The organism is Actinomadura harenae, assembly GCF_003696215.1.
GTDB lineage: Bacteria > Actinomycetota > Actinomycetes > Streptosporangiales > Streptosporangiaceae > Spirillospora > Spirillospora harenae.
In genome coordinates this window covers 1-57,671 of record NZ_RFFG01000052.1, presented here as the reverse complement: position 1 = coordinate 57,671, position 57,671 = coordinate 1, and the positions used below count along the sequence as shown (strand labels likewise).

Sequence of the window (57,671 nt, the reverse complement as noted above, 5' to 3'; positions counted from 1 at the left end):
CGTGGCCCATGTGCAGGTCGCCGGACGGGTAGGGGAACATGTCCAGGGCGTAGCGGCGCTCGCGGTCGTCGTCCTCCTCGGCGGCGGAGAACGGCAGGAGTTCGGCCCAGCGGGCCTGCCACGTGTCCTGAACCGCCCGGGGGTCGTACTGCTCGTCGCTGCTCACGGTCGCTACTCCGGTCCTTCTGAAACGGGATGGTCCGACTGCCCTGGGGTTCCGTGCCCTGGCCGTGCCGTGAGGGCCCCGGAACATGCGAAGACCCCTCGCACAGGAGGGGTCGCCGCGCCGACGCGTCTCTATCGCGTCAACGCGGCGGTCCAAGGAGCAGCCTGGCTCGCATACCCCAAGAGTAGCGCAGGGGCAAGGCCCCCGGCTTCCCCGAGCGCCGCCCCGGCTTCCGGGGGACGGGGGTTGACGGGGATCCGACAGGAAGGTTTCTTGTCAGTAAGGGCCGGTTCCCCCGGCCCCGGCCACGCACCGCTCCGGAGTGCCCCACCCCGGGGGCTCCCCCCGCCAAGGAGACGCGTATGCCCGGAAAGCTCGCGTTCGTGCCCCGCAGGACCACGCTCCTGCTCGCCGCCGTCGCCGGACTCGGCCTGCCGCTGCTCAGCGCGGCGCCCGCCCTCGCGCACGGCTACACCACCGCACCGCCCAGCCGGGCGCTGCTCTGCAGCGAGGACGTCGTCACCGACTGCGGCCCGATCCAGTGGGAGCCGCAGAGCACCGAGGGCCCGAAGGGGTTCCCGGACGCCGGGCCCGCCGACGGCACGATCTGCGCCGCCGGCGACTCCCGCTGGGCCCCGCTGGACGACCCGCGCGGCGGCACGTGGCCCGCCGTGTCCCTCACGCCCGGCGCGTCCTTCACCTTCACCTGGACGCTGACCGCCGCGCACGCCACGACCTCGTTCCGCTACTTCGTCACCCGGGACGGCTGGGACCCGACGCAGCCGCTCACCCGCGACCAGCTCGACCTGACCCCGTTCCTGGAGGTCGACTACGGCGGCAGGATCCCGCCGTACAGCATCGCGCACACCGGGACGCTGCCGGTCAAGCACGGACGCCACATGATCCTCGCCGTGTGGACCATCGCCGACACCGGCAACGCCTTCTACCAGTGCTCCGACGTCGATTTCGGAGCCTGACCACGACCACGACCGCCCGCCGCCCCGGAAGGACGGCGGGCGGTCTCGGTACCGTGATCAGTGCCCGGACGACTCGCGGGCCAGGGACAGCACCCCGGTGATCTGGACACGGGTGAGCGCGAGGTCGGCGCCGACGGCGTTCAGGGTCTCCTCCTCGGAGAAGGTGAGCGGGCCGTCCAGCAGGGCGATCTCGGCGGCGGCGCGGAGGATGTTCTCGCGGGCCTCGGGGGCGAGGGTGTCGGCGGAGCGCGCCATCTCGACCCGGATGTCGTCGAAGGAGCGGCCGAGGTCGGCGTCCAGGGCGGCGGTGTCGTAGTCGGCGCCCGCCTGCCGGACGACCTCGACCGCGCGCTCCCGGGCCCCGGGGAAGGTGACGTCGCCGGAGCGGAGCACCTGGACGACGGCCATCCGCAGCAGCGTGCCGGGCATCGCGCCGAGCTGCGCGCTGGTCGGGACGGCGAGGACGGCGGTCGTCCAGCGTCCGTGGCAGGTGTCGCACTCGGCGATCTCGGGGCCGGTCCGGTTCAGCGGCAGCAGCGGGATGAAGAACAGGGTGAAGAAGTTGCGGCCCTGGCGGCGCCGGTAGTCGCGGTCGCCGCCGCAGTTCGGGCAGTGGAACACGCCCCGGTCGAGCGTGAAGTACACGACCCGGAAGCCGAAGATGATCAGCACGTGGCACGTTCCCCTCTGTCGCGGCCCGGTCGGCCGCCCCGACGCCCGGACGGACGGCCGCCTGGCGGCGGTGTCCCCCGGGCGGCCTACCCGGGTGGCCTCCGCCGCGCTTCCCGCGCGCCCCCTGGGACGCGTCGCCGCCATGCTAGCGATCGGAGGCGACACATCCACCAATACAGGACGTTCAGCATCCCTGCAGTAAGAAAGCCCACGTCAGGGGCTGGCGCGCCCCGGCCCCCATCGGCAAGGATGTGGGCAAATCTGCATAAACTCGTCAGTAATAACCACCTGGTGACTCAGCGCGAGGAGTGCCATGTACAACCTGTCCGTCCTGCTGGAGGACGCCGCCCGCGAGACCCCCGACCGCGACGCCCTCGTCTTCGGCGATCTGCGGCTGTCCTACGCGTTCCTGAACACGGTCGCGAACCAGGTCGCGAACCTGCTGCGGGAACGCGGGATCGGACCGGGCGACAAGATCGCGCTCTCCTCGCCGAACCTGCCGTACTTTCCGATGGTGTACTTCGGGGCGCTCAAGGCGGGCGCGGTCGTCGTCCCGCTGAACGTGCTGCTCAAGCCGCGCGAGATCGCCTACCACCTCGACGACTCCGACGCCAAGGCGCTCTTCTGCTTCGAGGGCACCCCGCAGCTGCCCCTCGGCGAGACCGGGTACGCCGGGTTCGAGCGGGCCGAGGGCTGCGAGCACTTCTTCCTGCTGCCCGCGAACCCGGCCGCGACCGAGTCCCCGATCGAGGGCGCCGAGCTCTTCTGGGCGGCCCTCGCCGGGCAGTCCGGCGAGTTCGAGCCGCACGCGGCCGGGCCGGCCGACACCGCCGTGATCATCTACACCAGCGGGACGACCGGCCAGCCCAAGGGCGCGGAGCTGTCGCACAGCAACCTGCTGATGAACACGATGGTCGACGACACGCTGTTCGCGCGGACCGCCCACGACACCACGCTGGTCACGCTGCCGCTGTTCCACGTGTTCGGGCAGGTCTGCGTCATGGACGTCAGCGTCTACCGGCGCGCCACGATGATCCTCCAGGCGCGGTTCGACGCGGACGAGGCGATCCGGCTCATGGTCAAGGAGAAGGTGAACTTCTTCGCGGGCGTCCCGACGATGTACTGGGGGCTGCTCACGCACGAGACGTCCGCCGAGGACATCGCGACCATCCGGGAGAACCTGTCCGTCGCGGTGTCCGGCGGCGCGGCGCTCCCGATGGAGGTGCTGAACGGCTTCACGGAGAAGTTCGGACGCCAGATCCTCGAGGGCTACGGCCTGTCGGAGACCTCGCCGGTCGCGTCGTTCAACCGTCCGGACCGTCCGACCAAGCCCGGCTCGATCGGCCTGCCGATCTGGGGCGTCGAGATGAAGCTGATCACCGACGACTGGAAGGACGTCGAGGGCGAGGGCCCCGGCGAGCTGGCGGTCCGCGGGCACAACGTCATGAAGGGCTACTACGGCCGGCCCGAGGCGACCGAGGCCGCGATTCAGAACGGCTGGTTCCGCACCGGCGACATCGCCCGCCGCGACGACGAGGGCTACTACTTCATCGTCGACCGGTCCAAGGACATGATCATCCGGGGTGGGTACAACGTGTACCCGCGGGAGCTCGAAGAGGTCCTGATGACCCACCCGGACGTCTCCCTGGTGGCCGTCGTCGGCGTCCCGCACGACTCGCACGGCGAGGAGATCAAGGCGTACGTGATCCGCACGCCCGGGTCGTCCCTCACCGAGGACGAGCTGGTCACGTGGGGCAAGGAGCAGTTCGCGAACTACAAGTACCCGCGCGTCGTCGAGTTCCGCGAGGAGCTCCCGATGACCGCCACGGGAAAGATCCTCAAGCGCGAACTCCGCTAGCGCCCGGAGGACGTCCGGGAAAGCGTCCGGACGGTCCGGCGAACCTCTCGTGACGGCGGCGCACCGAGCGCCGCCGTCACCACGAGAGGAATCGCATGGCGTTCAACGCAGCAAACGCGCTCAAGGCGGCGGTGGCGGTCTCGACGGCGGCGATGTGCGCGGGCATGGCGCTCCCCGCTTACGCGTTCCCCGCGGAGTCGGCTCCCGTGAAACCGGGTCCCGCGCGTTCGGGCTGGGTGCCGATCCCGCCCAAGGACCGCGGACACCACCAGCGCGGCCTCATCAGGACGGGCACGGACCCCGAGGCGAAGACGCGCCGTCCGCACGCGCGCGCTGCGGCCGGTGAGCACGTCCTCAAGGTGGACGTCCTGGACCGGGACGGCAAATCCCCTTCCACCGACCGCGCCAACCGGCTCTACATCTGGCCCCTGAACGGGGACGAGCCCCTCCACATGGACGTGGTGAACGGCCACGCCGAGGGCCCCGTCCCGGACGGCGCCTACATCGTCGACAGCAAGATTCACGATGTCTCTCCGGGCGGCCGGACCTCCACCGTCCTGCTGTACAACCCGAAGGTCACGGTCAAGGGCGACACCACCCTGACCCTGGACGGCCGGACGGCGCGTCCCATCCGGGTCACGGCCGACCGCGCGGACGCCGCCACCCTGTTCACCGCTGCGGCCGTCTCCCAGCGGATCGGCGGCAGGTTCCGGTCGATCACGCTGTTGCTGGGCGACGACAACTACGTCACGCCCGCCGCGCCCGGCGGCGAGCTGGAGCTCGACGTGCTCGCGCAGCTGACCAAGGGAGGCGCGGCCGAGGGCAGCCCGTACATCTACAACATCAGCTCGTCCTTCCAGGGGATCCCCGCCGACCCGACCGCCCGCGTGCGCACGTCGAGCCTCGCCGAGATCCGCACCCGGTACGCGGGTGCGGGCGGCCGGGCCTGCTCCGCGCGGCAGTCCTCGCCGTTCTGGAAGACCGATGTGCAGCTCCTGACCTACGGCAAGGTCGCGCTGTCCGGTGAGCGCACCGAGTACTACACGCCCGGCGTGGAGTGGTACGACACCCAGGCGGTCACCGACGCGTCCTGCGACTTCACTGCTTACGACTTCTACCAGCGGCAGGAGCGGTTCGACACCGGCAAGTACACGCGTTCCTGGGGTCAGGGGCCGTTCGGCCCTGCTCAGGGCACGTTCACCCCGGACACCGAAGGTCAGAACCTCATCCAGGTGCCGTTGCAGAACAGCACGGACGCCGACACGCTCGCGGGCACCTACTCGTTCGTCCAGGGCGACACGAAGCTGACCAACGCCTCGGGTTCCGTGGTCGCCCTCAGCGGCATCCCCGGCTACCTCGACGGCTGGGAGCCCGCCAAGCCCGGCAAGTACACCCTCACCGTCAACGCCAAGCGCTCCGCCCCCTGGTCGGACCTCTCCTCCCAGCAGCACATCACCTGGAACGTGAAGGTCACCGACCAGAAGGCCACCCTCCCGCTGGGCGTCGTCCGCTACAAGGTCCCCGGCCTGGACGCGGGAAACCGCGCCGTCGCGAGCTCGCTCCAGACGGTCTCGCTCACCCCGGACGGCCTGACCACCGGCACCACCCCGAAGCTGTGGACGTCCACCGATGACGGCGCGACCTGGAAGCCCGCCCCCGTCATCAAGGACGGCACCGGTTGGAAGGCGGCCTTCCGCAATCCCGCCAAGGGCTACGTCTCCCTCCGCACCCAGGTCAACGGCATCGTCGACCAAACCCTGATCCGCGCCTACGGCGTCCGCTGAACGCGCTTGGGAAAGCGGCCGGAGCTTCCGGCCGACGTCCTTTGACGGCGGCGCGCCGAGCGCCGACGTCACCACGAGAGGAATCACATGGCGTTCAATGCAGCAAACGCGTTCAAGGCGGCGGTGGCGGTCTCGACGGCGGCACTGTGCGCGGGTATGGCGCTCCCCGCCAACGCGCTTCCCGCGGAGTCGGCTCCCGCCCGCAAGGCCCGCGGGCCGGTCCCGCTCCCCAAAGCCAACGGAACGTTCCAGCATGGCAGGGTCGGGATCAGCTCGAACCCCGAGGCGAGGACGCGCCGTCCGCACAAGGTCGCGGCGGCCGGGGAGCGCGTCCTCAAGGTGAACCTCCTGGACCGCGACGGCGAGACGCCCTCGACCGAGCGCGGCCCCATAGCCTTCGCCTGGCCGCTGAACGGGGACGATGGCATTCCCCTGGAGGTGGTGAACGGTCACGCCGAGGGGCCCGTCCCGGACGGCGACTACATCGTCGACTCCCGGATCCACGACACCGCGCCGAACGGCCGGTCCACCAGCGTCCTGCTGTACAAACCCAAGGTCAGCGTCAGCGCCGACACGACCGTGACGCTGGACGGCCGGACGGCGCGTCCCGTCCGGGTCGAGTCCGACCGGGCCGGCGCCGCGTCCCTCTCCACCGTCGCGGCCATCTCCCAGCGCCTCGGCGGCCGGTACCGGGCGGTCGCCTTGCTGCTGGGCGACGACAACTACGTGACGCCCGCCGCGCCCGGAGACGACCTGCAGCTCGACATCACCGCGCAGCTGACCAAGGGCGGCGCGGCCGAGGGCAGCCCGTACGTCTACAACATCAGCTCGTCGCTGAAGGGGATCCCGGCCGACCCGACCGTACGCGTGCGCACTGCGGACCTCGCCGAGGTACGCACCCGCCACGCGAGTTCGGGCGGCCGGAGCTGCGCCAACCGCCAGAGCTTCCCCGTCTGGGCGACCAATGTGGAGCTCAGCCTCAACAACAAGGTGGGTGCGCTGCCCGCTGAGCGCACCGAGTACTTCACGCCCGGCATGGACTGGGGAGTGGACTCGTCGATCGTCGACGCGTCCTGTGTCTTCGAGCAGCGCGACTACCTCATGCGAAAGGAGCGGTTCCCTCACCCCGGCCAGTATGCGCGCACCTGGGGTCAGGGACCGTTCGGCCCTGGCCAGGGCACGTTCACCCCGAACAGCGACGGTCAGAACCTCATCCAGGTGCCCTTGATGAACAGCGCGGACGCCGAGACTCTTGTGGCCTCCTCTCCGTTCACCCAGGGCGACACGAAGCTGACCGACGCCTCGGGTTCCGTGGTCGCCCTCAGCGGCATCCCCGGCTACCTCGACGGCTGGGAGCCCGCCAAGCCGGGCAAGTACACCCTCACCGTCAACGCCAAGCGCTCCGCCTCCTGGTCGGACCTCTCCTCCCAGCAGCACATCACCTGGAACGTGAAGGTCACCGACCAGAAGGCCACGCTGCCGCTGGGCGTCGTCCGCTACAAGGTCCCCGGCCTGGACGCGGGAAACCGCGCCCCCGCCAACTCCCTCCAGACCGTCAACCTCACCCCCGACGGCCTCACCACCGGCACCACCCCCAAGGTCTGGACGTCCACCGACGACGGAACGACCTGGAAGCCCGCCCCCGTCATCAAGGACGGCACCGGCTGGAAGGCCGCCTTCCGCAACCCCGCCAAGGGCTACGTCTCCCTCCGCACCCAGGTCAACGGCATCGTCGACCAAACCCTGATCCGCGCCTACGGCGTCCGCTGAGCTGAAGTAACAAACGGCGTCCCAGCCCCCTCTCGGGGCCGGGACGCCGTTCTCCTTCAACCGGAGAAAGCCGACATGCTTTTACTACAACTCAGGCGACGAACCCGACGACACTGCGAATGCGGTTCCCGTCGAACTCGACCACGTTGAAACCGGAGGCGACCGTGCCGAGCTTCCAGCTGACCAGCGCCCGGTCGTGGTGCTCGGCGACCACGGTGTCGAAGGTGAACGTCAGGTCGCCGAACTTCCCGTGAGCGGTGCCGATCGCCTCGGTGAGCGCGTCGTACCCGCGCAGGACCTCGTAGTCGTGGTCGGAGTAGGTCGAGTCCTCGGTGAGGAAGGCCTTCATCCACGCCAGGCGGGTGTCGGCGTCCCGCTCGTTCCAGATGTCGAAGTACTTCTGGACGAGCTCGCTGGTGGTGCTCATATCAATTGGCTCCTTCGAGAACAGGTGACTTTTCGGAACTGGAAACGGATCGGGGGGACTGGAGCGCGAGGGCGACCAGCCCCCCGATGACGGTGACGGCCGCGGCCGTCCATCCCGTGGCGTGCAGGCCCGGGAGCGTGCGGGACGAGGAGGTCGCGATGGCGACGAAGACCGCGAGGCCCATCGCTCCGCCGACCTCCTTGCCGGTGCTGGCCAGGCCGGATGCGACGCCCTGCTCGTCCGGCGCCACCCCCGCCCCGGCGGAGGCGAACAGGGCGACGAAGCCGACGCCGCCGAACAGCCCCCAGATGATGCTGCCGGGCAGCAGCGTCCAGAAGCCGCCGCCTGACGTGGTGCCCGCGATCGTCACGGCGATGCCCACGCCGGCGCCCATCATCGAGAGGGCGAGCGTGGTGCGGACTCCCCAGCGGCCGATCGCCTTCGGGGCGGCCTTCAGGGCGCCGTACATGCTGACCAGCGTCAGCGGCAGGAACGTCAGCCCCGCCTCCAGCGAGCTGTACCCGCGGACGGGCTGCAGGTAGGAGACCAGGATGTAGTAGCCGCCGCCGAGCGTGCTCTGGAACAGGGCGATCACGATCATGGTGGTCGCCAGGCCGCGGCTGCGCGCCAGCCGCAGCGGGATCAACGGGTCCCGGGTGCGGGACTCCAGGACCAGAAGCGCGACGAGCAGGACGGCGCCGACCGCCAGGGCACCGGCCCCGCGCAGCGACAGCCATCCGGCGTCCGGGCCGCTGGCCAGGCCGAACACCAGCAGCGCCGAGCCGGCGGTGGCGAGGATCGCGCCCGGCAGGTCGAAGGATCCCGAGGTGCGGGCCGGGTCGGCGGGCAGCAGCTTCGGCGCGGCCAGGGCGCAGCCGAGGGCCAGCGGCACGTTGACGTAGAACACCCACTCCCAGCCGAGGTAGTTGGTGAGCACGCCGCCGAGCAGCGATCCGGCGGCGAGTCCCGCGCAGCCCGCCATGCCCCAGGCGCCGAGCGCGCGGTTGCGCTCGGGTCCCTCGGCGAAGCCGCGGTAGATGAGCGTGAGCGTCGCCGGGGTCAGCAGGGCCCCGCCCGCTCCCTGGACGGCGCGGGCCACGATGAGCGTCCCCGCCCCGGACGCCAGGCCCCCCGCCAGCGAGGCCACGCCGTACAGCGCCAGACCGATCATGAACATCTTGCGGGGCCCGAGCCGGTCCACGGCCCGTCCGCCGAACAGCAGCAACCCGCCGAGCCCGACCGCGTAGGCGCTGACCACCCACTGCACCGACGACGGGCCGAATCCGAGCGCCTTCCCGATGTCGGGCAGCGCGACGTACACGATGTTGTAGTCCAAAGCCACGATGAGCTGCGTCAACGCGAGCAGCCCAAGGCGTAGCCGATCTCGGTCCATCATCCACCTACATGCTGTTGATTTACTACACGCCGTTCAAAAAGCGGTACGCCGTACAGTAGCCCAACGCTGTAGACTGTCAAGCGTGACCGAGCAGACGACGCGAACGCCGAACCGCCGCGCCCGGCTGCGCGCCCAGGCCAGCGAAGAGATCAAGCAGATCGCCCTGCGGCTCCTGGCCGAGGGCGGTCCGGACGCGATCTCGCTGCGCGCCATCGCCCGCGAGATGGGCATGACGGCGGGCGCGATCTACAGCTACTTCCGCACCCGGGACGACCTGGTCACGGTGCTGATCGGCGACGTCTACAGCTCGCTCGTGAACTCCGCCGAGGCCGCCCGGGACGCCGTCCCGGAGGACGATCCGGGCGGCCGGATCATGGCGTGGGCCGAGGCCTTCCGCGCGTGGGCGCTGAGCCGTCCCGAGGGGTTCCGGCTGATCTACGGCGATCCCGTCCCCGGCTACCAGGCGCCGGCCGATGGTCCCGGCAAGGCCGCCGAACTGCGCGCCTGCACCGCCCTGACCGGCCTCGTCGCCGCCGCGTGGCCCACGGCCGCGCCCCTGCACGCGGGCGGCCGCGCCTACACCTGGGACGAGTTCGACCCTTCGCTCACCGCCCACGTCCGCGAGAAGTTCCCCGACTTCCCGCCGGAGGCCCTCGCCCTCACGCTGCGCATCTGGGGACGCATGCACGGCCCGCTGGCCCTGGAGGTGTACGGCCACGTCAGGCCGCTCATCCACGACCCGACGACCACCTACCAGGACGAGATGCGCGACCTGGTGGCCTCCCTCGGCCTGAAGGTCTGACCATCCCGCCGGGGCGGGAGACGTCCTTGTGAGGGGTGCCCGCCGGAGTTAGCGTGCGGCGGGTGGATCACTTCTCGCGTGCCTGGACGGCGTTGCTGGCGGCGGTCGCCGAGACCCCGGACGAGGACTTCGAGCGTCCGTCCGGATGTGTCGGATGGTCGGTCCGCAACCTGGCCTGCCACCTGGTCATCGAGTGGACGCTGCACCACCTGGACCTGATCGCGCACCTCCCCAACGCCGCCGACCCACCCGCCGAAACCGTCGCGGCGTCCCGCGCCCTCCTCGAACGCATTGCCGGAGCCGATTTCCCCAAGACACTGTCCGACAAGGACGCCTTGCTCATAGGCACCGGCCGCCGCACCCTCACCACCGAGGAGAAGGCCACCCTCGCCGACTTCCCGGCGAAACTCCCCCTCATCCTCGGCTGACGCTCAACGCCCGAGCCCCGCGAGGAACCCGAGCACCTGATCCCAGCTCTGCCGCTTGGCGACAGCGTTCGTCGGACGACTCCCGCCCATATCCGTCAATGCACCGGTCACCGGATGCCGAAGCTTCGTGCCGTCAGCGACGTTGGGGTAGGTTCCGACGCCATGCCCGGCCCCGGGGTACACCAACGCCCGGTGGGGAAAGCGATCGTGGGCGGCGTCGAGCTCGCTCATGATCTGTCGAACCGACACCTCCGAGACCCACAACTTGTCCTCGGATCCGGCGATGGCCAGGACAGGCCCGCTGATGTGGTCGACAGGAATGGGCCCCAGCGCGATCTGATGTCCCCCGTTCGTCCATGCGCTGCCCGTGTTGTCGGGGAAGCCCGCACCCGCGTTGGCCGAAGGCGAGTAGTCGATGACGCCGTGAACGATGCCGGGGTAGAGCTGGGCGACCAGAAGTGCCGCCTCACTTCCCCGGGAGTACCCCTGAACGATCAGGTGGGCCGGATCGACACCCGGCTGCGAGGCCAGCAGGCGCGCGGCGCGCGCGAAGTACTCGATGGGAATGTTCTCCAGGTACTTGGGCAGCCCTGGCCCCGCGAAGTAGGCGACGCTGAGGGTCGGGTAGCCGTGCGAGGCAAGAAGTCCGGCCTCTTCCAGCCCGGAGTCTCCGCCTTCGGATCCACCGATCAGCAGCACGCCCGGATGGCGCGGCGTCCCAGCCGGAGGCAGGTACAAGTGGCCGGAGAGCTTGTCGGCGGCGGGGATGAACGTCTTCTGGGTGACGCCGGACGCGAGCCATTGACGGGTCAGTGTCCGCTGGGCCAGCCGCTTCCCGTGCGAGGTCACGCCGATCGTCACCTGGAAGGACGGTTCCTGCAGGTAGTAGCCCTGCTGATCGGGGTCGCCGCTGGGCGGATTCATCGACCAGAACAAGCCCATGCCGTCCACGCCCGCATAGGTCCCCGACGCCGGACGGTCGCGTTCCAGGTCAACGACGCCATGAGCGTCCGCGCGGTACGTCGCCTCCCCACGCCAGGGCTTCCCCTGGTAGTCGGACGCGGTGGCGGTCACGCTGATCCGGTCCTTCGCGCGCAACCCACTGACCGAGATGTGGACGGCCCGGTCCACAAGCGCCGTCGGCTCGTCCACGTTCAGGACGGCATGAGTGCTGTGCGCCTGCCCGCACCCGGCCAAGAGACTCCCCCCGAGGAGGACCGCCCCCGCAGTCGAACCTAACCTCAGCACATAACCGCCAAAAGCGTGCATCACCACACAATCAACGTACGGATCGCCAGGAATCGCACTCAAGCAGTCGGCTGCATCCGGTCAGGCCGGAATCGCCGTCCTCACAGCGCCGCGAGGAGGCCGAGCACCTGATCCCACGCCTGCCGCTGGGCGGCGGCGGTCGCCGGGCGAGTGCCGCCCAGGACGGTGGGGGCACCGGTCAGCGGGTGCCGCATGGTCGTGCCTTCGGGCAGGTAGAGAACGCCGTCAACGCCGTGGCCCGCTCCCTGGTAGACGAGGGCTCGATGGGGGAAGCGGTCGTGAACCGCGTCAAGGCCGCTCGTGATCTCGCGAGCCGCCGTTTCGGACGGCCACAGTCTGTCCTGGCTTCCGGCGATGGCCAGGACCGGCCCGCTGATGTGGTCGACCGGGATGAACCCCAGCGGGACGGGGCGTCCTCCATCGGTCCAGGCGCGGCTCTTCGCGGAGGGATAGCCGACGTTCACCGTGGCCGAAGGCACGTAGACGATGACGCCGTGGATGAGTGCGGGGTAGCGCTGACCGAGCAGCAGCGCCGCCTCGCTGCCCCGGGAGTTTCCCAGGGCGACCAGGTGAGCCGGGTCGACACCTGGCTGAGACGCCAGCAGGCGCGCGGCGCGCGTGAAGTACTCCAGTGGAATGTTCTGCAACGCCGGGGGAAGTCCCGGCACGCCGAAGTAGGCGAGGCTCATGGCCGGATATCCGTGCGAGGCCAGGAGCGAGGCGACCTCCGGCGGGAACTCGCCGCCTCCGGATCCGCTGATCAGCATCACGGCAGGGTGCCGAGGCGTCCCCGGCGGAGGGAGGAAGAGGTCTCCGTAGACCTTGTCCGCGGCGAGCGTCAGGGGTTTGTGGGTGACGCCGGTGCCGATCCACTGGCGGGTCAGCGTCCGCTCCGCGAGCCGATGTCCGTGCGAGGTCACGCTGATCGTCACCGAGTAGGACGAAGTTGGCGGGGAGAAGGCATCCAGGACGGGGCCACCACCCGGCGGGTTCATCGACCAGAACTCGCCCATGCCGTCCACACCCGTGTACGTGCCGGACGTCGAACGATCGCGCACCAGGTCAACGGTCCCGTGAGCGTCCGCGCGGAAGTCAGCGTCCCCGCGCCAAACCTGCCCACGAACATCGGGCGCACTCGCGGCCACACTGACCCGCTCGCCCCCACGCAACCCACTGACCGAGATATGGACGGCCCGATCAGCAAGCGCCGTCGGCGCGTCCGCGTTCAAGACGGCATGAGTGCTGCGACCTTCACCGCACCCAGCCAGAAGACTCCCAGCAACAAGGACCAAGGCCGCCACCGAACCCAGCGCGCGCACATGGCCGCCAGCAGAGCAAGCCACCACAAAACCAAAGTGCGCCCACCAAGGGGCGCACTCCAGCGAATGACTACATCCGGTCAGCCGGGTCCCGGCCCGACCTCCCTGAACAAAGAGGCCAGCGCCTCCCGCGACAACCTCAGATGCCCCGCACCCGGATCCTTGCTGTCACGAATCCCAACCACAGCAGCGAGATCAGCGAGCTCGACGCAGGCCCCCTCCTCGGGGCCGCTGGCCTTGGCCTTGCGCCACGTGGGCCGCTCACTCATGGGACGCCTCCTCCACGCGCCCGAAGAGCACAGCGAGTGCGGAACGAGACAGGTGGAGATGACCCGCTTCTGGAGCCTTGCTGTCACGGACACCCACGGCACCGAACAGGTCGGCCACTTCGACACACTCACCCTGCTCCGTGCCGCTGTAGCTGGACTTGCGCCAGACGAAATCAGTCACGAATCGCCTCCAGGATCCGACGGATGAGCTCCAACGACGCGGACTCGGAGAGAGCCACGGCGCTGATGAGCTCGTACCTCACCACATAGCTCATCACGTCTTCGGGGGAAGACACCAGACGTCCGGCGCCCGGAGATTCCGTGTACGCGACCTCCCCGAAGCCGCTTCCCGAAATCAGCTGGAAGGAGCCCGTCAACCCGGGAAAGGCACCGACCTCACGAGGCACCACCCGAATCACCACGTGCGGGAGCTTCGCCATCTCGAGCAAGTGCGCGAGCTGAGCCCTGAGCACGTGTGGGCCGCCAACAGGCCATTCGAGGGCGTTCTGAGAGAGGATCGCCGTCATGTGAGGGGCAGGCTCCCGCAGGAGAATCGCCTGCCGCTGCATGCGGTCGAGAACCATCTTCTCCGGATCAGCGTCGAGGCCAGCCTTGGCCAGAGCGCGCGCATAGTCTTCGGTCTGAAGCAGGCCGTTGACCACAAGCGCACCGTAAAACCGGACGATGCTGGATTGCTGCTCCAGTTCGACATACTGGGCGAACCACTCCGGGTCGTGTCCTATGGACGCGTACCAGACGAGAAGTGTGAACAGGCCGCCGGTATTGGCAGCCTTGTCGATCATCATTGCCTGGGTTCCGCTCAGGCGCTCGTGACCGTTCTCGACGCGCGAAACCGTCGCCTTGCTGGCCTTCATGATCCGCCCCAGATCCTCGCCGGTCATGCCGTGCGCGATCCGCCAGATCCTCAAGTACCACGCGATGAAGTTCCACATGTTGCTCTTCGGGTTCGGCGAGGGGTTGGCGGCCATGTCACGTCCTTCCAGTTCCCGGGGGTTTCGAATTCAGACCGTACACGCGACATCACAGCCCGTCAGGAGAACTCTGTGATTCACGGCACAGAAATTCCGGAAGGCGGGTGGCGAGGGTGGTCGATCAGGTGCGGGACGACGGGGCGATGTTCCGCAGGGCGTTGTTCGTCAACGCCGACGCGTCCGACACGGCACGGCTCCTGACCAGGCAGGTTCTCGACAAGTGGGGGCTGGCGGAGTTGCAGGACGACGCCGAGACGATCGTGGGCGAGTTCGTCGCGAACGTGGCGGCCGTCCAGGCACAGGGGACGCTTTTCGGGTTGCGTCTGATCCTCGATCGGACGTGGGTCGTTATCGAGGTGCACGACCATTCGGCGGACGAGCCGCGCTGGCCCGCGCCCGCGCAGGAGCTCGATCTCCTCGCCGAATCCGGACGCGGCCTTTTCATGGTGCGCGCCCTGGCGAACCAGTACGGTCACCGGTTCACGTCCGGCAGGATCAAAATCGTCTGGGCGACGCTGTCCGTGCCCTTCGCCTATGGAAACGGACCGGAATCCGTTACTGAAGCCGGGAGGGCTCCGTCGTCAGTTTCTGAGTGCCGATGACGCGGAGTAGCTTCAGGGCCTCGTGCGAGTCGGTTCCCGGGGTCGCCGTATAGAGGATGACCTTCTGGTCCCTTTCGGGGACGACGAGTACGTCGCAGTGCAGCTCCATGGGGCCGACCACGGGATGCACCATCGTCTTCTTGTTGCTCCGCCGGATCTCCACGTCATGTTCCGCCCACACGCGACGGAACAGCGCGCTCCCCTCCAGCAGCTCTTCGACCAGGCCCCGGACGCCGGGGTCGTTCGGGTAGCGGCCTCGGGCGGCGCGGAGGTCGGCGGCGGAGGCTCGGGCGAACTGGTAGTACTCGTCGTCCTCGGTGATCCGCTCCGACTCCTCGACGAGGAAGAACCAGCGGAGCGGGTTGCGGTCGCGGGGCGGCAGCGCCGAGAAGTCCGCGAGGAGGGCGGCGGCCATCGCGTTCCACGCGAGGACGTTGTAGGCCGCGTCCAGCACGTACACGGGCGTGTCGTCCAGCCGCTCCAGGAGGTGGACGATGCCGGGCGGCACGTCCTGGGGCGGGCCCTGCGGCGGGGCCGGCGGCTCGCCCGCCAGGTGGAACAGGTGCGTGCGCTCGTCGTCGCTGAGCCGCAGGGCCCGCGCGAGCGCCCCGAGGATCTGCCTGGACGGGTTGGGTCCGCGCCCCTGTTCCAGCCTCACGTAGTAATCGACCGACATGTCGGCGAGGCGCGCGACCTCCTCGCGGCGCAGGCCGGGTGTGCGGCGGCGCGCGCCCGACGGCAACCCGACGTCCTCCGGGCTGATGCGGGCGCGGCGGATCCGTAGGAACTGGGCGAGCTCGGCCTTCTCCACACGTCCATTGTCTGGGGATTTCGCACGCCGAGGGTGGTACCGCTGATCCCAGCTTTGTGCGGTCTCTCCTCGTGGCGGACGGGCAGCGGCCAGGCTGGACGGCATGAGCGAGAAGCGGATCGCCCTCATCACCGGGGCGAACAAGGGAATCGGATTCGAGACGGCGCGGAGGCTCGGCCAGGAGGGCATGACCGTCCTCGTCGGGTCCCGGTCGCGGGAGCGCGGCGAGAAGGCGGCGGCCGAACTGTCCGAGGCGGGGCTCGACGCGCGGTTCGTCCAGTTGGACGTGACCGACGACCAGAGCGTCCGGGACGCCGCGAAGTGGATCGAGGCCGAGTACGGACGCCTCGACGTCCTCGTCAACAACGCCGGGGTCGCACCGGCCGAGGCGAGCGTCGCGCCGAGTCAGCTGACCGTGGCGGCGCTGCGCACGACGTACGAGACCAACGTGTTCGGCGTCGTCGCGGTCACGAACGCGATGCTGCCCCTGCTGCGCCAGGCCGACGCCGCGCGGGTCGTGAACGTGTCGAGCGAGCTGGGCTCCCTCACCCGGCTCAGCGACCCGGACGACACGTACTACGCCTTCAACCTGCTGGCCTACAACTCGTCCAAGGCGGCACTGAACGGGGTCACGCTGGCATACGCGAAGGAGCTGGCCGGCACCGCCGTCAAGGTGAACTCGACCAGTCCCGGTTACACGGCGACCGACCTGAACGCGCACACCGGGCACCAGACGGTCGAGGAGGGCGCGGGGTTCGTCGTGCCGCTCGCGCTGCTCCCCGAGGACGGCCCGTCCGGCGGGTTCTTCTTCGGGACCGAGCCGCTCCCCTGGTGACGGCGGGGAACGTCAGAACTCGCACTCCAGGTGCTTGATGCCGTTGATGAAGTTGGACGCGAGGCGTTCGGGGGGCGCCGTGGCGCGCAGGCCCGGCAGGCGGCGGAACAGCTCGCGGAACATCACCGTGATCTCCTGCCGGGCGAGGTGCGCGCCGAGGCAGAAGTGCGGGCCGGGCGCGCCGAAGCCGAGGTGCGGGTTCGGGTCGCGGGTGATGTCGAACGTGTCGGGGTCGGTGAAGACGGCCTCGTCGCGGTTGGCCGAGCAGTAGTACATGAAGACCTTGTCGCCGTCCTTGAACCGCTGCCCGCCCAGTTCGTGGTCGCGTGTGACGGTCCGGCGCATGAAGGTGACCGGGGTCGCGTACCGGACGATCTCCTCGACGGCCGTCGGCGCGTGCCGCTCGAAGTCGGACGTCCAGAGGTCGCGCTGGGCGGGGTGGCGGGTGAGGAGGTCGAGGCCGTGCGCGATCGCGTTCCGGGTCGTCTCGTTGCCCGCGATGATCAGCAGGATGAAAAACGAGCCGATCTCCTGGTCGGTGAGCGACTCGCCCTCCACGTTCCCCTGGACGAGCAGCGAGGTCAGGTCGTCCTCGGGGCGGCCGGCACGCTCGGCGGCCAGGTCGTAGACGATCTGCCGCAGCTCCTCGCCGGCCGCGATCACGCTCGGCCCGACCTCGGCGAGGTCGGGGACGTACTCGGGGTCGAACGAGCCGATGATCATGTTGGACAGCTCGAAGACCCGGTCGTGCCGCTCCGCCGGGACGCCCATCAGGTCACAGATGATCTTCAGGGGGAGCCGCCCGGCGACGTCGGTGACGAAGTCGCCGCCGCCCTTCGGCCGGAAGTCCTCGATGACCTGGACGGCGACCGCGTCGATCGTGTCGGTGATGCGGGCGATCACGCGGGCGGTGAAGGCGCGCGAGACGATCCTGCGCAGCCGGGCGTGCCGCGGGTCGTCCATCGTGATCATGGAGCTGAAGTACTCCATGAACTCGGGCGGCGGGTCGAGCGTCGCGGAGATCGTGCCGCGCGAGGAGCAGAACACGTCGGGACGGCGGCTGGCCTCCGCGACGTCCGCGTGCCTGACCAGCGCGTAGTGCCCGTCCCCGCGCTGGAACCCGAACGCCTCCAGCTGCGGGATCGGATGCTCGGGATAGTGCGCCGGACGGTCGAGCCGCCGCAGCGCCGCGAACACCTCCGCCCGCTCCTTCAGCGGCCGTGCCCAGAAGGCGGGGTCCGCCAGGTCGACGTCCGCGGGTTCCGTCTCGCCTGATCCGATCGCGTCCGGGCCCACCATGGCCACCACCTCTCCAGCGTGTCCCCCCATGGTGACAAAGCAAGCGCTTGCGTCAACCCCGGGCGGGCCCGATCCAGTCGAGGACGCGCCGGTTCACCTCGTCCGGACGCTCCAGGTGCAGGAAGTGGCCCGCGTCCGGGACGAGTTCGGCGCGCGAGTCCGGCGGAAGGTGGCCGGTGAGGGCGTCGCGGTCGGCGAACAGGGCGTCCGCGCCGAAGCACCCGTCGGACGCGCCGTGCAGGTACAGCGTGGGCCTCTCCCCCGGCGCGGACGTCGCGTTCTGCTCGGCCCCATAACGCGGCAGGTGCCGGGACGAGTCGAGCATCGCGCGGTAGTACCCGATGGCCGCCTCCATGTGCGCGGGGGTCGCCATGCACTCCATGAAGCGCGCGACGTCGTCCGCGGCCGCGTGGCCGGGTGACCAGTCGTTCCAGAGTCCGGCGACGAAGTCCTCGGTCATCGCCATCGCGGCCAGCGGCGTCTGCATGAGGAAGACGTAGAAGGAGCGCTTGAGCTGCTCGTATGTGAAGAACGCCTGGAGGATCGTCCCCATCGGCGGGACGGCGAGGGTGACGACGCGCCGCCACCGTTCAGGCGCGGACGCGGACGCCGCGTAGGCGGCCGACGCTCCCCAGTCGTGCCCGATCAGGACGGCGTCGCCCTCCCCGCCGAACACCTCGTGCAGCGCGTTCGCGTCGGCGGCGAGCGCGCCCGTCTGGTACGCGCCGTCCTTCGGAATCGCGGTGGGCGCGTAGCCGCGCATGAACGGCGCGACCGCGCGGTACCCGGCGGCGGCCAGCTCGGGCATCAGGTGGCGCCACGTGTGCGCCGAGTCGGGGAACCCGTGCAGGCACAGCGCGAGCGGGCCGGACGCGGGCCCGGACGTCAGGTATCCGAACTCCAGCCCGTCCGCGGTGACCAGGCCGGAGGCGAGGGGCTCGTCGCGCGTCATGAGTGCCTCCCAAGCGCTCGCTTCGCACGACGAGCCTACCGAACCGTGAGAAGACTCACGAGAAGTACGGATCTCGTTACTACATCGCCATGTTTACATCGGAATCCGTAGTTGGCTAGCATCTAGACAACTGGATCGCTCGCAGACAGCGAGGGATCCTCGGCTTTGCGAGGAAGAGTGATGACACACCCGTCCGAGTCGCTTCAGTCGGCCGCCCGTGACCACCTCTGGATGCACTTCGCCCGGCACTCCGCGGTCGTGGCCGGGGCCGAGGTCCCGATGATCGTCCGTGGCGAGGGCGCGTACGTCTTCGACGACCAGGGCCGCCGCTACCTGGACGGCCTCGCCGGCCTGTTCACCGTCCAGGCCGGGCACGGCCGCGAGGAGCTCGCCCAGGCCGCCGCCAAGCAGGCCGCCGAACTGGCCTTCTTCCCGATCTGGTCCTACGGCCACCCGAAGGCCGTCGAGCTCGCCGCGCGGCTCGCCGACCTCGCGCCCGGCGACCTCAACCGCGTCTTCTTCACCACCGGCGGCGGCGAGGCGGTCGAGAGCGCCTGGAAGCTCGCCAAGCACTACTACAAGCTCGTCGGCAAGCCCGGCAAGCACAAGGTGATCAGCCGCGCGGTCGCCTACCACGGCACCCCGCACGGCGCGCTGTCCCTGACCGGCCTGCCCGGCATCAAGGCGCCGTACGAGCCGCTCGTGCCGTCCGGGTTCCGCGTCCCGAACACCAACATCTACCGCGCGTCCGCGCACGCCGACGCCCCCGAGGCGTTCGGCCGCTGGGCCGCCGACCGGATCGAGGAGGCCATCGAGTTCGAGGGCCCCGACACCGTCGCCGCGGTCTTCCTCGAGCCGGTGCAGAACGCCGGCGGCTGCTTCCCGCCGCCGCCCGGCTACTTCCAGCGCGTCCGCGAGATCTGCGACAAGCACGACGTCCTGCTCGTCTCGGACGAGGTGATCTGCGCGTTCGGCCGCCTCGGCACCATGTTCGGCGCGCAGAAGTTCGACTTCCAGCCGGACATCATCACCTTCGCCAAGGGGCTGACCTCGGGGTACTCGCCGCTCGGCGGCATGCTCGTGTCCGACCGGCTGTTCGAGCCGTTCGCGCAGGGCGCCAACATGTTCGCGCACGGCTACACCTTCGGCGGCCACCCCGTGTCGTCGGCCGTCGCGCTCGCCAACCTCGACCTGTTCGAGCGTGAGGACCTGCTCGGCCACGTCTCCCGCAACGAGGCCGCGTTCCGCGCCACCCTGGAGAAGCTGCTCGACCTGCCGATCGTCGGCGACGTCCGCGGCGACGGCTACTTCTACGGGATCGAGCTGGTCAAGGACAAGGCCACCAAGGAGACCTTCGACGACGACGAGTCCGAGCGGCTGCTGCGCGGCTTCCTCGACAAGGCCCTGTTCGAGAACGGCCTGTACTGCCGCGCCGACGACCGCGGCGACCCGGTCGTCCAGCTCGCGCCGCCGCTGGTCTGCGACCAGGCGCAGTTCGACGAGATGGAGCAGATCCTCCGGTCCGTCCTGACGGAGGCCTGGGCGAAGCTGTAACAGGCGGAAGCGATGGGGAGGGCGGGGCCGCGCAGCCCCGCCCTTGGCCTGTGCGCGCGTCCGCGCGCGCTGGCCTCTGCGCTGGCCTCCGCGCTGGCCTCTGCGCTGGTTCAGCTACCGGTCTCCGCGCGGCGGATGATGTCGGCGGCGTACTCGCCGACCATGACCGACGGCGCGTTGGTGTGCCCGCGGATGATCTCCGGCAGGATCGAGGCGTCCGCGACACGGAGGCCGTCCACGCCGCGGACCCGCAGGTCGGGGCCGACGACGGAGTCCTCGTCCGTGCCCATCCGGCACGTCCCGGTCGGGTGGTAGAGCGTCTCGGCGTTCGCGCGGACGTAGTCCTCCAGCGCCGCGTCGTCGTCGCCGTCGCGGAGCGGGGTCATCGGACGCGTCGCGTACCGGGACACGGGCTCGGCGTCGAGCAGCCGCTCGCCCATCCGCAGCCCCGTGACCAGCCGCCGGAGGTCGCCGGGCGCCGACAGGTACCCCGGGTCGATCAGCGGCTTGGCGAACGGGTCGCCCGACGCCAGGCCGACCCGCCCGGACGACTCGGGCCGCAGCAGGACGACGCCCAGCGTCACCCCGTGCTCGGTCGGCTGCACGAGCCCCGCGCCGATGAGCGGGACGGGTGCGAACACCAGCTCCAGATCGGGCACGGCCTGCTCGGGACCGCTGCGCGCGTACGCGACGCCCTCCCCCACGTTCGAGGTGAACGGCCCGCGCCGCAGCAGCAGATAGCGCGCGATGTCGGCGCGGCCGCCCGCTCCGACCAGGGTGACCGGCTCAGGGCAGTGCCGCAGCAGCATGATCGCCAGATGGTCCTGGAGGTGCCGTCCCACCCCGGGCCGTTCGACGACCGTCTGGACGCCGTGTTCGCGCAGGTGGTCGGGGTCGCCGACGCCCGACAGCAGGAGCAGGTGCGGCGAGCCGACGGCCCCCGCGCAGAGCACGACCTCGCGCCGCGCCGTCACGACCTCGCGCCGCGCGCCCGGGTCGCCGCCACGCGCGAACCGGACGCCGACGGCCCGTCCGTCCTCGATGAGCAGGCGCGAGACGTGCGCGTTCGTCATGACCGCCAGGTTCCGGCGCCGCCGGGCCGGGCGCAGGTACGCGTCCGCGGTCGACCAGCGGCGTCCGCGGCGCTGGCTCACCGGGACGATCGAGTAGCCCTCGAGGTCCGGGCCGTTCAGCTCGTCCAGCCGGGTCAGCCCGGCCTTCTCGCAGGTCTCCAGGAACGCGCGCGTCGTGACGTTGGTGTCGCGCTGGTCGGAGACGGTGACCGGGCCGTCCACCCCGTAGATCTGGCCCGCGTTGCTGCCGACACGGCCCTCCGCGCGGCGGAAGTACGGCAGGACGTCGTCGTAGGTCCAGCCCGGCACGTCCCAGCCGTCGTAGTCGGCCCGGGTGCCGCGCACCCACATCATGGCGTTCATCGAGGACGAACCGCCTAACATCCGGCCGCGCGGCCAGTAGATCTCGCGGTCGTCCAGCCCCGGCTGCGCGACGGTCTGGAAGTTCCAGTCGAGGGTCGTCTTGAAGAGCCTGGTGAAGGCGGCGGGGATGCGGATCTCCTGTTGACGGTCCGGTCCGCCCGCCTCGAGCAGCGCGACCCGGACCGAGCTGTCCTCGGACAGACGGGCGGCCAGCGCGGCCCCGGCGGATCCCGCGCCGATGATGACGTAGTCGTAGTCCACATCTTAGAGATACCATCTGCGCTGTCTGTTGACTGGAGATTACCGATTACGGTCCGACCGTTGTGTCGCCTGTGATGCACGTCACAGTTCATGTCGCGAACCGCACTCATCACGATCGCGTCAGGACAATGCACACCTTTCCGGCGAAAGGACTCCTCGCAGATGGCACGCCGCGCGCTCGCCTCCGCAGCCGTCGCCCTCGGAGCGGCACTGACCCTGACCGGCTGCCTCGGCATCTCCAAGTCCGACGCGGGCTCGGACCCGGCCACGACCGGCGCCTCCTCGCCCGGCACCTCCTCGCCCGACGCCTCTTCGTCCGGTACCGCCTCGCCCGCCGCGTCCAGCCCGTCCGGCCCGGACGACGCGCCCACCCCGGACGGCTGGAAGACCGTCGGCGGCCCCGAGAACCAGCTCGCCCTCGCCGTCCCGCCCACCTGGACGCCGATCTCCCTCACCCCCGGCGACCTGGCCGACCGGCTCAACCAGGTGGGCATCCAGGGCGCCGACCAGACCGCCATCAAGCAGGGCCTCGCCACCCTCCAGGACCGGCACGCCATCTACGCCCTCGACCCCAAGTCGATCATCGACGGCTACGCCACCAACGTGAACGGGCTCTGCCAGACCACCGGCGGCATCACCCCCGACCTGCTCAAGACCGCCGTCAACAGCGGCCTCACCCGCGTCGGCGCGACCGACGTGACCACCACGGACATGCCGATGGCCGGGCAGCAGGGCGTCCGCGCCGACTACCGGCTGCGCACCGGCGCCGGGGTCCTCGAAGGACGCCAGTACGAGGTCATCGGCCCCGACCGGCTCTGCGTCATCACCGTCACCGCCCGCGAGGGCCACCTGCCGAGCGAGGCCGACGCCATCGCCTCCACCCTCCGCTTCACCTGAGCCCCGGCTCGGAGCCGGGCCCGAGAACCACTCCCGGAACAGCACGGAGCCCGGCGCGCGTTCGACCCGCGCGCCGGGCTCCGTGCCAGGCTTCGTACCAGGCACCATGCCAGGCTCCGTACTGGATGACGCCTGTCCCTTATTGGTTTCGGACACCCCGACAGGTCAAGAATCCTGCCCCGGGAGCCGGACCCGAACGGTCAGGAAGCCCAGGTCGGACGCAACGGCATGTGCGCCGCGCCCTTCTCGTCCAGCTTGACGCCGAGCGTCTGGTGCAGCTGGATCCAGTTCTCCTCGAACCCGACGACGCACCCCGCCATGTACACGCGCCACACCCGGGCCGTGCCCTCGCCGACCTCCGCGACGGCCTCGTCCCAGTGTTCATCGAGGTTGCGACCCCAGCCCATGAGCGTCCGCGCGTAGTGCTCGCGCAGGTTCTCCTGGTGCCGGATCTCGAAACCCGCGTCGTTCATCTGCTGCTGGATGAAGCCGGGGCCCTCCAGCTCGCCGTCCGGGAAGACGTAGCGGTTGATGAACCCGCCGGGCTTCATCGCGGGCGCCAGGTTGTCCGGACGGGTGATGGTGTGGTTGAGCATCCGGCCGTACGGCTTGAGCTTGCCGTTCAGGAACGCGAAGTACGACGGCAGGTTGTCCTTGCCGATGTGCTCGGTCAGGCCGATCGAGCTGACCGCGTCGAACCCGCTCTCGGTCACGTCCCGGTAGTCCATGTGCCGGACCTCGGCCAGGTCGGAGAGGCCGCGCTCGGCGATCGCCTTCTGCGCCCACTCGGCCTGTTCCTTCGACAGCGTGACGCCCAGCGCCTTGACGCCGTACTCCTTGGCGGCGTGCATGACCATGCCGCCCCAGCCGCAGCCCACGTCCAGCAGCCGCATCCCGGGCTGGAGCCCGAGCTTCCTCGCGACCAGGTCGTGCTTGAAGAACTGCGCCTCCTCCAGCGTGGCCGTCTCCGTCGGATAACACGCGCAGGTGTACGCCATGGACGGCCCGAGCACCCACTCGTAGAACGTGTTGGACACGTCGTAGTGGTGCGAGATGGCCCTGGCGTCCCGCTTCTTGGAGTGCCGCAGCCATGAGGGCACGCGGCTGAACGGCGCCTCCTGCGGCGGCGGGTCGAGACGTCGCGAGACCGCGGCGCGGAGCAGCGGATCCCGCAGCACCTCGCGCATCAGCTTCGTCTTGTCCCGCACGCTCAGGTCCCCCAGAACCCGCTGGAGCGTCGACAGCGTCTCGTACATGTCCCCGTGCACGTCGAGATGACCGCTGACGTAGGCACGGGCGAGCCCCAGCGACCCCGGCGCGTGCACCATGTGCGACAGGGCGTACGGCGAGGTCACCTCGATCCGGATGTCGGATCCGGGACGTCCCGCGCGCGACCCGTCGTAAGCGACGAACTCCACTGGCGCGTCAGGCCCGATGAGCTCTTCGAAGACCCTGGCCAGCGACATTGTGATCCCTCCTGTCTCCTCGCCCCGCGCCCGGCGAGGCGACGGCGTTGCTCACCACCGGCCCCGGGCCCGGGGCCTCCCCCCGATGCCGCGGACGATCAGCGTCCGCGCACGCACTTGTCGTAGAGATCCAGAAGCCGGGCGTCCGGGTCGTAGGTCCCCTTCAACCGCCGGTAGGTCTGCCCGTCGTAGTGCTTCCAGAACTCGTCCCGGCTGTAAAAAGCCGTCGAATAGAGGGACTTGTGTCCGTCAAGCCGCGCGACCTCGCGCTCGATCAGCCGGTTGTGGTACTCGGGGATCTGGCCCGGCGGGATCCGGACCGTCCCCCAGAAGCCGGCGTTGACGTAGACGCGGCCCGCCTCGAGCGGGTACAGCGGCCAGTTCTCGCGGGCCTTGATCGGGCACAGCCAGACCGGCTTCATCCCGACCTTCTCGTGGAACATGTCGAGGAACGCCGGGAGGTTCTCGACCGGCACCTCGATGTCCTGGATGACGTCCTCGCGCGGACGCTTGCCGCTCCACCGGTCGACGTGCGCGACGAGCTGGTAGCGGCGGTCGTAGGCGACGAGCTTGCGGTACACGTCCGACCGCTTGTACTTGTCCGGCCACAGCCGGCGGACGGTCGGGTTCTGCACGCCGAACGCGCCCGAACACCAGAACCAGTCGGTGTCCCAGCGCCAGATGTAGTCGCGGACGGTCAGGAAGTCGACCGACCGCTGCTGGATGCTGCGGTAGTAGATCCGCTGGCCCGTGTAGTCCGAGGTGTAGGGGGCGTCGTCGGTGAAGAACCCGAGCGTGATGTACTGCTCGGCCGCCGAGAAGACCGTGCCGTCCATGAAGTCGACGGTCTCGCCCTCGTACACGCCCGACTCGGTGATCTCGCCCATCGCCCGCGACAGCTCCTGAGCGGTGTCGAACCGCAGGTGCCGCAGCCGGACGAACTTCTTGACCGGGACGAGATCGATGACGATGCGGAGCGAGTAGCCGAGCGTCCCGTAGGAGTTCGGGAACCCGTAGAACAGGTCCGAGTGCTCGTTGTCGCGGGTGGCGGTGACGATCTCACCGGCGCCGGTGAGGATGTCCAGCTCCCGGACCGCCTCGTGCGGAAGCCCCTGCCGGAACGAGGTCGACTCGACGCCGAGCCCGGTCACCGCGCCGCCCAGCGTGATCGTCTTGAGCTGCGGGACGACCGTTGGCATCAGGCCGTGCGGCAGGGTGGCGTCGACCAGGTCCTCGTAGGTGGTCATGCCCTGGACCTGCGCGGTGCGGCTCTCCGGGTCGACGCTCAGCACCCGCCCGAAGCCCGAGACGTCCAGGCCGGGTCCCTGGGCCGGGTCCCGCCAGCGGAACAGGTTCGAGGTCCTCTTCGCCAGCCGCACGGGCGCCCCCTTGGGGATCGCGTCGTAGGACCGGCGCAGCGCCTCGACCGCGCGCTGGTGATCGTCGTTGACCGCAAGCTCCGTCATCTAGCCCCTCCCGCACACAGTAAACAGATCATCCCATGTATGTTCCACACAAATTTGGCGAGAGGGTCATCACAGGAGCGGACGGGAATAAACCACCCGTTCTCGCCCCCTCACGCACCCGCGTTCCCGCAGGCGATACGGCCCTCGCCGCCTTCGGAGACGATCGTTTCACTCGTGGCCGGGACAGGCCACCGCCCACCCGGAGGGTCGCCCGAACCCATCCCCGGGGACACCCGGTCCTCCCCCGCAACGCTTCCGCCCCGTCCCCCGGAGGACGTCTCGGGAGGACGGGGCGGAGGCGCGACCCGGCGCGGAAGTCGGCGTGAGGTGGACGAAGCAGGGGCCTCATGGAACGCCAGGGGGCCGGGACGTGACTCTCGGCACGACCCGGGACATTGAGCCCAGGGCCTGGGCCTGGCCTGGGCCTGGGCTTGGACTTGAACTCGGCCCGGGCGGAACGTCCTACTTGACGAGGCGAAGGATGGCCGGGGTCCGGAACGGCTGCCCGGTGAGCGCGAACACCGCCGCGATCGCCGCCACGATCCAGGTCACCGCGTACAGGACCGAGCCGAACCCGAACGTCACGATCGTCACCAGCAGGACGGTCAGCTGGAAGTTGACCGCCTCCTTCGCGTGCTGCCGCACGAACTCCGACCGCTTGCCCGCCGTCAGCATCATGATCAGCGGCCCGACGAACAGGGTGAAGTACCCGAGCCCGTGCGACACCGCCGCCAGCATCCGCTCCTCGGACGTCGACGGGCCCGCGACGGTCGCCGGAGCCCGTCCCGGGGCCGAGGCCGGGGCGGGCTGAAGGTCCACCAGCACCACGTCCAGATCCCGCCGCGTCTTGGCCGTCATGGCCAGATGCGTCCGCATGTCGAACTCGTCATGATCGAGGCGGCCCTCGGCGTAGGCGTCCTGAAGGCGCTCGACGACCTGCTCCCGCTCCGCGTTCGAAACCCTGAGCTCCGCATACCCGCTGTCCATATGCCCATGGTGCGCCCGGGGACCGTCCGCCCGCCATCAGGGAAGACCCTGACCCGCCCCTGAGACGCCCCCGTCCGCCGGGACCACACCACCTGGCCCCAGGGCCCGTCAAGGTCACGAATTCGCGATTCGAGAAGCCCCCTCAACGATCTCCACTCGTCCCAAGAAATGCCGGGAAAGCAAAACGGCCGCCCCTCGACCCGAAACTCGGGCCGTGGGGCGGCCGCTCCAGACCGGAACCGGACACCGGAAGGCGTGGGATCGCCCTTCGGACGCCGGACGGCGACGTTACCGCCGCGCGTACCTCTTCCCCGGAGTGAGGTGGTTGGCGAACAACTCGGAAACGGTCACGAAGACATATCCCTTCGCGGCCAGCCGGCTGATGATCGCCGGAACGGCGGCGACCGTCGTCGGGTGAATGTCGTGCATCAGCACGATGTAACCCGACCGGGCATTGCCGACCACGCGCCTCTCGACCGTCTTGCTGTTGCGGTCACGCCAGTCGAGCGGGTCGACCGCCCAGATGATCTGCGGCATCCCGAGCCGCTTGGTCACCGACGCCACCCGCGAGTTCGTCGCCCCGTAGGGCGGACGCATCAGCTTCGGCGTGAACCCGCTCGCCGCGTGGATCGCCTTCTGCGTCTTGGTGATCTCACTGGTGATCCCCGACGTGGAGAGCCGCGACAGATCGGCGTGCGTGTAACTGTGGTTGCCGACCTCGTGCCCGGCCGCGAGCTCCTTCCTCACGATCTCCGGGTGGGCCTTGGCGTTCTGCCCCACCAGGAAGAACGTCGCCCGCACGTGCTTGGCCGCCAGATACTTCAAAAGCTTGTTGGTCCCGGAGACCGGACCGTCGTCGAACGTCAGCGCGATGCACTTGACCTTGCGGCAGTCGATCTTCCGCGGGGGCGTGGCCACCGGCCCCCGCTGCGCGCTCACCAGCCGCGCCTGACCCACCGTCTGCCTCGACGCGGCCAGGCCGGTGTGCCCTGCCGCGAGCCCGGGGGCCAGCGAACTCACCCACCCGCAGGCCGCCGCGACGGCCATCGCCGCGGCTCCCCGTCGGACCAACGCCTGCCCCATCATGACGCCTCCCGGCGTGCCCGTTGCATTGATCATCGGAGTCCGCCAGTCTAGGCCCACCTCACGTCGTCCGCCCGGGACGCGCCGATTGTCGGGGAACCGTTATCCCCCCGGCGATCGTTGTCGTGATAATGATCCAAGCTCAGAGGGACGAGCGCCAGAGAACGGACGGGACACGATGAGATTCCGAGACCGTTTCGGAATCCGCAGAAACCGCGGAGCAACGGTCGCCAAGCTGGACCGCGAGGCCACCGACGCCGACATCGAGGCATTGATCTCCTTCGCCCGCTCACGCCAGGGCGTCGAGTTCTACGTCGAACCCGAGACCTTCGCCACCGACACCACCGCCGTCGCCGTCGCCACCGACGGCGAGTGGACCCGCCGCCGCGTGGGCTCCCCCAAGGTCATCGGCAAGGTCGCCCGGGACCTCGGCCTCCCCATCTACGACGTCCAGATCGTCGGCTACCCACCCCGCATGCGCGCCTGGAACGAACGCAACCGCCACCGCCGCATAGACCCCGGCACCCCCGGCGAAGCCGTCCGCCGCCCCTAACCCCGAACAACACCCACGAACGCGCGGGATCCACCAGTGCCCACGGACGCGCGCGGGCGGGGGACGGACGCGGTGGATGCGAGCGGGGCGGGGGCTTCGTGGTCCAGAGCGGTGGTCTCGAACTCGGTGCACCGCCAGCGGCCCCGCCGAAGCTCCATGCGGAGCGCGAGGGCGTGCACCCTCCCCCTGAAGAGGACGACGGCACCGCCCTCGGCGGTGTCCTCAGCCGGCTGCTGGACCCAGCACGACAGCACCCGGGGCACGGCCACCGGCCCCGTCACGGCAACCCCCGGATGCCCAAGTACCGCCCTCCCGGCCAGAGCCTCCAACAGCAGGTGGACGGCTTGGGCCGCCACCTGCCGCGCCCCGACCGTCGGCCCCTCACCACCGCCGGGCAGAACCCGCAGCGGCACCTGGCTCGATGCCGCCACCACGTCCAACGCCAGGTTCCCCGCCGTCGCGGAGACGCCGTCGCTGCCGCACCGGACGTCACGTCCACCCATGTCTGCCTCCCGCAAGAAGTCGCTGTCGTGAAAAGGAGGCGGCACCCCCATCCCTTGATGCGTTCTGGCCAGGTACGGCCATATCCGTAACACCGGCACCGGCCCTCGCCACCACCGCTCGGACTGAGAAGCGGTCTCGCACGTCCGACCTCGCAGCCCGCTGAACAGCCCAAACACCCGCCAGCACAGATCGGCTCCGCCGAAGCAGCCACCCGACGGAGGGCATCACGCCCCTGCTGACGAACACCCCGCCAGCAGCACCCACCCCGCGAGCGCCGAGCATCCACACGCGGCCGCCGATGCACCTTCACGCGCACATGCGCTCCGCGCCTTCAGACGCGCATGCACCGCGCGCCCTCAAGCACAGAAGGCCAACGCCCGATGTCCAGCTGACGCCCACCTCCTCCGCCACGCAGCGTGAGGGGCTGTCGAGCCCGATGCGTTGACGCCCTGTGCCCGGACTCTGGGTGCCCGGACGCCTTGTACGCAGGCACGTCGCGCGTGGGCGTGGGCACGAATCCCCGCTGCCCGCCGGGGTCGGTCTCGATGAACCAGAGTTCGCCGCCACGGTCGACCGCAAGGCCGAAGCAGCTCTGGCGCTCGAACGCCCGCTGATCGAAGGCCCGTGTGCGGCGGCCTGGTTCTGGAATGCCTCATGCTCGAAGGCCCTGTAGGCGGACGCCTCGTGCTCCAACACCTCCGTTCGGACGCCTCGTGCGCGAACACCTTGTCCCGCACACCTCGTACGCCCGCCCTGTGCCCAGATGCCTCATGTGCGAGTTCCTGATGCCCGGGCACCTCGTGCCCGGGCCCTTTGTGTCCGGGAGCCCCATACGGAGCTTTGGTTCCGGCCCGTGGCGTCCGGGTGGGGTTTGGGTGCTCCTCTCTGGCGTGTCGGGGTGAGGTGGGGGGTGGGCTTGGTTGTGGGAGGAGGCTGGCCTTGGGCGGGGTGCAGGGCCAGGAGTCGTCACGGGGGTGGGGTGGGAGCGGGCTGTGGGGGTGCAGGCGGGGGTGGGGTTCGGCTGTTGTAGAGGGTGGCCAGGTCTTCGGGGGTGAGGGTGAGGCGGGCCTTCTTCGGTGGGACGCCAAGGGCGGTGATCGTGCGGATCAGGGCTGCCATGGAGTAGTGGGGGTCGGCTTCTTCGGCTCGGTCCAGGGCGACGTTGGCGAGGCCGCCGTCGCCTGTGGTGTAGGCGAGGAAGGCCAGGAGGGAAGCCGGGGCGGCGGCGTGGCGGGGGTCGGTCTTGCGGAGGATGGCGGTCCAGAGTTCGAGGTCCTGGCGAGGGGTGTCCTGGGTGAGGCGGACCCAGATCTCGTCGCGGACGCGGAGATCGGTCATCAGGACGGACAGGAGGGCGGCGTCGGCGTTCGTGGGCGGGTTCCCGGTGGTGCGGAGGGCGGTGAGGAGTTCGATGGCCTCCTTGGCCTTGCGGGCCGTCAGGGCCTCGGAGGTCGGTGCCCGTTGGGACCACTGGTGGATCCGGGCCTCGGCCTCGAGGGTGGCGCGGCGGACGGCGGCCTGGGCCTTGCCGCTCGGGGGCGCCACGGAGCGGCACAGTTCCTCGCGGGCGGGGAGGGCGGTGTGGCCGGCGTAGGCGGCCGTGGCTGCGAGCTGGGTGGTCGTCGTGTCGAAGGGGCGGCCTTCGGGCGGGCAGCACTCGTCCAGGCAGGTGAGGGACCACCAGCGGCCGTCCGCGACGCGCATGGCCTCGACGATGCGGACGCCGGAGGACGTCAGGGCCTCCCACACGGCGGACGCGGCGGCGGTCACCGGCGCCACCGGGCCGTAGCCGACGATGAGGGCGCTGCGGAACCCGTTGCGGCCGACCACCATGGTGATCTGTTCGGCCATCCGGGGGACGCAGGACGGGTCCGGCGGTAAGTCGACGCGGACGGCGCAGGTGTTCTCAGGCCCGTCGAAGCCCAGCACGACGAGGCTTTCGGCCGGGTGGAAGCCGAGCAGATACGGGACGGCGGCGAGCGCGTCGTCGGGGGTCCGGATCACCAGGCGGGTCGTTTCGTTGGTCATGGTTCGACCTTCGCCGACCATGACCGGGGTTCTCCAGCTCTGCTGCGTTCTGTGGAAAACCCGAGGGGTTCGCTAGCCGCGGTCCACAGAACGACAGGTCGCGCCCTTGCAGGTCCGGAAACGCGTCAGCCAGGACGACATCTGCTGCACGAAGGCCGGTTGGACGTCGTCTATCGCGTTGTGGAGTTCGTTCGGGTCCTTGGCGAGGTCGAAGAGCTGACGCTCCCCTGTTGTGTACTCGACGTAAGTGTTGTCTTCGGTGCGGAGGGCGGCGTAGCTGGGCGGGAGCGGGCACGTCCGCACGTGTGACGGGCGGCTGTCGCAGTCCGGTCCTTCAGGGTGGGTGCGAGGGTGCCCGGCGAAGAACTCGACCAGAAGCGCCTTTCGCCAGTCGTTGGGGCGGTCGCCCTTAAGGATCGGAAGAAGTGAGCGTCCCTCCGCGCACGAGGGAAGGGCGGCTCCGGCAAGGCCTGTGAACGTCGGGGCCAGGTCGACCGTCCCGGCCAAGGCGGATGTGCTCGTCCCGGGGTGGATACCTGGTCCTCGTACCAGGGCAGGAACGCGGATGTCTTCTTCGAAGGGCGTCGTCTTGCCCGGCCAGAGCCGGTGCTCTCCGATGTGGAAACCGTTGTCGGACGTGAAGAACAGGTAGGTGTCGTCCAGGCGCCCGGTCTCCTGGAGGGTGCGCGTCAGAGCGCCGACCATGTCGTCCACCGAGAGCATGGAGCGGAGGCGGTCGCGGTCGATGCGGTCGCCTTGGCGAATCGCGCCGTCGTCGAAGGAACCCATCTGACGCAGCCATCGTGGCTGGGGGCCGCTACCGGAGTGGTTGAAGGACGGCGTTCGAGCGACTTTCGCGTCTGGGAAGGCCGAGGCGTGGCGTTCGGCGAACGCGGACGGCAGGTGTGGCGCGATAGGCGCCAGGTACAGGAAGAACGGTTTGTCACGCGGAGCCGTCCGGATGAAGGACGTGCCCTTGTCCGTAAGGACGTCGTCCAAATGGCCTTGGCGGTAGGCGTTGACGCGTCCGTTCTCGATCAGGCGGAAATCGCTCTGCTGGTACATATGGTGAGGCGTGGGGACGTGCCAGTCGTCCCACCCTGGGGGCACATAGCTTTTTGGGGCGTCGGCCGGGTAGCCGTTCAGGTACTTGCCTATGAGAGACGTCCGGTATCCGGCGGCGTGCATCCAGGTACCGAGGGTGTCTTTGTCCTCGCCGTTGGCATGGAAACGCCCGTATCCGCCGTCCGGGGCGTTGTTGGTTCGGACGTCGTGGCTGTGCACGTACTGCGAACGCAGAATCGTCGCGCGAGATGGACAGCACCAGGAGTCCGAGACGATGAAGTCGCGAAGCGTGACGCCTTCGCGTGCCAGCCTGGTGAGGTTCGGGAAATGGCCCATGTCCGCCGTGGACAGGTCGTCCGCGAGGACCAGGATGATGTTCGGACGCCGTTCCCCCGTGTCGCTCTTAACGCTGCTCCCCGCGTCGCTCGTGCCCACGCGCGGTCCCGTTGAGGCCAGAGTGGCCGGAATGGCAGCGACAAGGTACGCCAGGATGACGAGCAGAGGACGGATGCGCTTCAACAACACTCCTGGCGGGCCGGATCCAGCAGAGGGATCCAGCCAACCAAGGAGCGTTCCAGGCCGCGCCGGACCTTGCCGTCAGGCGTCCAAGACCTGATCGTCCCGTTGCACGACCGGGGGCAGCGTCGACCACGGGAAGTTGATCCAGCGGTCGGTGTGCCGCCACACGTACTCGCACTTCACGGTGGAGTGGGGCTTCTCGTAGACCACGGCGCAGCGGACGTCGGCGACGTGGTCGGCGCAGAAGTCCCGGACGAGCTTGAGGGTCGCGCCGGTGTCGGCGACGTCGTCGGCCACCAGTACGCGCGCGCCCGAGAGGTCCACCGGGGCGGGCACGGGCGGGAGCATGACCGGCATGTCGAGGCGCTGGTCCACACCGGTGTAGAACTCGACGTTCATGACGTGCAGGTTCTTGACGTCCAGGGCGTAGCCGAGGGCTCCGGCCACGAACAGGCCCCCGCGCGCGATCGACAGGATCAGATCCGGCTTGTAGCCGCTCTCGGCGACCATGGTGGCGAGATCACGGCTCGCGGTGCCGAACAATTCCCAGGTCAGGACTTCTCTTTCAGCATCAGACACAGATGTATCTTCGCGGACGCCCCGGACCGCTCCGTCCCAAGGGGCACCCCAAGCGGAACCGTGTGGCCGCCGCGCAGAAGTCTCCGTACGCGCGCGGGCGCGCGCGTGGGGCAGCCGCTGGTGAGACCGTTCCAGGCCGTCGCAGTGTGGCTGCCGACACGCCCAAGGCCAACAGATGGCATGTGATCCACGCAACCGCCATTCGCCATCGAAGCCGGAAAGTGTCCCAGGTCACGACCCTGCCAACAGGGGGTGTGAGGCGGCGGCTCGGCCGCGAGCACGCCGGGCGGAGGGTAGCGTTGGGCGACGTGCCCGCCCCTGATCTGCTCTCCGCTTCCGCCGACACCGACGCCGAGGACTCGGCCGGTTCCGCGCGTCCCACCACCGCCGGCCCCACGCGTCCCAAGACGGCCGAACGGCCCGCCTCGGCGGGGCGCGTGCCGGACACGGCCACGCTGCTCGCCGCCGCCGTCCAGGCCATCGGCGGGGCCGAACGCCCTGGTCAGGTCACCATGGCGGAGGCCGTCGAGCAGGCCCTCGACGGCGGCGAGCACCTCGCCGCGCAGGCGGGCACGGGCACCGGCAAGTCGCTGGCGTACCTGATTCCGGCGATCCGCTACGCGATCAGCAAGGGCCGGACGGTCGTCGTCTCGACCGCGACGATCGCGCTGCAGCGCCAGCTCGTCGACCGCGACCTCCCGCGCCTCGCCGAGGCGCTGCGCCCGCACCTCGGCACCGAGCTGAAGTACGCGATCCTCAAGGGCCGCCGCAACTACCTCTGCCTGAACCGCGTGCAGACCGGCTTCCCGGAGGACGAGGAGGAGGACCACAGCCTCTTCGACCCGCAGCAGCTCTCCGTGCTCGGCCGCCAGGTCAAGCGCCTGAACGAGTGGGCGGACGAGACGCGGACGGGTGACCGCGACGAACTCGTCCCCGGCGTGACCGAACAGGCGTGGCGGCAGGTCGCGGTCACGGCGAAGGAGTGCCTGGGGGCCACACGCTGCCCCCAGGGCACGGAATGCTTCGCGGAGCTCGCGCGTGCGCAGGCGGGCGAGGCGCACATCGTCGTCACCAACCACGCTCTGCTCGCGATCGACGCCCTGGAGGAGTTCCAGGTGCTCCCCGAGCATGACGTCGTGATCGTGGACGAGGCCCACGAGCTCGTCGACCGCGTCACGGCCGTGGCGACCGGCGACATCTCGGCCGCGGCCGTGGACACCGCCGCCCGCCGCTGTGGACGGCTCGTCGAAGAAGGCATCGCCAGCCGGCTCAAAAGTTCGGCCGATGACTTGACCCTTCTCTTGGAGGAATTCCCCGCAGGACGCATGGACGTCCTGCCCGAGGCCCTCGGCAACGCGCTGGCCGTCGTCCGGGACGCCGCCCACGCCTGCCTGACCGCGATCGGCCCGGAGAAGAAGGAACTGGACCCCGCCGACGCGGGCGCGCGTAAAGCGGCACGCTCGGCGCTCGAGGATCTGCACGACACGTCCGTCCGGCTGCTGGAGTCCTACCAGGTCGAGATCGCCGCGCGGAACGAGGTCGTCTGGCTGGAGAAGCCGTTCGTTCAGGACGGGCGTCCGAAACGTCCGCCGACACTGCACGTCGCACCCATCGGTGTGGGCGGGCTCCTGCGCGCGACGCTCTTCGAGAAACGAACGGCCGTCCTCACGTCCGCGACGCTCACACTGGGCGGATCCTTCGAGCCGCTGGCCCGCCAATGGGGTCTGCCTCCGCTTGAGGTTCCGACCGTGCGCGACTCCGAGGCCGACCCGGCCGCGGACAAGGACAGGCCCAAGCAGGAGCTGCCCTGGTCGGGCATCGATGCGGGCTCGCCGTTCGACCACCCGCGTTCGGGCATCCTCTACGTGGCGCGGCACCTGCCGCAGCCCGGACGCGACGGGCTGCCCGACGCCTACCTGACCGAGATCACCGAGCTGATCGAGGCCGCCGGGGGCCGCACCCTCGGGCTGTTCTCGTCGATGCGCGCCGCCCGCCAGGCCGCCGACGAGCTGAAGGACCACCTGTCGCACCCGCTGCTCTGCCAGGGCGAGGACTCGACGTCCCTGCTGGTCAAGCAGTTCGCCGAGGACGAGCGGACCTGCCTGTTCGGCACCCTGTCGCTCTGGCAGGGCGTGGACGTGCCGGGGCCGTCCCTCCAGCTCGTCATCATGGACCGCATCCCGTTCCCGCGTCCGGACGACCCGGTGGCGTCGGCCCGGCAGCGCGCGGTCGCGGCGCGCGGCGGCAACGGCTTCATGGCGGTCGCGGCGACGCACGCGGCCCTATTGCTGGCGCAGGGCGCGGGACGCCTCCTGCGCGCGATGGACGACCGGGGCGTCGTGGCCGTCCTCGACCCGCGGCTCGCGACCGCGCGGTACGGCGGCTTCCTCAAGACGTCGCTGCCGCCGTTCTGGGCCACGACCGACCCGGAGACCGTCCGGGGCGCGCTGCGCCGCCTCGACCAGGCCGCGGAGGCCGCAGCAGACTCCAAGGAGAGCGGGCGGGAAGCCGAGTGAGTTCTCGGCCTCCCGCCCGCCACGGAAGTCGCGCCTGAAGGTCAGGGACGGTAGGTCGTGAGGAAGTCGCCGATCCGCCCGATCGCCTCTTCCAGGTCGTCCGCGTACTGGAGCGTGACGATCCGGAAGTGGTCGGGCGTCGGCCAGTTGAAGCCGGTGCCCTGCACGACCAGGATGTTCTGCTGCTCCAGCAGGTCGAACGCGAACCGCACGTCGTCCTTGACCGGGTACATCTCGGGGTCGAGCCGCGGGAACACGTAGAGCGCCCCCTCCGGCCGGACGCAGCTCACGCCCGGGATCTCGTTCAGCATCGTGGCTGCCCGGTCGCGCTGCTCGCCGAGGCGGCCGGTCGGCAGGACGAGCTCGTCGATGCTCTGGGTACCGCCGAGCGCCGCCTGGACGGCGAACTGCGCCGGGACGTTCGGGCACAGCCGCATGTTCGCGAGGATGTCGAGGCCCTCGATGTAGGACTCGGCGTGCTCCTTCGGCCCGGAGAGGATCACCCAGCCGGACCGGAACCCGGCGACCCGGTAGTTCTTCGACAGCCCGCCGAAGGTCAGGCAGAGCAGGTCGGGGGCCAGCGAGGCGATCGAGGTGTGCGACGCGCCGTCGTACAGGATCCGGTCGTAGATCTCGTCGGCGAAGATCAGCAGGCCGTGCCGGCGGGCCAGCTCGGTGATCTCGAGCAGCACCTCGCGCGGGTAGACCGCGCCGGTCGGGTTGTTCGGGTTGATGATCACGATCGCCCGGGTGCGATCGGTGATCTTGGCCTCCATGTCGGCCAGGTCCGGCGCCCAGCCCGCCTCCTCGTCGCACCGGTAGTGCACCGGGACGCCGCCGGACAGCGACGTCGCGGCCGTCCACAGCGGGTAGTCGGGGGCGGGGATGAGCACCTGGTCACCGTCGTCGAGCAGCGCCTGGAGCGTCATCACGATCAGCTCGGAGACGCCGTTGCCGAGGTAGACGTCCTCGACGTCCACACCCTCGATACCGGCCTCCTGGCAGCGCTGGACCACGGCGCGCCGCGCGGGCAGGATGCCCTTGGAGTCGCTGTACCCGTGCGCCTCCGGCAGGTTGCGGATCATGTCCTGCAGCACTTCGGGCGGGGCCTCGAAGCCGAACGGGGCGGGATTTCCGATGTGCAGTTTGAGGATCCTGTTCCCCTGCGCCTCGAGTTCCTTGGCGCGCTTCAGGACCGGACCCCGGATGTCGTAACAGACGTTCGCGAGCTTGCCCGACTGGTTGACCTGCATTGCAACAGCCTATCCAGGCAAACCGCGCATCCCACGCCGCACCGTCCCCTTATGCGCCCTGGGGCCCTGGGTGGCCAGATCCCAGGCGCCCCCACGCGCACGAGGGGCCGGTGCCGTCCGCCCCGGTAAGTCCAGGGCGGACGGCAGGACGGTCTCATCCAGAGGCCACGGCGGTGAGCGCGGGCAGCCTGGCCGCGCGCCGCGCGGGCCGCAGCGCGGCCAGGACGCCCGCGACGGCGCCCACCAGCAAGATCACCACGAGTGGGACGACCGGGACAGAGAACGGGTCCGACAGCGCGCTGACCAGGGCCCAGCCGAGGAAGAGGCCGAACCCCGCGCCGCCCGCCGTGCCGAACAGCGACACGATGAGCGACTCCCAGCGGATCATGGCCCGGACCTGCCCGCGGGTCGCCCCGACGGCGCGGAGCAGCCCCAGCTCCCGCGTCCGCTCGTGGACCGACAGGGCGAGCGTGTTCGCGATCCCCAGCAGGGCGATCAGGATCGCGAGGGCCAGCATCACGTACACGATCCCGAGGAACGCGTTCATCTGCTTGGTCTGGGCGGTGACGTACTCGGACCGGTTCTGGACCTCCGGGGCGCCGTACGACCGCACGAGCGAGGTGAGCGCCGCCCGGGCGTCCGCCTCGGACACGCCCTGCTTCGACGTGGCGAACACCGCGGTGTCGAGCGGACGCCGGTTGTGCGCCGCCCACGCCGTCCGCGGGACGAGGTACTCCCCGGACAGGTCGGTGCGCTTGTAGATCGCGGCGACCGTCATCGGCACGCGCGAACCGTCCGAGAACGTGACCGTCACCACCGTCCCGACCTTCCATTTCCGCTGGTCGGCGACCTTCTTCCCCACCGCCAGCACCGCCGCCCCGCCTCCGGCCGCCGCCGAACCACTTCCTGCGGCCGCCGGAGTGCTTCCGGCGGACGCGGGGTCGGAGGGGAGGGTGCCGGACGTCACGTCCAGGCTCAGGACGCGCCCGAGCAGCGCCGGGTCGGCGACGCCGACCGTCGCGGCGTGCCCGTCCACCCGGGCGGCGCCCTTCCCCAGCCCCACGGCGGTCGCGATCTGCGGCAGGGACGCGGCCTGCGTCGCCAGCGACGGCTCGAACCCGCCGGTCTCGTTGGTGCCGCCGTTCACGACCAGCCCGGACCGGAAGGACCCCGCGACGCCGTCCGCCAGGGAGGCCCGCAGCGACCCGGCGAAGACCGTGAGCAGCGTCACCACGCCGACCCCGATCATCAGCGCGGTCGCGGCGCCCGCGGTGCGGCGCGGGGACCGGACGGCGTTCTCGCGGGCGAGCCGTCCGGACACGCCGCGGAACCTGGCCGCGGGCATGCCGATGAGCGTCGCGGCCGGACGGGCCACGACCGGCCCCAGCACCACCATCGCGGCCAGCGACATCAGCGCGCCGACGCCCGTCCACGCCCCGCGCCCGATGACCGCGCCGAAGACCACCGCCCCGATCCCGACGGCCGCGACCACCGATCCCACGATGACACGCGTCTCCGACACTCCCGCGGGCTCGGCCGCGGACTCCCGCATCGCGGCGATCGGCGGGATCCGCACGGCGCGGACGGCCGGCCCGAGCACCGCCAGCAGCGTGACGACGAGCCCGACCGGCGCGGCGATCAGCACGGTCCGCGCGGTGAGCACGACGCCCTGCGCGTCCAGGCCCATGCCGAACCCGCTGAACACCAGTTTCAGCAGGAAGGCGCAGCCGGCGCCGCCCGCGATCCCGGCGGCGGTGGCGAGCCCGCCGACCACCAGGGCCTCCGCGCCGACGAGCCCCGCGAGCTGGCGGCGGCTCGCGCCGACCGCGCGCAGCAGCGCCGACTCGCGCGTCCGCTGGGCGAGCGTGATCGTGAACGTGTTGTGGATGGAGAACGCGGCGACCAGCAGCGCGACCGCGCCGAACGCTCCGAGCGCCGTCTGGAAGGTCTTCACGAAGACGTCCCGGACCTGCCCGATCCCCTCTGCGACCAGCGCCTTCCCGGTGATCGCCTCGGTTCCGGCGGGCAGCACGCGGGAGGCGCGCGCGGCGAGTTCGCCCTGCCCGACGCCCGGCGCGGCGCGCAGGGCCACCCCGGTCAGGCGGCCGGTGCCGTGCGCCACGTACCGCTGCGCGCCCTCCAGGCTGAACGCCGTGAACGCGGTCTCGCCGAACGCCGGATCCTTGCCGAACATGCTGATCCCGACGACCGTGACCGGCACCCGCTCGGGGGTGAGGACGACGGTCCGGTCACCGACGCGGAGCTTCCCGTGGTCCGCGGCGCGTTTGTTGATCACGACCTCGTCGGGCGCGCGCGGCGCGCGTCCCTGCGTGATCCGGTACGCGTTGAGCCGCGGGTCCTCGATCCAGTTCCCGGCGATGCGCGGGCCGCGCTCCGGGATGACCTTCCCGTCCCGGCCGAGCGGCTGCCCGGACCCCTGGATCACCGGCTGCGCGTCCGCGACGCCCGGCACGCCCTTCACCCGGGCCAGGACGGCCCCGTCGATCTCGCCCGGCAGGTCCCCCGGCGACTTGCTGACCTGCGTCGCGTTCCGGATCATCACGTCGGTGTGGCCGTTGGAGTTCGCGTAGTACCGGTCGATCGCGCGCGAGAGCGTGTCGCCGAGCGCGAGCGTCCCGGTGAGGAACGCGACGCCGAGGAACACCGCGACCAGGGACGACGTGAGGCGGCGGCGCCGTCCCCACAGTTCCCGGAAGGCCAGCCCGATCACGCCGCACCGCCCAGGTCGCGCATGCGGTCCAGGACGAGGCCGGGGGTCGGCGCGTCCATGACGTCCACGACGCGGCCGTCGGCGAAGAAGATCACCGAGTCCGCGCGCGCGGCGGCGGCCGGGTCGTGGGTGACCATCGCGACGGTCTGCCCGAGATCATCGACGGAGCGGCGGAGCAGCGTCAGGACCTCCGCGCCGGTGTGCGAGTCCAGGTTGCCGGTCGGTTCGTCCGCGAACACGATCTCCGGGCGGGTGATCAGTGCGCGGGCCAGCGCGACCCGCTGCTGCTGCCCGCCGGACAGCTGCGAGGGCCGGTGCCCGAGGCGTTCTCCGAGGCCGAGCGTGCGGACGACGGTGTCGAACCACTCGCCGTCGGGACGCGTCCCGGCGAGCGTCGTGGGCAGCAGGATGTTGTCCCGCGCGGTCAGCGTCGGCAGCAGGTTGAACGCCTGGAACACGAACCCGACGCGTTCGCGGCGCATCCGGGTCAGTTTCGCGTCCGGCAGCGCACCGAGGTCGACGCCGCCGACGAACACCCGCCCGGACGTCGGCGCGTCCAGGCCCGCCACGCAGTGCATCAGCGTCGACTTGCCCGCGCCGGACGGCCCCATGATCGCGGTGAAGCGGCCGCCGGGCAGGGTCACGGTCACCTCGTCCAGCGCCCGGACGGCGGTCGTGCCCGTCCCGTACACCTTGGTCAGCCGCTCGGTCCGCGCGCCTCCGTCACCGGTCCGCGCCTCCGCATCGCCCTTCCGCGCCTCCGCATCGCCCTTCCGCGCCTCCGCATCGCCCTTCCGCGCCTCCGCGTCGACATTCCGCGCCTCCGTGTCGGCGGTCCGGGCGCCCCCGTCGGCGGTCGTCGCGCCGCCCGGCGTCCCGGCGTGCTTCTCTGTGCTCTTCGTCATGGCGTCGATGGTCCGCGTGGACGGCCTCCGCGTCGTCCGGCGTGGAGCGGCTTGCGGGGTGCGCCCCCCGGAGCAGGCGCGGGCCCCGGCGTACCGCGCCGGGCGTAGGAGATCGATTGGACGCGGCGTCCAATTGTGATGCGGGCAACATACAAGCAGGCTTGATTGCTTGTAAGTGCGTCCGTACCGTCGGAAACGTGTCAGTAAGTACTCGCCGACGCCACTCCCGCCGCAGGTCCGGAGACCGCCGCACGCAGGAGGAGCGCCGATCCCGGACGCGGACGCGCCTGCTCGACGCCACCATGGAATGCCTGGCCGACCTCGGCTGGTCGGGCACGTCCACGACCGAGGTGGCACGGCGCGCGGGCGTGTCCCGGGGCGCCCAGCAGCACCACTACCCGACCAAGATGGTCCTGGTGGCGGCCGCGCTGGAGCACCTGCTGGAGCGGCAGCGCTTCGCCTACGAGACCGCGTTCGCGGTGCTGCCGCCCGAGCGGCGCAACGTGGAGGGCGCGCTCGACCTGCTCTGGGAGGTGTTCCGCGGCCGTCCCGCCCGGGCACTGCTCGAGCTCACGGTCGCCGCGCGCACCGACGACGAGCTCCGCCCGCTCTGCCGCGACCTGAACGAGCGCATCCTCCAGGTCATCCTGGAGACGTTCGGACGGCTCTTCCCGACGACCAACGTCCCGGACGACGCCGTCCCGACCATGCTGCGCGCCGTGTTCGCGATGTTCGTCGGCCTGTCGGTCCAGCACGCGCTGGACGGCGACGCCGAGGGCCACCAGAAGGCCGTCCTGGCACAGGTCAAGAGCGTCGCCAGCCTGATCATCCCCGCCCCGCCGGCCCCGCCCGCCTCACCCACCCCGGACACTCCGGACGTCTCGGACACCCGCGCGGACGTCCCGCCCGCGCCCGAGGTCCCGGAGGACACCGACTCGGGAACCGCCGACCCCCTGACCCCCGAGGGAGCACGATCATGACCAAGGCCCCCACCGACCTGGCCGACGAAGTCCGCGAGCAGGTCAAGGACCGCAAGTCCTACCTGAGCGTCATCGACCGCCTGAACAAGGCGTCGGTGGACAAGCACTGGGAGGCGTACGCGGACATCCCCTGGGACGACCCGGACTTCCAGGTGGACCGGAACGACCCCCGCTTCGTCCTGCCCGACTTCGACCGGCTCGGCCGGACGGAGTGGTACCGCTCGCAGCCGCCGGAGATCCGGTCCCAGATCGGGCTGTGGCGGGTCGCGACCGCGATGAAGATCGGCCTGCAGTTCGAGAACCTGCTGAAGCGCGGCCTGCTGAACTTCGCGTACTGGCTGCCGAACGGCCGTCCGGAGTTCCGGTACGTCTACCACGAGACGACCGAGGAATGTCATCACGGCATGATGTTCCAGGAGTTCGTGAACCGGACGAAGCTCCCGATCAAGGGCATGCCGCGGTCCCTCACGGTCGTCGCGCAGGCGGCCCCCTGGATCCCGCTGATCAGCACCGAGATGTTCTTCATCTTCGTGCTCGGCGGCGAGGACCCGATCGACTACGTGCAGCGCAAGTCGCTCAAGGGCGGGCACATCAAGCACCCCCTCGAAGAGACCATCATGCGGATCCACATCGCCGAGGAGGCCCGGCACATCTCGTTCGCCCGGCACTACCTCAAGCACCGGATCCCGCGGATGGCGAAGGCGCGCCGCCGCGTGCTCGGCATCGCGACGCCGATCGTGCTGGGCGTGATGGCGCGGATCATGCTGGCCCCGCCCGGCCCGATGGTGCGGCACTTCAACATCCCCAAGGACGTCGTCCGCGAGGCGTACCAGAGCCCGGTCGCGAAGGCGGAGATCGCCAACTCGGTCGGCAAGATCCGCGACCTCATGGCCGAGCTGGACGTCATCACCCCGCTGAACAAGCGCATCTGGAAGGCGTTCGGCATCTGGGACGAGCCCGGACGGCGCCGTGAGCTGCCGGACGAGAAGCCGTCCCGCCGCACCGCGAGGACGGCCTGACCGTGGCCCACGCCCACCCCGCCCCCGGCACCGACGTCCCGCATCGGACGGTCACGCATCGGACGGTCACGCCGGCGGCCGGTCCAGGCGGCGCGTACAAGGTCGTCATCATCGGGACGGGATTCTCCGGCCTGTGCATGGCGATCGGCCTGAAGAAGGCGGGCGTGCACGACTTCGTCATCCTCGAGAAGGCGGACGAGGTCGGCGGCACCTGGCGGGAGAACACCTACCCGGGCTGCGCCTGCGACATCATGTCGCTGCTCTACTCCTACTCGTTCGAGCCCAAATCCGACTGGTCCCGGATGTTCCCGAAGCAGCGCGAGCTGCTCCAGTACATCAAGGACATCGTCGACAAGTACGACCTGCTCCAGCACATCCGGTTCAACACCGAGGCGGTCGGAGCGGAGTACGACGACGACACCGCCACCTGGAACGTCCTGGTCGACGACGGCGACGAGACCGTCCGCGGGCGGGCCCTCGTGTCCGCGATGGGCCCCCTGCATCAGCCGAACGTCCCGGACCTTCCCGGCCTGGCGTCCTTCGCGGGGAAGGTCTTCCACTCCGCCGAGTGGGACCACGACTACGACCTCACCGGCAAGCGCGTCGCGGTGATCGGGACGGGCGCGTCCGCGATCCAGTTCGTCCCGAGGATCGCCCGGCGGACCGGGCACCTGACGGTGTTCCAGCGGACGCCGCCATGGATCCTGCCGAAGCCGGACCGTCCCCTCACCGGTGTCGAGCGGACGCTGTTCCGGCGTGTCCCCGGCGTCCAGCGCATCTACCGGAACGGCATCTACCTGCTCCAGGAGAGCTTCGTCCTCGGGTTCGAGAACCCGCGGCTGCTGAAGATCGCCTCGACGCTCGCCAAGGCGCACCTGGCCCGCCAGGTCCCGGACCCCGGACTGCGCCGCGAGCTGACCCCCGACTACACGATGGGCTGCAAGCGGACGCTCGTGTCCAGCGACTACTACCCGGCGCTGACCAGGCCCGACGTGGAACTGACCACGTCGGGGATCCGGGAGGTCCGGGCGGGCTCGATCGTGACGGAGGACGGCCGGGAGCACGAGGTCGACGCGATCGTCCTCGGCACCGGCTTCCACGTCACCGACGCGTTCGAGCACGCGCACATCGTCGGCCGGGGCGGCCTGCGGATCCAGGACGCCTGGCGGGACGGCGTCGAGGCGCACCTCGGCGTCACCGTCGCGGGCTTCCCGAACCTGTTCCTGCTGCTCGGCCCGAACTCCGGACTCGGCCACAACTCGATGATCTTCATCATCGAGGCGCAGGTCCGGCACGCGCTCCAGTGCCTGCGCCTGCTGGACGCGACCGGCTCGGCGTCGATCGCCGTCCGGCGCGGCACGCAGGACCGGTTCAACGCGTGGGTCCAGCGCAGGTCGGCGGGCGCGGTCTGGGTCGCGGGCGGCTGCACGTCCTGGTACCTGGACCGCGACGGGGTGAACCGGGCCGCCTGGCCCGCGTCCACCGCGAACTACTGGCTGCGCACCCGCCGCCTGGACCCGGCGTCCTACGAACTCGGCGCCCCGACCGGCGGCGCCCCGACGGGTGGTCACCGGGCCGACCGTGACAGAGCCGGCAGTGACCGGGCCGGCGGTGACCGGGCCGAACCCGGGGGCCCCGCGCGGCGGCCCGCGGCGGCTGGCTAGACTGCCGCCAGCTTTATTGAACCAACCATCCAATTAGCCACCGCGGGACCGGCCGCACTCCCCCCTGCGGGCCGGTCCCGCGGCCCGGCGCTCCCCCGGCCCCCGAGCCCCCTGACATCGAGCGGAGCAGCGACGATGAGCATTGCGATCGTGACCGGCGGCGCGTCCGGCATCGGACGGGCGGTCGCCACCGCCCTGGTGTCCCGCGGCGACACCGTCGTGGTCACCGACATCAACGCCGAAGGCGCCGAGTACGTCGCCGGACGGCTCAACACCCTCGGCCGGGGCAAGGCCACCGCCGCCCGCCTCGACGTCACCGACGCCGACGCCGTCGCCGAGCTCTACCAGGGCGTCAAGGCCGAGCACGGCACGCTCGACCTGGTCTTCAACAACGCGGGCATCGCCATCGGCGGCCTCGCCGAGGAGCTGACCCTCGACCACTGGAACCGGGCGATCGACATCAACCTCAAGGGCGTCGTCCACGGCGTCCACGCGGCCTACCCGATCATGCTCGAGCAGGGCTCCGGCCACATCGTGAACACCGCCTCGCTGGCCGGCCTCGTCCCGATGCCCATCGGCATCCCCTACACCGCGACCAAGCACGCCGTCGTCGGCCTCTCCCTCGGCCTGCGCGCCGAGGCCGCCACCCGCGGCGTCAAGGTCAGCGTCGTCTGCCCGTCCTTCGTCGACACCCCGCTGCTCAGCAACGTCAACCCGGGCCTCCCGGCGACCCCGCTGTCCGGCAACGCCAAGGACGACATCCAGAAGGCGTCCCCCCGCCTCTACACCGCCGAGAAGCTGGCCCGCGACATCATCCGCGGCATCCAGCGCAACCAGGCCCTCATCGTCGCCCCCGCCTCCGGCCGGGCCGCCTGGCGCGGCGCGCGCCTCAACCCCTCCGCCGCCGTCCGCGTGGCCCAGTTCGCCGTCAGCAAGGTCCTCGCCGACAAGAAGCGCTGAAACCGAGTGCCCGTCCCCTACCGGACGGGCACTCTCCCAGCCTGACGCGCCATTCGACCCTGGACCTCGTGCGCGCGGGTCAGGGTTCGCGGGCGTCGGGGGCCAACGCGTAGGCGACGGCCGCCTCCTGGTCGAGGACGGCTCCGGCGTCGCGTTCGTGTTCGTAGGCGGCGTCACCGAGCCGGTCACGAGCGGCGCGTTCGGCCTCGTCGTGGATGTCGCCGAGCGCCAGGATGGACAGACCCGGCGTGGTCGCGGTGTGCAGCACCGCCGCGGCGACGCCGTGAAGGCGGGCCGCGCGGGCCGGGCCGCCGAGCGCGACGGCCGCCGCCGCGAGCACCTCCAGCTGCAACGCCGCGCCCATCGCGTCCTGGAACTCCAGCTTGACCGCGAGCGCCGCGCGCGCCCGCCCGGACGCCTCCTCCGGACGGTCCCGCCGGAGCTCCACCCGCGCCAGGATCCAGTCCAGGTGCGACCACCACCACAGGTCACCGTGCCCCGCGCACAGCTCCACCGCCCGGACGAGCAGGTCGGCGGCCCGGTCGAGCTCGCCGCAGCGGTCGAGCAGCAACCCGATCACCCCGAGCGCGAGCAGCGGGTCGAGATCGTCCGGACGCCCCGCACGAGCCGAGAGGACATCGTCCAGCGTCCCGCTCAGCACATGCGCCGCCTCCCGCGCCGCATCCCGAGCCCCCACCCGCCTCACCGCATCCCGCCGACCCGCCTCCCCCACGGCGTCCCGCGGCCCCACTTCCCTTGCACCACCCTGCGGACCTGCTTCCCTTGCATCGTCCTGCGGATCCGCCTCCGGACGGGCTGAACCGCCGTCGACCTTCCACCCGCCACCCGACACGCCCGGCACCGGAGGCGGCGCGTCCGCAGGCCCCGGCAGATTCCCGCCCGTCCCGGCCGCGATGCAGGCGATCACGCGGGCGCGCAGCGCGAGCAGGTGGTCGCCGTGGTCGAGGGCCTCCGCGCGGGCGACCTCGGCCGTCTCGCACGCGACCTCGACGTCCGCGCGGGCGAACGCGACCCAGGCCAGATGGCAGCGGGCGCGGGCGCGTTCGGGGCCCGGCGGCGGCTCGTCCGCCAGAAGCCGTTCCAGGTGGTACCGGCCCTCACGCGTCAGCCCCCGGACGATCCACAAGGGCCACAGCGCCGCGGCCAACTCCAGCCCCGCCCGCCGATCCGCCTCTCCGACGCCCTCATAGGTCAGCGCGCCGCGGAAGTTCCCCAGGTCGGCGAGAAGCCCCCGGTACAGGGCGAACTGGTGCGCGCCGAACCAGTCCCGGTCGGCCCGGCGCGCGACGACCAGATAGTGATCACGATGACGGCGCCGCATCAGCTGCTCCTCGCCGAGAAGCCGCAGCCAGCCGAGCCCGTACTCCCGGACGGTGTCCAGCAGCCGGTACCGCGTCCCGTCGTCGTGATCGCCCAGGTACAGGATGGACTTGTCCACCAGGCCCGCGAGCAGCGCGCACACGGTCCCGGCGGGCAGCCGCTCGTCGGCGCACACGGCGCTCGCGGCGTCCGCGTCGAACCCGCCCTCGAAGACCGAGAGGCGCGCCCACAGCAGCCGTTCGGCCGGCGTGCACAGCTCGTGACTCCACCCGATCGCGGTACGCAGCGTCTGATGCCGGGGCAGACCAGGACGCGCCGCACCGAGCACCGCGAACCGGTCGCGGAGCCGTCCGAGCACCTCCTCCAGCGGCATCTCCCGCATCCGGACGGCGGCGAGCTCGATCGCGAACGGGATCCCGTCCAGCCTCCGGCACAGCCGCGCCACCTGCGGCGCGTTCCCGGCGGTCAGCGCGAACCCGGGCACGGCCTCCGCGGCCCGCAACACGAACAGCCGGACCGACTCGACCTCGGCGAGCCTGCGCAGGTCGGCGGGATGGAACACCGGACGTTCACAGTCCGCCTCCGTCGGCACCGGCAGCGGCCGGACGACCAGCCGGTACTCCTCCGGCATCGCGAGCCCCTGCCGCGCGGTCGCGATGAACCGGACACCGGGAGCCCCCTTCCGGAGCGTCCCGATCAGCTCGCCGACCGCTTCCCGCAGGTGCTCGCACCCGTCGAGCACGAGCAGCGCCTTCCGGCCCGCGAGGAAGTCGAGCAGGACGTCCGCCGGTGCGCGCCCGGGCTGGTCGACGACCCCCATGGCCGCCGTCACCCCGTGCGCCAGCAGCGCCGGATGCCGGATCTCGTCGATCCGGACGAACCACGTGCCGTCCGGGAAGAACACCCGCAGCTCCTGCGCCGCCCGCAGCGCCAGCCGTGTCTTCCCCACGCCACCGACACCGGTGAGCGTCACCGGCCGTCCGTGCCCGATCTGTTCCCGAACGGTGGCGAGCTCGCGCACCCGATCCACCAACCCGACCCGCACCAGCGACGAGCGGTCATCCTGGAACACCGTCACCTCCCACAGCACACCCCCTCCGACGTCCCCCCACCCGTTATCCCCCACCCCCGCCCGTTGCGCGACCCTGGATCGATCCACAAGTCACCGTCTCCACCCCGCGCCACAGAAGTCGCACCCGCCCCGGATACCGAGCACGCTGAACCCCGCCGCCACGACACGCCTGATCACAAGGCCGTACCGCAGCACCACGCCTCGCGCCATGGCGCGCCCGCCCCTCACGCCCCTCGAACACGCTTCGCCGCGAGAGACGTTTCTCCGGAATTCCGGACGCCCTGCCACTCGGACATCACCGCATGCCGCAGGAGACGGACACAGGCGGAACGCAGGGAATCAGCAGCCGTCCGCGGGCTCATGCGCGAGGTCGCTCGTCCGGCGAGGCGCGTGCGCCAGATCGTCCCCACCACACGGAGGCCGCGCCGAACCGGGATCGTCCCCACCACACGGGCGCGGCGTCGAAACGGGGTCGACGTCGAGGGACAGGAGCGTGGCGTCGTCCTGGAGACGGCCGCCCGCGTGCGTGTGGAGATCCGCCTCCAACGCGTCCAGCAGGACGTCCGGATCCGGGTGGACGAGCGCGGCGGCGCGTTCCGCGAGCGGGTAGAAACGGCCGGCGGCATCACGGGATTCGGTCACGCCGTCCGTGTAGAGCAGCAGATGTCCCCCACCGGACGGCAGGGGGAGCGGACCCGGCGGGCACGCGTCGCCCGCGAGCGCGATCAGGCCGAGCGGCGGCGCGGGCGGCAGCGCGTCCACGAACGTCGACGCCCCGTCGAGGGACAGCAGCAGCGGCGGCGGATGCCCGCAGTTGACCACTTCCGCCGCGTCGCCGCCCGGCGGGATCTGGACGAGCAGCGCGGTGACGAAGTCCTCCGCGCCGCCGCGGCGGGCGAGGAACCCGTCGAGGCGCAGCGCCACGCCGGTCAGCGTCGGCTCGTTGTGCGCCAGCTCGCGGAACGCGCCGAGCACGTCCGCGGCCTGCTCGACCGCGGCCAGGCCCTTGCCCCGCACGTCTCCGACGATGACGCGGACACCGTAGGAGGTCTCCATCACCGAGTACAGGTCGCCGCCGAGCCCCGCCTCCCCCGCGTCCGCGAGGTAGCGGACGCGAGTGCGCACCCCGCCGGTCCAGTACGGCGCGGGACGCAGCACGGCCCGGCGCATGGTGTCGGTGATCGCGCGCAGGTCGGCCTGCGCGTGGTCGCTGCGCTCACGGCTCCGGGCCGCGACCGCCATCATCGCGGTCGTGCCGAGCACACCGCCGATCACGGCCCCGAATCGCAGCAGGTCATCGGAGATCATCGATGTCTCGAGGACGCCGAGGGTCGCGAGCGTGGCCGCGCCGGTCACCACGACGAACCGCGTCGAGGACGGCCGCAGCCCGGCCAGCACCGGCACGGCGATGAGCAGGCCGATCACCGAGCCGCCGCCGGGCAGGCACAGGTCGGCCGCGGCGACGACCAGCAGCGCGGCGAGCGGAAGGCACGCGGCGGGGTCGACACAGAGGAAGTGACGAATCCAGGCCATGGGGAGGGGACGCCGTTCGTCGTGGACGTCATCCGTGAGCAACGCGGTGCTCACGGACCGCTGTCAGTCGCTGATTGTAGCCCGGCGAATACGACCCGGATCCTTAATCCGGGAAACGGATCCCGCACCACGTCCCGTCCCACGGACGTCACGACAACGCGCCACCGTCACGGGCTCGAGTGCCGTTCCCACAGGTGAGGCCCCGTCCCACAAGCGCGGAACCTGCGAAACGGGACCGGTCGACGAATTCGATCAATGGGGATACGGACAGGGACGGCGGCCGGACCGGGCCGTTCTCAGCGGGAGAGGCGGTCTGATCGGCGGCCGATTCTCAGGGGGAGACAGTGGTCATTCAGGCCAAGGACGCCCCTTGCGGAGCACGTCGTACCCGACGAACGTGAACATCTGGCCGCCGCGCCGGAGGGGCTGGGGCGTCCCGGTGAAACGGTGCATGCCCACGCCGTAGGCGCTCTCCTCGGGCGGGGAGATCCAGCGTTCCTCGAAGTCGTGCTCGGCGAACCACTCCCTGATGCGCGGGGTCACGTCGGGCGGCTGGCGGTTGCGGGTCCACACGACGGACGCGCCGGGCGCGCACAACTGCGGCAGGTGGCCGATGGTGCGCTCGATGTCGACGTCCGCGATGTTGCCGAACACCCCGCACACCAGCACCACGTTCGCCGGCACGGCCCCCGCGTAGGCGTCGGTGCGGGACGCGTCGCCGACCACCGCCGACACCCGCTTGAGCCCGGCGTCCCGGGCCGCCGCGCCCGCCCGGCGGACGTTCGCCGGATCCAGCTCGACGAGCCGTCCGGCCAGGTCGTCACGGCGCGGATGGTCGCGCAGGGCGCCGATCAGGTCACGGCCCTGACCCGCGCATAAGCTGATCGCCCGGATCCGGCCCTGCGGCGCGGCGTCCACGGCCTCGCGGAGGCGCTGCTGAACGGTCCACAGCCGCCGCGACAACGCCGATCCCGGCTCGTCGTAAGCGTCATGCCAGGCCGCCCAGTCACGCCGGACCGGCTGGTTGCATTGCTCCATGCGCAGCAATGTAGACGCAGCGTGATCTATGGGTCGCGGAACGGAACCGGTGGCCGGTCCCGGACTTCCGCTAGCCCTCGGGCTCCGGAGCGTGCTCGGGCGCGGCCTCCGCCGGCAGCTTGGGATAGTGCAGGTCGAACGCGGGACGCTCCGAGCGGATGCGCGGGATCGCCGCGAAGTTGTGCCGCGGCGGGGGACAGGACGTGGCCCATTCCAGGGAATTGCCGTATCCCCAAGGGTCGTCCACGTCGACACGCTTTCCATGCCTCCAGGTGACATAGACGTTGTAGAGGAAGAACAGGGTGGAGGCGCCGAGCAGGAACGCGCCGATGCTCGAGACGCGGTTCAGCCCGGTGAACTCCTTGGGGTAGTCCGCGTACCGGCGGGGCAGGCCCTCCGCGCCCAGCCAGTGCTGGACGAGGAAGGTGGTGTGGAACCCGACGAACAGCGTCCAGAAGTGGATCTTGCCGAGGGTCTCGTTCAGCATCGTCCCGGTGAACTTCGGCCACCAGAAGTAGAAGCCGCCGAACATCGCGAACACGACCGTCCCGAACACCACGTAGTGGAAGTGCGCGACGACGAAGTAGGAGTCCTGGAGCTGGAAGTCCAGCGGCGGCGACGCCAGGATGATCCCGGTCAGCCCGCCGAACAGGAACGTCACCAGGAATCCGATCGCCCAGAGCATGGGCGTCTCGAAGGTGAGGTTGCCCCGCCACATCGTCCCGACCCAGTTGAAGAACTTCACGCCCGTCGGCACCGCGATCAGGTACGTCATGAACGAGAAGAACGGCAGCAGCACCTGCCCGGTGGTGAACATGTGGTGCGCCCACACCGCCATCGACAGACCCGCGATCCCGATCGTCGCGGCGACCATGCCGAAGTAGCCGAACAGCGGTTTGCGGCTGAACACCGGGATGATCTCGGTGATGATCCCGAAGAACGGCAGCGCGATGATGTACACCTCGGGATGGCCGAAGAACCAGAACAGGTGCTGCCAGGTCAGCGCCCCGCCGACGTCCGCGTCGAACACGTGCGCGCCGAACCGCCGGTCGGCCTCCAGCACCAGCAGCGCCGCCGCCAGCACCGGAAACGCCAGCAGGATCAGCAGGCTGGTGAGCAGGGTGTTCCAGGTGAAGATCGGCAGCCGGAACATCGTCATGCCGGGCGCGCGCATCCCGATGATCGTGGTGATGAAGTTGACCGCGCCGAGGATCGTCCCGAACCCGGACAGCGCCAGCCCCATGATCCACATGTCGCCGCCGAGGCCCGGGGACCGGATGGAGCTGGTCAGCGGCGAGTACGCCGTCCAGCCGAACGCGGCCGACCCGCCCGGCGTCACGAACGACAGCATCACGATGATCCCGCCGAACAGGAAGAACCAGTAGCTCAGCATGTTCATCCGCGGGAACGCCACGTCCGGCGCGCCGATCTGCAACGGCATGATCTCGTTCGCGAACCCCACGAACAGCGGGGTCGCGAACAGCAGCAGCATGACCGTCCCGTGCATGGTGAACAGCTGGTTGTACTGCTCGTTGCTGACGATCTGCTGTCCGGGCGAGAACAGCTCCGCCCGGATCACCATCGCCATCAGGCCCGCGAGGAGGAAGAACACGAACGAGGTGATGAGATAGAGGTGCCCGATCACCTTGTGGTCGGTGGTCGTGATCCAAGACACCAGGACCGATCCCCGGGCGTGCCGCCGCCGCGGGGGCGCCTCGGGAAGGGGGCGGCCGAGTAGGACCATGCCGTACTCCCTTGGAACGGGGGGTGTCCTCAACTATTCGCCGGTCTCCCGTGAGACGCAAGACACATCGCTTCACACCGACCTCCTAGGCTGTTGTCCGTGGAGCGGATATTGGTGAGTTCCTGCCTGTTGGGGCGGCCGGTGCGTTACGACGCCACGGCCAAGCCCGTATCGGACGACCTTTTCGAGCGCTGGCGCGCCGAGGGCCGCCTCGTCCCCGTATGCCCCGAGATCTCCGGCGGCCTCCCCGTCCCCCGCCCCCCGGCCGAACTGATGGGCGCCGGCCGGGAACCGGAACGCTCCACCCAGGGGCCGCAGATCATGACCGCCTCCGGCGAGGACGTCACGGAGGAGTTCCTGCGAGGGGCCCAGATCGCCCTCGAAACCGCGCGCCGAGCCGGGACCCGGATCGCGATCCTGAAGGAGTCCAGCCCGTCCTGCGGAAGCCACCGCGTCTACGACGGCACCTTCAGCGGCACCCAGGTCCCCGGGATGGGCGTCACAGCGGCCCTGCTCACCTCGGCCGGAATCCGGGTATTCAGCGAGGACGACCTTCCTGAAGCCGCCGCCTACCTGGCCGAACTCGAATCCTGAGGCCCGCATGCGCATCGCTCTCATCGACTCCGGCTTCGGCCTGCTCGCCGCCGCCGCGGCCGTCCGCCGCGTCCGCCCGGACGCCGACCTGGTCCTCTCCTGGGACCCGGACGGCGCCCCCTGGGGCCCGCGCCCGCCGGAAGAGATCACCGACCGGGCCCTCGCCTGCGCCGGCGCGGCCGCCGCGACCGAGCCCGACGCGCTGATCGTGGCCTGCAACACCGCCACCGTCCACGCCCTCCCCACCCTGCGCCTGGCGTTCGAACCCGCCGTCCCCGTGATCGGCACCGTCCCGGCGATCAAGCCCGCCGCCTCGGCGGGCGTCCCCGTCGCCGTGTGGGCGACCGCCGCCACCACGCACAGCGCCTACCAGGCCGACCTGATCCGCCGCTTCGCCCCGGACGTCCCCGTCCACCGCGTCGCCTGCCCCGGCCTCGCCGACGCCGTCGACTCCGGCGACCCGAGCCGCCTCCGCACCGCCATCGACACCGCCGTCCGCGCCACCCCCGACGACGTCAAGCACGTCGTCCTGGGCTGCACCCACTACGAACTGATCGCCCCCCAGATCGCCGCCGCCTTCCCCTCCTCCCCCGAACTCTTCAGCTCCGCCTCAGCCCTAGCCACCCAGACCCTCCGCCGCCTCAACGAGACCCCCATCCCGGAGGCCGCCCCCACCGGCACCCTCACCGTCTTCCAGAGCGGCCGCCAAACCCCCCTCCCTCCCATAGCCCAGCGCTACTGGACCTCCCTCCTCCCCTCCCCCGTCTCCTAACCCCACCCCCCACACCGCCTCGAGCCAGACCGCTCCACCGGATAGGTCGAGCGCACGGCGCAACCACCGTGACCTCCCCCCGCCTCCCCAGGGGACGTCCACGCACGAACCGGCGCCTCAGACTCCCCCCAGCCCGCCCTTGCCGCAGGGCCGCAGAACCCACATCGCCCACAAGGGCGCAGCCCTGCCTGCCTCGGATCAATTCGAAGAGAGCCTGGGAGCTGGGCGCGCCGGTCGCGTGGCGGGAGCACGTGGCGAGGCCGAACCGGATGCCTGGAGCAGGTGGTCCGGGGACGGACCGGCGTTCGCCACAGCCGTCCCGGTTCAGGAGGATTTCCTCCCGGAACCGGGGTGGTGTTGGGGCCCCGCGCACGGGCATTCGCGGCGCGATGACCCGATGGTGCGATGACCCGATGGTGCGACGGATCGTTCCACCCCCACAGGCCTAAGCACGTAGGGCCTAAGCACGTAGGGCCTAAGCACGTCTCCCCGCACCCGCAGACCGTGAGCCGGGGAACAGGGACACCCGTCGTCGCCGAACCCAGCGAGGCAGCACGACGCCGCAACAACAGCGCGGCAACGGTTCAGAGATGGCTCGGAGATGGCTCGGCAACGGCGAGCCATGGCGGGCGCGGCTGCGCTCGCCCCCGAGGGCCGCGGTGGCGCAGGACCCGCCCCGGCCACCGAAGCACGGAGAGGCTCTGCGGGTCCTCATCATGGTGCCCGTGGCCGCCGGTCGAGGTGGCGAGTCGCCTCGTCAGTCGCATGGGTGGCTGGCCCGAAAGCCGTCTCGAAGGGGCGTGCCCGCGTAGCCGGCATGCTTGAAGCTGCAAGGCAGCGGTGCGCGGAGGCAACGTGGGTTCTCGGGGCCTGGCGCGCATGGATGGTTCCGTCGACTCCCGCGTAGTCCTCTTGCCCGAGTGCCGCCCAGCCAACCACGCCCCACGTCTCCCCCATCGACCGGTGCTCGTGCAGCAAGCCCTCCGAAGCGGTTTGGGCTGATGCTGGTCGGTTCGTTGGCTCTGGCTGGCTGGCATGTCGGCGATCAGCTCGGGGTGGTTTGCGGGGTGGTGGGGGCCGGGTTGTGAGCCAGACCAGGACTTGGGGGGCCGAGGAAGCGGCCTTGGAGGGGTTCGGAGCGGCCCGACTGGTGGGTGACGATGCCGGGGCCGTAGCGGGACAGAGCCTTCGCGGCTTCAGCGGGGTGGTCGGTGCCGACATCGATGCGCCCGTCCGGTAGCCGACCGACGCCGAAAATCTCGAAGTCAGAGTGTTTGGGCTGACCGATGATCCGCGTGACGATCCGGTCCGCGTCGGTCTCGTTCCTGTAGGCCCCGCGAATCTCCACGGTCACGTCGTGGACGGCACTGCACACGGCCTTGTCCAGGCGGCCGTTCGGGATTCGGTAGACCGTGACCTTGCGCCAGGCGGTGTCGATGGAAATGCCCGCGTACCAGCGCTCCAGCGAGCCAGGCCGGCGTCCGCCCTTGATGACGGCTTTGCCACCGCCGATGGCATTCTCGATGGTCCCGGCGGCACGGGCGAGGGCGGCCTGGTCGGGCGGACCGGAGCTACCGGGCTCGGGCGTCGTCGGGCTGGCCTGCCTAGCGGCGCCGCAGTACTTCGGGGGCGCGTTGACCCAGGACGGCGGTGCGACGGCGACCAAGGTCTCCGGAGAGGTGGAACCGGTCGTGCCGGGGTTCCCGGCCGGACGGGTCGCCGCCCAGATCTGCGGGATCCCCACCGCGGTCGCGGCCGCCGCCCCTGCCGCGACGACGAGGGTCGTGTTCCGCGCGCGCCTGCGCCGCCGAACCCGCCTGGTCAGTTCTTCCGAGCCGACCGACAGGGGATGTGCCTCGTCCGCCAGGTCGCTGATGCGACGCGCCAGGATCTCTTCGAGCTTCGACTCCATGATTCTCCCCCTACTTCCTCGCCGCCGAAGAAGCCTGCGCGTGTGTGCCGCGCGCAGCCACCTCCGTTCGTCCCCCATGCGCGGCTTCGCCGTCGCCCAGCAGCTCGGCCAGGCGCTGGTGCGCCTCGCTCAGGTAGCGCTTGACCGAGCCTTCGCGGCAGCCCAACTCGGCCGCGATCTGGGCGACGGTCAGGTCCTCGTAATAGCGCAGCACCGCGCACGCACGTTGTCGTGGTGACAGCCGGGCCAATGCCGCACGCACATCCGCGTTCACCACGACCTGCCCGGACGCATCCGGCACGTAGTCCCGACGGTGAAGCAGAGGGCTCACCCTTCTCCAGACCCGCCCGCTGCGCTTGGCGTCCAGAAAGCGGTTGAGCATGATGCGCCGAACGTACGCCTCGGCTTCGTCCTCCGTCCGATGACCGGGGCGCGCGAACGCACGCACCAGCGCCTCTTGCACCAGGTCGTCCGCCTCGGCGTCATCACCGCACAAGAGGAACGCGTATCGCTTCAACGCCGCGCCCCGCCGATCCGCGAGCGCGGCCATGGTCTGAGCCCAGACAGCCATGCACCCTCCGCCTCAACGTCGTCACCCTGAAAAACGGCTGACAGACACAGAACGTTGGGGTGCATCCGCGATTTTGTTCCCCCCGATCACGCAGAGCGCGCGGCGAACCTCCGTTTCGCCTGGTCAGGGAGATCTCGCTCAAGAAGGATCGAGAACCGATCCGAGAGAAGGGACGCCGGTTCGCCCTCGCTGAGGCACCACTCGGGCGGCAGGCCGGGTCGGCGGATCCGAGCCTCCTCAGTGAACGCCTCCCACAGAACGAGCCCACCCGGCTGGACGGCCTCGACCGCCGCCCTAAAGAGAGGCTCGTCCCAGTAACCGGTACAAAGCACGACCGCGTACACATCGTCGACAGGCGGTCGCCACGTCACAAGATCCGCCTGGACGAGCGTCACGCGCCCTTCCAACACCCGCCGCTGTGCCTCCTCGCGCAACCATCCCAAAGCGACCTCAGACACGTCGACGGCCGTCACCGCCCGCCCATCCGCCGCGAACCGCAGTGCGCTACCCGACGGCCCACACGCCAGATCCAGAACCGGCCCGTCCGGAATCTCCCTCGCGAACGCCCATTCCACAAGCGAATGTGGTGCGAACTCCGGCTCGCCGGCCGCCTCGTACTTCGCGTTCCAGCGCACCCGATCCGGGTGCGCCGACAGCTCCCCGCCCCGCATCAGTACTTGGGAGGACGTCGGAACAGCCACTTGAAGAATCCGCGCCGCGGCGGCCGCGCCAGAATGCTCCCGCTACGCACGGATCCAACGATCTCCACCCGAAGGAACGTCTCCGGAACAGGCTCTCTCCCCGCCCGCGGGACGCGAATCTTCACCGATCCGCTCTTCACCCCGACCTCATCGGCGTCCACCACGATCCCAGGACGGGTCACGATCGTCAGGGTGCCGCTCTTGACCTCGGTGGTGATCCGCAGGACACCGTGGCTGATGACGGCCGACGTCAGATCCAGCTTCACAGTGCCGCTACGGACGGAAACATCCATCGCCCGCGGCACCACCCACTCACCTTCGCGCGACACGCTGCTGCTGCCGACCTCGATCCGCACGAGATCCTTGGCCTTCGCCACAGGCACCGGCCCCGCCTCGGCGAGAGGGGCTGGAAGGTCCGTCACCAGGGCGGCGAGGTCGGCCTCAGTCCGTGCCCCGAGCGCCCGTTCAAGCCGCTCATCCAGCTCCTCGAGGGTCAGCCGGCCATCCCCGGCGGCGACCCTCAGCTGCTCGGCGACCCGATCCCGTTCCTCGTGCGACACCCTCAGTGCAGGCCGCCGCTCCGGCAGACTCTCCTCCGTCATGCAAGGAACAGTATTCGTTCCACCCCTCTGGAAGCAGCGCTTCGTTCGAGAGCTTCCCATCATGCGTCCATACGCCCCACCCGACCACCAAGCAGCACTCGACGCAGCCCGACCCGAAGGCCACCCGAAGATCGCCTGCCGCTGTGGCTCTTGTGGGATGGCACCGGCGCCACGTCCGCCGCAAGCCGCGCGTGCGCCTGGCGCTCCGGGACAGCTTCGACGTGCTGCTTCCCCGCAGCCGCACCCCAACCCACGCTGCTTTGAACAATGTTCCGCTACAAAAACAAAAAGGCCCCGCCACGAAAATGGCGGGGCCTCCCCCAACACAAACACACAAAAAAGGAGTGGGGCCCGCCACAATGTGGCGGGCCCCACCCAATATAAGTCCGGCGGCGTCCTACTCTCCCACACAGTCTCCCATGCAGTACCATCGGCGCTGAGGGGCTTAACTACCGGGTTCGGGATGGGACCGGGTGTTTCCCCCTCGCCATAACCACCGAACGATCAACGCACAACCCCCGCAAGGGTTGGCAAGTCTCGTCCGAGCCGTTAAAGCTCAGTATTCACATGTACGGAACCCAGTTGTTTTCTGGGAACCACACAGGGACGCGAACATCTCGAACAGCAGCGATTGGTTTGAACGCTCAGTGTGTTCAAGCCACTCGGCCTATTAGTACCGGTCGACTCCACACGTTACCGCGCTTCCATCCCCGGCCTATCAACCCAATCGTCTCTTG

50 protein-coding genes and 2 rRNA genes (1 of these 52 running past the window's edge) are annotated in these 57,671 nt (G+C 70.4%); 18 read left to right on the top strand and 34 right to left on the bottom strand.

All coding sequences use genetic code 11. From position 1 onward, the window contains the following. Positions 1–166: the 5' end (the start) of a leucine--tRNA ligase gene (gene leuS / locus EBO15_RS26120; RefSeq protein ID WP_233616440.1), read on the bottom strand. Its footprint begins 2,306 nt before the window's first position; the window shows 166 of its 2,472 coding nt (coding positions 1–166); it begins with the start codon at positions 164–166; the stop codon falls past the left edge of the window. A gap of 362 nt (positions 167–528) precedes the next feature. On the opposite strand from leuS, the gene EBO15_RS26115 reads away from it, so the two are divergent. Then, complete coding sequence (locus EBO15_RS26115) at positions 529–1,143, top strand: lytic polysaccharide monooxygenase auxiliary activity family 9 protein (protein WP_122197088.1); 615 nt, start codon at positions 529–531, stop codon at positions 1,141–1,143. Between the two features lie 57 nt (positions 1,144–1,200). Here EBO15_RS26115 and EBO15_RS26110 read toward each other — a convergent pair whose 3' ends face one another. Continuing rightward, positions 1,201–1,815: a zinc ribbon domain-containing protein gene (locus EBO15_RS26110; RefSeq protein ID WP_122197087.1), complete on the bottom strand. Its 615-nt coding sequence runs from the start codon at positions 1,813–1,815 to the stop codon at positions 1,201–1,203. 313 nt (positions 1,816–2,128) lie between these two features. Here EBO15_RS26110 and EBO15_RS26105 point away from each other — a divergent pair, with 313 nt between their 5' ends. From EBO15_RS26105 to EBO15_RS26095, 3 genes are all read left to right on the top strand, one after another. Then, positions 2,129–3,673: a long-chain-fatty-acid--CoA ligase gene (locus tag EBO15_RS26105; protein ID WP_122197086.1), complete on the top strand. Its 1,545-nt coding sequence runs from the start codon at positions 2,129–2,131 to the stop codon at positions 3,671–3,673. Between the two features lie 95 nt (positions 3,674–3,768). Then, positions 3,769–5,457, top strand: a complete 1,689-nt coding sequence (locus EBO15_RS26100) for a hypothetical protein (protein WP_122197085.1) — start codon at positions 3,769–3,771, stop codon at positions 5,455–5,457. 87 nt (positions 5,458–5,544) lie between these two features. Further along, the gene (locus EBO15_RS26095) at positions 5,545–7,227 is read left to right on the top strand and encodes a hypothetical protein (protein WP_147481652.1); all 1,683 of its coding nucleotides are present in this window, start codon (positions 5,545–5,547) and stop codon (positions 7,225–7,227) included. A gap of 91 nt (positions 7,228–7,318) precedes the next feature. Here EBO15_RS26095 and EBO15_RS26090 read toward each other — a convergent pair whose 3' ends face one another. Both EBO15_RS26090 and EBO15_RS26085 read right to left on the bottom strand, forming a co-directional pair. Further along, positions 7,319–7,654: a nuclear transport factor 2 family protein gene (locus EBO15_RS26090; RefSeq protein WP_122197083.1), complete on the bottom strand. Its 336-nt coding sequence runs from the start codon at positions 7,652–7,654 to the stop codon at positions 7,319–7,321. A gap of 1 nt (position 7,655) precedes the next feature. Continuing rightward, complete coding sequence (locus EBO15_RS26085; RefSeq protein ID WP_122197082.1) at positions 7,656–9,050, bottom strand: MFS transporter; 1,395 nt, start codon at positions 9,048–9,050, stop codon at positions 7,656–7,658. Between the two features lie 82 nt (positions 9,051–9,132). Between EBO15_RS26085 and EBO15_RS26080 the strand changes: the two genes are divergently transcribed. Together EBO15_RS26080 and EBO15_RS26075 are read left to right on the top strand one after the other, a co-directional pair. Further along, a complete protein-coding gene (locus EBO15_RS26080) occupies positions 9,133–9,852 on the top strand; it encodes a TetR/AcrR family transcriptional regulator (RefSeq protein ID WP_233616439.1) in 720 nt (239 codons plus the stop codon). A gap of 62 nt (positions 9,853–9,914) precedes the next feature. After that, positions 9,915–10,280, top strand: a complete 366-nt coding sequence (locus EBO15_RS26075; protein WP_122197080.1) for a maleylpyruvate isomerase N-terminal domain-containing protein — start codon at positions 9,915–9,917, stop codon at positions 10,278–10,280. Positions 10,281–10,283: 3 nt separating this feature from the next. Here the strand turns inward: EBO15_RS26075 and EBO15_RS26070 are convergent, their stop codons facing one another. The 5 genes from EBO15_RS26070 to EBO15_RS26050 form a co-directional block, all read right to left on the bottom strand. Beyond that, positions 10,284–11,432 carry an acyl-CoA thioesterase/BAAT N-terminal domain-containing protein gene (locus EBO15_RS26070; protein ID WP_199744814.1) on the bottom strand — a complete coding sequence of 383 codons (1,149 nt, stop codon included), beginning with the start codon at positions 11,430–11,432 and terminating at the stop codon, positions 10,284–10,286. A 197-nt stretch (positions 11,433–11,629) separates the two neighbouring features. Next, positions 11,630–12,850 carry an acyl-CoA thioesterase/bile acid-CoA:amino acid N-acyltransferase family protein gene (locus tag EBO15_RS26065; protein ID WP_267898433.1) on the bottom strand — a complete coding sequence of 407 codons (1,221 nt, stop codon included), beginning with the start codon at positions 12,848–12,850 and terminating at the stop codon, positions 11,630–11,632. A 98-nt stretch (positions 12,851–12,948) separates the two neighbouring features. Then, positions 12,949–13,137, bottom strand: a complete 189-nt coding sequence (locus EBO15_RS26060) for a DUF397 domain-containing protein (RefSeq protein WP_122197079.1) — start codon at positions 13,135–13,137, stop codon at positions 12,949–12,951. After that, on the bottom strand, positions 13,130–13,318 hold the full coding sequence (locus tag EBO15_RS26055) for a DUF397 domain-containing protein (protein WP_122197078.1): 189 nt from the start codon (positions 13,316–13,318) through the stop codon (positions 13,130–13,132). Before EBO15_RS26055 ends, EBO15_RS26060 begins: the two co-directional genes overlap by 8 nt. Then, positions 13,311–14,126, bottom strand: coding sequence for a helix-turn-helix domain-containing protein (locus EBO15_RS26050; RefSeq protein ID WP_122197077.1), 816 nt, complete (start codon positions 14,124–14,126; stop codon positions 13,311–13,313). The genes EBO15_RS26055 and EBO15_RS26050 overlap by 8 nt, the downstream gene beginning before the upstream one ends. Before the next feature lie 116 nt (positions 14,127–14,242). On the opposite strand from EBO15_RS26050, the gene EBO15_RS26045 reads away from it, so the two are divergent. Beyond that, a complete protein-coding gene (locus tag EBO15_RS26045; protein ID WP_147481651.1) occupies positions 14,243–14,731 on the top strand; it encodes an ATP-binding protein in 489 nt (162 codons plus the stop codon). Here EBO15_RS26045 and EBO15_RS26040 read toward each other — a convergent pair. Continuing rightward, entirely contained in the window at positions 14,685–15,542 is an 858-nt protein-coding gene (locus EBO15_RS26040; RefSeq protein ID WP_122197075.1) for a helix-turn-helix transcriptional regulator, read from the bottom strand. The genes EBO15_RS26045 and EBO15_RS26040 overlap by 47 nt on opposite strands. Positions 15,543–15,645: 103 nt before the next feature. On the opposite strand from EBO15_RS26040, the gene EBO15_RS26035 reads away from it, so the two are divergent. After that, a complete protein-coding gene (locus EBO15_RS26035; RefSeq protein ID WP_122197074.1) occupies positions 15,646–16,377 on the top strand; it encodes an SDR family oxidoreductase in 732 nt (243 codons plus the stop codon). 12 nt (positions 16,378–16,389) lie between these two features. On the opposite strand, the gene EBO15_RS26030 is transcribed toward EBO15_RS26035, so the two are convergent. Then, positions 16,390–17,676, bottom strand: coding sequence for a cytochrome P450 (locus EBO15_RS26030; RefSeq protein ID WP_122197073.1), 1,287 nt, complete (start codon positions 17,674–17,676; stop codon positions 16,390–16,392). 52 nt (positions 17,677–17,728) lie between these two features. Continuing rightward, on the bottom strand, positions 17,729–18,628 hold the full coding sequence (locus tag EBO15_RS26025; RefSeq protein WP_122197072.1) for an alpha/beta fold hydrolase: 900 nt from the start codon (positions 18,626–18,628) through the stop codon (positions 17,729–17,731). A 180-nt stretch (positions 18,629–18,808) separates the two neighbouring features. On the opposite strand from EBO15_RS26025, the gene EBO15_RS26020 reads away from it, so the two are divergent. Next, the gene (locus tag EBO15_RS26020; RefSeq protein WP_122197071.1) at positions 18,809–20,182 is read left to right on the top strand and encodes an aspartate aminotransferase family protein; all 1,374 of its coding nucleotides are present in this window, start codon (positions 18,809–18,811) and stop codon (positions 20,180–20,182) included. A gap of 110 nt (positions 20,183–20,292) precedes the next feature. Here EBO15_RS26020 and EBO15_RS26015 read toward each other — a convergent pair whose 3' ends face one another. Continuing rightward, positions 20,293–21,879 (bottom strand): GMC family oxidoreductase, encoded by a 1,587-nt coding sequence (locus EBO15_RS26015; RefSeq protein WP_122197070.1) that lies wholly within the window; start codon positions 21,877–21,879, stop codon positions 20,293–20,295. 162 nt (positions 21,880–22,041) lie between these two features. Here EBO15_RS26015 and EBO15_RS26010 point away from each other — a divergent pair, with 162 nt between their 5' ends. Beyond that, positions 22,042–22,776: a hypothetical protein gene (locus EBO15_RS26010; protein WP_122197069.1), complete on the top strand. Its 735-nt coding sequence runs from the start codon at positions 22,042–22,044 to the stop codon at positions 22,774–22,776. A gap of 200 nt (positions 22,777–22,976) precedes the next feature. Here the strand turns inward: EBO15_RS26010 and EBO15_RS26005 are convergent, their stop codons facing one another. The 4 genes from EBO15_RS26005 to EBO15_RS25990 all read right to left on the bottom strand — a co-directional run bounded on the left by EBO15_RS26005 (position 22,977) and on the right by EBO15_RS25990 (position 27,742). Beyond that, the gene (locus EBO15_RS26005; protein ID WP_122197068.1) at positions 22,977–24,242 is read right to left on the bottom strand and encodes a class I SAM-dependent methyltransferase; all 1,266 of its coding nucleotides are present in this window, start codon (positions 24,240–24,242) and stop codon (positions 22,977–22,979) included. 98 nt (positions 24,243–24,340) lie between these two features. Then, entirely contained in the window at positions 24,341–25,708 is a 1,368-nt protein-coding gene (locus EBO15_RS26000; protein WP_122197067.1) for an FAD-binding oxidoreductase, read from the bottom strand. A 462-nt stretch (positions 25,709–26,170) separates the two neighbouring features. Next, positions 26,171–26,695 (bottom strand): DUF1707 and DUF4870 domain-containing protein, encoded by a 525-nt coding sequence (locus EBO15_RS25995; protein WP_122197066.1) that lies wholly within the window; start codon positions 26,693–26,695, stop codon positions 26,171–26,173. Positions 26,696–26,983: 288 nt separating this feature from the next. Continuing rightward, the gene (locus EBO15_RS25990; protein ID WP_122197095.1) at positions 26,984–27,742 is read right to left on the bottom strand and encodes a polysaccharide deacetylase family protein; all 759 of its coding nucleotides are present in this window, start codon (positions 27,740–27,742) and stop codon (positions 26,984–26,986) included. Positions 27,743–27,956: 214 nt separating this feature from the next. Here EBO15_RS25990 and EBO15_RS25985 point away from each other — a divergent pair, with 214 nt between their 5' ends. Next, complete coding sequence (locus EBO15_RS25985; RefSeq protein ID WP_122197065.1) at positions 27,957–28,331, top strand: hypothetical protein; 375 nt, start codon at positions 27,957–27,959, stop codon at positions 28,329–28,331. Here the strand turns inward: EBO15_RS25985 and EBO15_RS25980 are convergent. From EBO15_RS25980 to EBO15_RS25965, 4 genes are all read right to left on the bottom strand, one after another. Beyond that, positions 28,328–28,834, bottom strand: a complete 507-nt coding sequence (locus tag EBO15_RS25980; protein WP_147481650.1) for an Rv3235 family protein — start codon at positions 28,832–28,834, stop codon at positions 28,328–28,330. The genes EBO15_RS25985 and EBO15_RS25980 overlap by 4 nt on opposite strands. Before the next feature lie 967 nt (positions 28,835–29,801). After that, complete coding sequence (locus EBO15_RS25975) at positions 29,802–30,863, bottom strand: DUF4192 domain-containing protein (protein WP_122197063.1); 1,062 nt, start codon at positions 30,861–30,863, stop codon at positions 29,802–29,804. 72 nt (positions 30,864–30,935) lie between these two features. Next, positions 30,936–32,453 carry a sulfatase family protein gene (locus EBO15_RS25970; RefSeq protein ID WP_122197062.1) on the bottom strand — a complete coding sequence of 506 codons (1,518 nt, stop codon included), beginning with the start codon at positions 32,451–32,453 and terminating at the stop codon, positions 30,936–30,938. Positions 32,454–32,525: 72 nt separating this feature from the next. Next, positions 32,526–33,026: a phosphoribosyltransferase gene (locus tag EBO15_RS25965; protein ID WP_122197061.1), complete on the bottom strand. Its 501-nt coding sequence runs from the start codon at positions 33,024–33,026 to the stop codon at positions 32,526–32,528. A gap of 437 nt (positions 33,027–33,463) precedes the next feature. On the opposite strand from EBO15_RS25965, the gene EBO15_RS25960 reads away from it, so the two are divergent. Further along, complete coding sequence (locus EBO15_RS25960) at positions 33,464–35,542, top strand: ATP-dependent DNA helicase (protein ID WP_199744815.1); 2,079 nt, start codon at positions 33,464–33,466, stop codon at positions 35,540–35,542. 41 nt (positions 35,543–35,583) lie between these two features. Here EBO15_RS25960 and EBO15_RS25955 read toward each other — a convergent pair whose 3' ends face one another. From EBO15_RS25955 to EBO15_RS25945, 3 genes are all read right to left on the bottom strand, one after another. Beyond that, the gene (locus tag EBO15_RS25955; RefSeq protein WP_122197060.1) at positions 35,584–36,795 is read right to left on the bottom strand and encodes a pyridoxal phosphate-dependent aminotransferase; all 1,212 of its coding nucleotides are present in this window, start codon (positions 36,793–36,795) and stop codon (positions 35,584–35,586) included. 154 nt (positions 36,796–36,949) lie between these two features. Further along, positions 36,950–39,526: an ABC transporter permease gene (locus EBO15_RS25950; RefSeq protein WP_122197059.1), complete on the bottom strand. Its 2,577-nt coding sequence runs from the start codon at positions 39,524–39,526 to the stop codon at positions 36,950–36,952. After that, positions 39,523–40,431, bottom strand: a complete 909-nt coding sequence (locus tag EBO15_RS25945) for an ABC transporter ATP-binding protein (protein ID WP_122197058.1) — start codon at positions 40,429–40,431, stop codon at positions 39,523–39,525. The genes EBO15_RS25950 and EBO15_RS25945 overlap by 4 nt, the downstream gene beginning before the upstream one ends. Before the next feature lie 197 nt (positions 40,432–40,628). On the opposite strand from EBO15_RS25945, the gene EBO15_RS25940 reads away from it, so the two are divergent. The 4 genes from EBO15_RS25940 (at position 40,629) to EBO15_RS25925 (ending at position 45,054) form a co-directional block, all read left to right on the top strand. Beyond that, on the top strand, positions 40,629–41,411 hold the full coding sequence (locus EBO15_RS25940) for a TetR/AcrR family transcriptional regulator (protein WP_233616437.1): 783 nt from the start codon (positions 40,629–40,631) through the stop codon (positions 41,409–41,411). Then, the gene (locus tag EBO15_RS25935; protein WP_122197056.1) at positions 41,408–42,430 is read left to right on the top strand and encodes an AurF N-oxygenase family protein; all 1,023 of its coding nucleotides are present in this window, start codon (positions 41,408–41,410) and stop codon (positions 42,428–42,430) included. Before EBO15_RS25940 ends, EBO15_RS25935 begins: the two co-directional genes overlap by 4 nt. Before the next feature lie 107 nt (positions 42,431–42,537). After that, positions 42,538–44,094, top strand: coding sequence for a flavin-containing monooxygenase (locus EBO15_RS25930; RefSeq protein ID WP_267898434.1), 1,557 nt, complete (start codon positions 42,538–42,540; stop codon positions 44,092–44,094). 135 nt (positions 44,095–44,229) lie between these two features. Beyond that, positions 44,230–45,054 carry an SDR family NAD(P)-dependent oxidoreductase gene (locus EBO15_RS25925; protein ID WP_122197055.1) on the top strand — a complete coding sequence of 275 codons (825 nt, stop codon included), beginning with the start codon at positions 44,230–44,232 and terminating at the stop codon, positions 45,052–45,054. A gap of 79 nt (positions 45,055–45,133) precedes the next feature. Here EBO15_RS25925 and EBO15_RS25920 read toward each other — a convergent pair whose 3' ends face one another. From EBO15_RS25920 to ctaD, 4 genes are all read right to left on the bottom strand, one after another. Further along, the gene (locus EBO15_RS25920) at positions 45,134–47,467 is read right to left on the bottom strand and encodes an ATP-binding protein (protein WP_147481648.1); all 2,334 of its coding nucleotides are present in this window, start codon (positions 47,465–47,467) and stop codon (positions 45,134–45,136) included. A 339-nt stretch (positions 47,468–47,806) separates the two neighbouring features. After that, positions 47,807–49,054 carry a PP2C family protein-serine/threonine phosphatase gene (locus EBO15_RS25915; RefSeq protein ID WP_147481647.1) on the bottom strand — a complete coding sequence of 416 codons (1,248 nt, stop codon included), beginning with the start codon at positions 49,052–49,054 and terminating at the stop codon, positions 47,807–47,809. A gap of 294 nt (positions 49,055–49,348) precedes the next feature. After that, positions 49,349–50,038, bottom strand: a complete 690-nt coding sequence (locus EBO15_RS25910) for a class I SAM-dependent methyltransferase family protein (RefSeq protein ID WP_122197052.1) — start codon at positions 50,036–50,038, stop codon at positions 49,349–49,351. Between the two features lie 70 nt (positions 50,039–50,108). Further along, positions 50,109–51,782, bottom strand: a complete 1,674-nt coding sequence (ctaD, locus tag EBO15_RS25905; RefSeq protein WP_122197051.1) for an aa3-type cytochrome oxidase subunit I — start codon at positions 51,780–51,782, stop codon at positions 50,109–50,111. 99 nt (positions 51,783–51,881) lie between these two features. On the opposite strand from ctaD, the gene EBO15_RS25900 reads away from it, so the two are divergent. Together EBO15_RS25900 and EBO15_RS25895 are read left to right on the top strand one after the other, a co-directional pair. After that, positions 51,882–52,376, top strand: coding sequence for a DUF523 domain-containing protein (locus tag EBO15_RS25900; RefSeq protein WP_122197050.1), 495 nt, complete (start codon positions 51,882–51,884; stop codon positions 52,374–52,376). A gap of 7 nt (positions 52,377–52,383) precedes the next feature. After that, positions 52,384–53,148, top strand: coding sequence for a glutamate racemase (locus EBO15_RS25895; RefSeq protein WP_122197049.1), 765 nt, complete (start codon positions 52,384–52,386; stop codon positions 53,146–53,148). A gap of 1,045 nt (positions 53,149–54,193) precedes the next feature. Here the strand turns inward: EBO15_RS25895 and EBO15_RS25890 are convergent. The 6 genes from EBO15_RS25890 to EBO15_RS25865 form a co-directional block, all read right to left on the bottom strand. Next, positions 54,194–55,060 carry a hypothetical protein gene (locus EBO15_RS25890; RefSeq protein ID WP_122197048.1) on the bottom strand — a complete coding sequence of 289 codons (867 nt, stop codon included), beginning with the start codon at positions 55,058–55,060 and terminating at the stop codon, positions 54,194–54,196. A gap of 10 nt (positions 55,061–55,070) precedes the next feature. Beyond that, positions 55,071–55,631, bottom strand: coding sequence for an RNA polymerase sigma factor (locus tag EBO15_RS25885; RefSeq protein ID WP_122197047.1), 561 nt, complete (start codon positions 55,629–55,631; stop codon positions 55,071–55,073). Between the two features lie 86 nt (positions 55,632–55,717). Further along, positions 55,718–56,332 (bottom strand): class I SAM-dependent methyltransferase, encoded by a 615-nt coding sequence (locus tag EBO15_RS25880; protein WP_199744812.1) that lies wholly within the window; start codon positions 56,330–56,332, stop codon positions 55,718–55,720. Then, positions 56,302–56,934: a DUF1707 SHOCT-like domain-containing protein gene (locus EBO15_RS25875; protein ID WP_122197045.1), complete on the bottom strand. Its 633-nt coding sequence runs from the start codon at positions 56,932–56,934 to the stop codon at positions 56,302–56,304. Before EBO15_RS25875 ends, EBO15_RS25880 begins: the two co-directional genes overlap by 31 nt. A gap of 384 nt (positions 56,935–57,318) precedes the next feature. Further along, positions 57,319–57,435: ribosomal RNA gene (rrf, locus tag EBO15_RS25870) — 5S ribosomal RNA — on the bottom strand. Positions 57,436–57,583: 148 nt separating this feature from the next. Beyond that, positions 57,584–57,671: ribosomal RNA gene (locus EBO15_RS25865) — 23S ribosomal RNA — on the bottom strand; the annotation flags it as partial.

Bases quoted from the DNA above. Each gene is read 5' to 3' on its own strand.
- EBO15_RS25975 (WP_122197063.1), bottom strand. From the start codon at position 30,863: ATGACCAACGAAACGACCCGCCTGGTGATCCGGACCCCCGACGACGCG.
- EBO15_RS25935 (WP_122197056.1), top strand. From the start codon at position 41,408: ATGACCAAGGCCCCCACCGACCTGGCCGACGAAGTCCGCGAGCAGGTC.
- EBO15_RS26100 (WP_122197085.1), top strand. From the start codon at position 3,769: ATGGCGTTCAACGCAGCAAACGCGCTCAAGGCGGCGGTGGCGGTCTCG.
- EBO15_RS26090 (WP_122197083.1), bottom strand. From the start codon at position 7,654: ATGAGCACCACCAGCGAGCTCGTCCAGAAGTACTTCGACATCTGGAAC.
- EBO15_RS26060 (WP_122197079.1), bottom strand. From the start codon at position 13,137: ATGAGTGAGCGGCCCACGTGGCGCAAGGCCAAGGCCAGCGGCCCCGAG.
- EBO15_RS26030 (WP_122197073.1), bottom strand. From the start codon at position 17,676: ATGGTGGGCCCGGACGCGATCGGATCAGGCGAGACGGAACCCGCGGAC.
- EBO15_RS26010 (WP_122197069.1), top strand. From the start codon at position 22,042: ATGGCACGCCGCGCGCTCGCCTCCGCAGCCGTCGCCCTCGGAGCGGCA.
- EBO15_RS26115 (WP_122197088.1), top strand. From the start codon at position 529: ATGCCCGGAAAGCTCGCGTTCGTGCCCCGCAGGACCACGCTCCTGCTC.
- EBO15_RS26105 (WP_122197086.1), top strand. From the start codon at position 2,129: ATGTACAACCTGTCCGTCCTGCTGGAGGACGCCGCCCGCGAGACCCCC.
- EBO15_RS26035 (WP_122197074.1), top strand. From the start codon at position 15,646: ATGAGCGAGAAGCGGATCGCCCTCATCACCGGGGCGAACAAGGGAATC.
- EBO15_RS25990 (WP_122197095.1), bottom strand. From the start codon at position 27,742: ATGGCCGTCGCGGCGGCCTGCGGGTGGGTGAGTTCGCTGGCCCCCGGG.
- EBO15_RS25910 (WP_122197052.1), bottom strand. From the start codon at position 50,038: ATGGAGCAATGCAACCAGCCGGTCCGGCGTGACTGGGCGGCCTGGCAT.
- EBO15_RS25895 (WP_122197049.1), top strand. From the start codon at position 52,384: ATGCGCATCGCTCTCATCGACTCCGGCTTCGGCCTGCTCGCCGCCGCC.
- EBO15_RS25885 (WP_122197047.1), bottom strand. From the start codon at position 55,631: ATGGCTGTCTGGGCTCAGACCATGGCCGCGCTCGCGGATCGGCGGGGC.
- EBO15_RS26020 (WP_122197071.1), top strand. From the start codon at position 18,809: ATGACACACCCGTCCGAGTCGCTTCAGTCGGCCGCCCGTGACCACCTC.
- EBO15_RS25995 (WP_122197066.1), bottom strand. From the start codon at position 26,695: ATGGACAGCGGGTATGCGGAGCTCAGGGTTTCGAACGCGGAGCGGGAG.
- EBO15_RS25985 (WP_122197065.1), top strand. From the start codon at position 27,957: ATGAGATTCCGAGACCGTTTCGGAATCCGCAGAAACCGCGGAGCAACG.
- EBO15_RS25875 (WP_122197045.1), bottom strand. From the start codon at position 56,934: ATGACGGAGGAGAGTCTGCCGGAGCGGCGGCCTGCACTGAGGGTGTCG.
- EBO15_RS26000 (WP_122197067.1), bottom strand. From the start codon at position 25,708: ATGACGGAGCTTGCGGTCAACGACGATCACCAGCGCGCGGTCGAGGCG.
- EBO15_RS25945 (WP_122197058.1), bottom strand. From the start codon at position 40,431: ATGACGAAGAGCACAGAGAAGCACGCCGGGACGCCGGGCGGCGCGACG.
- EBO15_RS25980 (WP_147481650.1), bottom strand. From the start codon at position 28,834: ATGGGTGGACGTGACGTCCGGTGCGGCAGCGACGGCGTCTCCGCGACG.
- EBO15_RS26025 (WP_122197072.1), bottom strand. From the start codon at position 18,628: ATGACGCGCGACGAGCCCCTCGCCTCCGGCCTGGTCACCGCGGACGGG.
- EBO15_RS26005 (WP_122197068.1), bottom strand. From the start codon at position 24,242: ATGTCGCTGGCCAGGGTCTTCGAAGAGCTCATCGGGCCTGACGCGCCA.
- ctaD (WP_122197051.1), bottom strand. From the start codon at position 51,782: ATGGTCCTACTCGGCCGCCCCCTTCCCGAGGCGCCCCCGCGGCGGCGG.
- EBO15_RS25890 (WP_122197048.1), bottom strand. From the start codon at position 55,060: ATGGAGTCGAAGCTCGAAGAGATCCTGGCGCGTCGCATCAGCGACCTG.
- EBO15_RS26095 (WP_147481652.1), top strand. From the start codon at position 5,545: ATGGCGTTCAATGCAGCAAACGCGTTCAAGGCGGCGGTGGCGGTCTCG.
- EBO15_RS25925 (WP_122197055.1), top strand. From the start codon at position 44,230: ATGAGCATTGCGATCGTGACCGGCGGCGCGTCCGGCATCGGACGGGCG.
- EBO15_RS25955 (WP_122197060.1), bottom strand. From the start codon at position 36,795: ATGCAGGTCAACCAGTCGGGCAAGCTCGCGAACGTCTGTTACGACATC.
- EBO15_RS26050 (WP_122197077.1), bottom strand. From the start codon at position 14,126: ATGGCCGCCAACCCCTCGCCGAACCCGAAGAGCAACATGTGGAACTTC.
- EBO15_RS26085 (WP_122197082.1), bottom strand. From the start codon at position 9,050: ATGATGGACCGAGATCGGCTACGCCTTGGGCTGCTCGCGTTGACGCAG.